General features: G+C 75.5%; 34 protein-coding genes (1 of these 34 only partly in view). 16 read left to right on the plus strand and 18 right to left on the minus strand.

Features of this window, described 5'->3' with window-relative positions; all coding sequences use genetic code 11:
• The 3 genes from pgsB to ACIP5O_RS18370 all read right to left on the minus strand — a co-directional run.
• Positions 1-872, minus strand: the 5' portion of a protein-coding gene (gene pgsB / locus ACIP5O_RS18360; protein WP_401294450.1) for a poly-gamma-glutamate synthase PgsB. 664 nt of this gene lie to the left of the window's left edge; only the first 872 of its 1536 coding nucleotides appear in the window; its start codon is at positions 870-872; its stop codon lies beyond the left edge, outside the window.
• Between the two features lie 7 nt (positions 873-879).
• Complete coding sequence (locus ACIP5O_RS18365; RefSeq protein WP_401294452.1) at positions 880-3132, minus strand: HAMP domain-containing protein; 2253 nt, start codon at positions 3130-3132, stop codon at positions 880-882.
• 163 nt (positions 3133-3295) lie between these two features.
• Entirely contained in the window at positions 3296-4462 is a 1167-nt protein-coding gene (locus ACIP5O_RS18370) for a CapA family protein (protein ID WP_401294714.1), read from the minus strand.
• A 29-nt stretch (positions 4463-4491) separates the two neighbouring features.
• Here ACIP5O_RS18370 and ACIP5O_RS18375 point away from each other — a divergent pair, with 29 nt between their 5' ends.
• Positions 4492-5481 carry a hypothetical protein gene (locus ACIP5O_RS18375; RefSeq protein ID WP_401294454.1) on the plus strand — a complete coding sequence of 330 codons (990 nt, stop codon included), beginning with the start codon at positions 4492-4494 and terminating at the stop codon, positions 5479-5481.
• A gap of 31 nt (positions 5482-5512) precedes the next feature.
• On the opposite strand, the gene ACIP5O_RS18380 is transcribed toward ACIP5O_RS18375, so the two are convergent.
• Complete coding sequence (locus tag ACIP5O_RS18380; protein ID WP_401294456.1) at positions 5513-6181, minus strand: hypothetical protein; 669 nt, start codon at positions 6179-6181, stop codon at positions 5513-5515.
• 192 nt (positions 6182-6373) lie between these two features.
• Here ACIP5O_RS18380 and ACIP5O_RS18385 point away from each other — a divergent pair, with 192 nt between their 5' ends.
• Complete coding sequence (locus ACIP5O_RS18385) at positions 6374-7231, plus strand: maleylpyruvate isomerase N-terminal domain-containing protein (protein ID WP_401294458.1); 858 nt, start codon at positions 6374-6376, stop codon at positions 7229-7231.
• 41 nt (positions 7232-7272) lie between these two features.
• Here ACIP5O_RS18385 and ACIP5O_RS18390 read toward each other — a convergent pair whose 3' ends face one another.
• Positions 7273-7914, minus strand: coding sequence for a VanZ family protein (locus ACIP5O_RS18390; protein ID WP_401294460.1), 642 nt, complete (start codon positions 7912-7914; stop codon positions 7273-7275).
• 175 nt (positions 7915-8089) lie between these two features.
• On the opposite strand from ACIP5O_RS18390, the gene ACIP5O_RS18395 reads away from it, so the two are divergent.
• Complete coding sequence (locus ACIP5O_RS18395) at positions 8090-8770, plus strand: DUF4230 domain-containing protein (protein WP_401294462.1); 681 nt, start codon at positions 8090-8092, stop codon at positions 8768-8770.
• Positions 8771-8812: 42 nt separating this feature from the next.
• Here ACIP5O_RS18395 and ACIP5O_RS18400 read toward each other — a convergent pair whose 3' ends face one another.
• Positions 8813-9841 carry a S66 peptidase family protein gene (locus tag ACIP5O_RS18400; RefSeq protein WP_401294464.1) on the minus strand — a complete coding sequence of 343 codons (1029 nt, stop codon included), beginning with the start codon at positions 9839-9841 and terminating at the stop codon, positions 8813-8815.
• Between the two features lie 256 nt (positions 9842-10097).
• Here ACIP5O_RS18400 and ACIP5O_RS18405 point away from each other — a divergent pair, with 256 nt between their 5' ends.
• A complete protein-coding gene (locus tag ACIP5O_RS18405; protein ID WP_401294465.1) occupies positions 10098-11195 on the plus strand; it encodes a glutamate--cysteine ligase in 1098 nt (365 codons plus the stop codon).
• A 68-nt stretch (positions 11196-11263) separates the two neighbouring features.
• Here the strand turns inward: ACIP5O_RS18405 and ACIP5O_RS18410 are convergent, their stop codons facing one another.
• The 3 genes from ACIP5O_RS18410 to ACIP5O_RS18420 all read right to left on the minus strand — a co-directional run bounded on the left by ACIP5O_RS18410 (position 11264) and on the right by ACIP5O_RS18420 (position 16892).
• The gene (locus tag ACIP5O_RS18410) at positions 11264-11530 is read right to left on the minus strand and encodes a DUF4235 domain-containing protein (RefSeq protein ID WP_401294467.1); all 267 of its coding nucleotides are present in this window, start codon (positions 11528-11530) and stop codon (positions 11264-11266) included.
• A 68-nt stretch (positions 11531-11598) separates the two neighbouring features.
• A complete protein-coding gene (locus tag ACIP5O_RS18415; protein WP_401294469.1) occupies positions 11599-12357 on the minus strand; it encodes a hypothetical protein in 759 nt (252 codons plus the stop codon).
• On the minus strand, positions 12354-16892 hold the full coding sequence (locus ACIP5O_RS18420; RefSeq protein ID WP_401294471.1) for an SNF2-related protein: 4539 nt from the start codon (positions 16890-16892) through the stop codon (positions 12354-12356). The genes ACIP5O_RS18415 and ACIP5O_RS18420 overlap by 4 nt, the downstream gene beginning before the upstream one ends.
• A gap of 367 nt (positions 16893-17259) precedes the next feature.
• Between ACIP5O_RS18420 and ACIP5O_RS18425 the strand changes: the two genes are divergently transcribed.
• Positions 17260-17850 (plus strand): lytic polysaccharide monooxygenase, encoded by a 591-nt coding sequence (locus ACIP5O_RS18425; protein ID WP_401294473.1) that lies wholly within the window; start codon positions 17260-17262, stop codon positions 17848-17850.
• Positions 17851-17922: 72 nt separating this feature from the next.
• Here ACIP5O_RS18425 and ACIP5O_RS18430 read toward each other — a convergent pair whose 3' ends face one another.
• Both ACIP5O_RS18430 and ACIP5O_RS18435 read right to left on the minus strand, forming a co-directional pair.
• Entirely contained in the window at positions 17923-19485 is a 1563-nt protein-coding gene (locus ACIP5O_RS18430) for an FAD-dependent oxidoreductase (protein WP_401294475.1), read from the minus strand.
• Between the two features lie 131 nt (positions 19486-19616).
• Entirely contained in the window at positions 19617-20867 is a 1251-nt protein-coding gene (locus ACIP5O_RS18435) for an NAD(P)/FAD-dependent oxidoreductase (protein ID WP_401294477.1), read from the minus strand.
• Between the two features lie 322 nt (positions 20868-21189).
• On the opposite strand from ACIP5O_RS18435, the gene ACIP5O_RS18440 reads away from it, so the two are divergent.
• Positions 21190-22584 carry a protein kinase gene (locus tag ACIP5O_RS18440; RefSeq protein WP_401294479.1) on the plus strand — a complete coding sequence of 465 codons (1395 nt, stop codon included), beginning with the start codon at positions 21190-21192 and terminating at the stop codon, positions 22582-22584.
• A 10-nt stretch (positions 22585-22594) separates the two neighbouring features.
• On the opposite strand, the gene ACIP5O_RS18445 is transcribed toward ACIP5O_RS18440, so the two are convergent.
• Together ACIP5O_RS18445 and ACIP5O_RS18450 are read right to left on the minus strand one after the other, a co-directional pair.
• The gene (locus ACIP5O_RS18445; RefSeq protein WP_401294481.1) at positions 22595-23536 is read right to left on the minus strand and encodes an oxygenase MpaB family protein; all 942 of its coding nucleotides are present in this window, start codon (positions 23534-23536) and stop codon (positions 22595-22597) included.
• Positions 23537-23604: 68 nt separating this feature from the next.
• A complete protein-coding gene (locus tag ACIP5O_RS18450) occupies positions 23605-24027 on the minus strand; it encodes an SsgA family sporulation/cell division regulator (RefSeq protein WP_401294483.1) in 423 nt (140 codons plus the stop codon).
• Positions 24028-24271: 244 nt separating this feature from the next.
• Between ACIP5O_RS18450 and ACIP5O_RS18455 the strand changes: the two genes are divergently transcribed.
• From ACIP5O_RS18455 to ACIP5O_RS18470, 4 genes are all read left to right on the plus strand, one after another.
• On the plus strand, positions 24272-24820 hold the full coding sequence (locus ACIP5O_RS18455) for a phosphatase PAP2 family protein (protein WP_401294485.1): 549 nt from the start codon (positions 24272-24274) through the stop codon (positions 24818-24820).
• A 601-nt stretch (positions 24821-25421) separates the two neighbouring features.
• The gene (locus ACIP5O_RS18460; protein WP_401294487.1) at positions 25422-25640 is read left to right on the plus strand and encodes an MbtH family protein; all 219 of its coding nucleotides are present in this window, start codon (positions 25422-25424) and stop codon (positions 25638-25640) included.
• Between the two features lie 405 nt (positions 25641-26045).
• Positions 26046-40613: an amino acid adenylation domain-containing protein gene (locus tag ACIP5O_RS18465; RefSeq protein ID WP_401294489.1), complete on the plus strand. Its 14568-nt coding sequence runs from the start codon at positions 26046-26048 to the stop codon at positions 40611-40613.
• Complete coding sequence (locus ACIP5O_RS18470) at positions 40610-48157, plus strand: amino acid adenylation domain-containing protein (protein ID WP_401294491.1); 7548 nt, start codon at positions 40610-40612, stop codon at positions 48155-48157. Before ACIP5O_RS18465 ends, ACIP5O_RS18470 begins: the two co-directional genes overlap by 4 nt.
• On the opposite strand, the gene ACIP5O_RS18475 is transcribed toward ACIP5O_RS18470, so the two are convergent.
• Positions 48154-48684, minus strand: coding sequence for a 2'-5' RNA ligase family protein (locus ACIP5O_RS18475; protein WP_401294493.1), 531 nt, complete (start codon positions 48682-48684; stop codon positions 48154-48156). The two genes, ACIP5O_RS18470 and ACIP5O_RS18475, sit on opposite strands and share 4 nt — an antisense overlap.
• A 135-nt stretch (positions 48685-48819) precedes the next feature.
• On the opposite strand from ACIP5O_RS18475, the gene ACIP5O_RS18480 reads away from it, so the two are divergent.
• Genes ACIP5O_RS18480 through ACIP5O_RS18490 form a run of 3 tightly spaced genes read left to right on the plus strand, consistent with a single transcriptional unit; the run spans position 48820 to position 50645 of the window.
• Positions 48820-49074, plus strand: coding sequence for a DNA-binding protein (locus tag ACIP5O_RS18480; RefSeq protein WP_401294495.1), 255 nt, complete (start codon positions 48820-48822; stop codon positions 49072-49074).
• A gap of 15 nt (positions 49075-49089) precedes the next feature.
• A complete protein-coding gene (locus ACIP5O_RS18485) occupies positions 49090-49500 on the plus strand; it encodes an SRPBCC family protein (protein ID WP_401294497.1) in 411 nt (136 codons plus the stop codon).
• Entirely contained in the window at positions 49473-50645 is a 1173-nt protein-coding gene (locus ACIP5O_RS18490) for an ABC transporter permease (protein WP_401294499.1), read from the plus strand. Before ACIP5O_RS18485 ends, ACIP5O_RS18490 begins: the two co-directional genes overlap by 28 nt.
• A 22-nt stretch (positions 50646-50667) precedes the next feature.
• Here ACIP5O_RS18490 and ACIP5O_RS18495 read toward each other — a convergent pair whose 3' ends face one another.
• The 3 genes from ACIP5O_RS18495 to ACIP5O_RS18505 all read right to left on the minus strand — a co-directional run bounded on the left by ACIP5O_RS18495 (position 50668) and on the right by ACIP5O_RS18505 (position 53102).
• Complete coding sequence (locus ACIP5O_RS18495; RefSeq protein ID WP_401294501.1) at positions 50668-51384, minus strand: hypothetical protein; 717 nt, start codon at positions 51382-51384, stop codon at positions 50668-50670.
• 16 nt (positions 51385-51400) lie between these two features.
• Positions 51401-51958, minus strand: coding sequence for a hypothetical protein (locus tag ACIP5O_RS18500; protein ID WP_401294503.1), 558 nt, complete (start codon positions 51956-51958; stop codon positions 51401-51403).
• A gap of 76 nt (positions 51959-52034) precedes the next feature.
• Entirely contained in the window at positions 52035-53102 is a 1068-nt protein-coding gene (locus ACIP5O_RS18505; RefSeq protein ID WP_401294505.1) for a GlxA family transcriptional regulator, read from the minus strand.
• 124 nt (positions 53103-53226) lie between these two features.
• Between ACIP5O_RS18505 and ACIP5O_RS18510 the strand changes: the two genes are divergently transcribed.
• The 3 genes from ACIP5O_RS18510 (at position 53227) to ACIP5O_RS18520 (ending at position 56181) form a co-directional block, all read left to right on the plus strand.
• Complete coding sequence (locus ACIP5O_RS18510) at positions 53227-54150, plus strand: NADP-dependent oxidoreductase (RefSeq protein ID WP_401294507.1); 924 nt, start codon at positions 53227-53229, stop codon at positions 54148-54150.
• A gap of 191 nt (positions 54151-54341) precedes the next feature.
• Positions 54342-55109, plus strand: a complete 768-nt coding sequence (locus tag ACIP5O_RS18515) for an SDR family NAD(P)-dependent oxidoreductase (protein WP_401294509.1) — start codon at positions 54342-54344, stop codon at positions 55107-55109.
• Between the two features lie 175 nt (positions 55110-55284).
• Positions 55285-56181 carry a DMT family transporter gene (locus ACIP5O_RS18520; RefSeq protein WP_401294511.1) on the plus strand — a complete coding sequence of 299 codons (897 nt, stop codon included), beginning with the start codon at positions 55285-55287 and terminating at the stop codon, positions 56179-56181.
• Between the two features lie 15 nt (positions 56182-56196).
• Here the strand turns inward: ACIP5O_RS18520 and ACIP5O_RS18525 are convergent, their stop codons facing one another.
• On the minus strand, positions 56197-57579 hold the full coding sequence (locus tag ACIP5O_RS18525; RefSeq protein WP_401294716.1) for an STM4012 family radical SAM protein: 1383 nt from the start codon (positions 57577-57579) through the stop codon (positions 56197-56199).
• Positions 57580-57671: the final 92 nt, after the last annotated feature.

Below are 57671 nucleotides of genomic sequence, written 5' to 3' on the forward strand. Positions count from 1 at the left end.
GGGCGGCTGACGGCCCCGAGGTCGAGCAGCTGGTTGACGTTCATCAGGGTCGACTCGGGGTCGTTCGCGGCGAAGACGTTGGCGAAGGCCAGCCGCTTGTCCCCGGGGGCCACGTAGCGCTCCACGGAGAGGACGCCGGGGTCCGGCGGAGCGTCGTACATGCCCTGGAGGGCGACCTGCCGCTCGACGCCGAGCAGCTCCGCCACGGCCAGGGCGATCGCCACGTTCTCCTTGAAGGTGAACCAGCTGAAGCCGCGCAGCTCGGCGTCGCTGACCGTCTCGGGGTCGGCGTAGACGAGCTCGCAGTCCCGGGCGTCCGCCTCCTCCTGGAGGATGTGGAACCGCTCCTTCTCCGCGGTCACGCAGATCCCGCCCTCGGGCATGGAGCGGCACAGGGACCGGGCCACGTCGTCCAGGGTGGGGCCCATCTCGGCGAGGTGGTCCTCGCGGACGTTGCACAGGACGCCGATGGTGGAGCGGATCAGCTTGCTCTGGTTGACCTCCTGCAGGGCCGGCATGACGGCCATGCACTCGATGACGAGCGCGTGGGGCCGGTACGCGGCGGCCCGGCGCACGATGCCGATCTGCTCCACCACGTTGGCGATGCCGAACTTGCGGTAGACCGGCTCCTCGGTGGCGTCGGGGTGGATGAAGCGCGCCGCCGTGCCCGTCGTCTTGGCGACGGTGACGAGATCGCCGCCGCGCAGCGCCCCCGCGCACAGCCGGGTGATGGAGGACTTGCCCCGGATGCCGTTGACGAGCACCCGGGCGGGGATGACGTGCAGGGCGGCGTAGTGCCTGCGCTGTTCCACGATGCCCGCGACCAGCAGGGACACCCCGCTGATCAGCAGGACGAAGTAGAGGTAGAGCACGGCCTTGTCACCTTCCGTCCGGCCGGGGCTCCGCGGACCGGCGCGCCTGGTTGTGTCGATGGGCCTGCGCCTGCTGGCGCAGGAGTTCGAGGCTGCGGACGACGGCGCCCACCTCGTCCTGGTAGCGGGGGTACAGCACGGTCTTGAGGTCGCCGTCGGCGAGGTTCTCGGCGCTGGTGGCCAGCGCCCGCAGGGGCCGTACGACCACCAGGTGGATCCAGCCGAGCGAGAGGATGATCGCGGCCAGCCCCAGCATTCCGGCGAGGACGCTGCGGTCCTCGCGTTCGTACGCGGCGATCTGGAAGCGCTTGGCGTCCTGCCAGCTGACGACGGTCCAGCCGATGTCGGCCGTGACGCCGCCGCCGGAGAACGGGGCCGCCGCGGCGACGGTGACGCCCTTCCCCTCCCGGATGAGCAGACCGTTCTCGACGGGGCCCGCCCCGACCCGCATCCCGCCCGCCCGGACGAGGTCGGTCAGGGTCTCGCGGGGCAGCTCCTCGAAGGCCAGGAAGCCGCCGCTGGAGGCGAGGGTCAGACCCTCGGAGTCCACCACCCGGACCTCCCCGAGGCCCGGCCGGGTCAGCAGGGAGTTGAGGAACTCGACCCGGATCTCGCCGACCAGGGTGCCGCCCTCCTCCCCCTTCGCCGCCTTCACCGGGGCGCCGGCCTGGATGACCGGCACCTTGCCGCCCTTCCCGGACACCCGCACGAGCGGCAGGTCCTCGTCGCGGTTCCAGTCGTGGGGGTCGGCGCCCGCGCGGGCGCCGACGCGCCCGTCGGCGTCGACGACGTACAGGGCCCGGTAGCGGGAGTGCTTGACCAGGGCCTCTTCGAGGACGCGGTCTGCGGCCCCCGCGTCGGCGGAGCCGATCAGGTGGGAGGTGGAGACGAGGTCCGCCTGCGCCTCGTTGAGCGCCCTGCGCAGCCGGTCGGCGATCAGGTCGGTGCGGTCCCGCTGGTCGTCGACCATGGTGGCCGGAATGCTGACCGAGCCGTCCGTACGGTTGAGGAGCAGGCCGACGGGCACGCACCACACCAGCAGCAGGGCACCGGTCAGGAGGAGCGGGCCGCGCCCGCCGATCCGGATCCTCCGGCGCGGGGCGCCGGCGGAGCCCGCCCCGTCGTCGCCGTGGGCCAGGCGTCTGCGCAGGCGTTCGAGCGCGGCCCCGATGCGGGCGGCCTCGCCCCGGCGGGGCACCGTGACGGGCCGGGTCAGGTCGCCGCGGGCGAGCCGCCGCGACTCCAGGAACAGGCGCAGCAGGGGCCGCTGCACGGTCGCCCAGAGGACGGCCGCCGCGAGCAGTCCGAGCAGGACGAGGACGCCGGCGGCCGCCAGGCCGTACAGCTCGCGGCCCTGGTCGGAGGCCTGCTGCTCGACCACGGGCAGCAGGGCCACGACCGTCAGGCCGAGACCGGCGGCCACGCTCTTCTTCCCCTCCGGGTCGGAGGAGGCGAGCGAGGCGTATCCGGCGGTGCTCACGCGGCCGTTGTACGCGTCGCCGACGAGGGAGCCGCTGACGCCGGGGTAACCGCGCGAACCGGGCTCCTTCGCGCTCACGGGGTGCTGCTCGGTCCGCTCCGCCGCGATGCCGGCCAGCCGGCTCATCTCCTTGTGGAGGAAGGCGAGCTCCTTGCGCTCCTGCTCGGAGTCGAGCGCCTCGGCCCGGTCGAAGCCGGCCGTGGCCAGGACCTCACCCTTCTCGGTCACCACCGCCATGCTGCGGAACGGGCCGAGGTTGATGGCGGGCACGGAGAGGCTGCTCGACGCGATCAGGAGCTGCTGCGGACGGTCCCGCCAGTCCAGGACGGCCATGGTCATCAGCCGGACGTCACCGGTCTCCAGCCGCACCATGCGGGGCTTCAGGGCTCGTCCGCCGGTGAGGACGTCCTTGTCCAGCCAGGCGAGAGGGATCGTTTCCCCGCGCGCGGCGACCACGTCTCCGCTCTCCAGGTCGAGGACGGTGGTGCCGGTCCACTTCTGGTACGCCCGGCTCAGGTCCGACAGGACGCGCCCGGGCTTCACGGAGGGCCCTTCGCTCAGCGCCGCGGCGGTGCGCTCCAGGTCGGCGACGCGCTCGTCGACGGAGGCGCGCAGGGCGATGGCGCCGTCCTCCGCGAAGTACTGCTGCGAGGAGAGCACCGCCTTCGGCGCGGCCGCCTCCTTGCCGGGGCCGAGCACCTTGACCGTCAGCCCGGCCAGGGCGAGGACCAGCACGCACAGGACCGCGATCGGCGGGCGGATGCCGCCCAGGAGGGGCATGTCCGCGCGCCGGCGGTTGCGTCGCCGCCCCCCTCGCGCGGAGTACGCGGCATTACTCGATGTCACTGCTGCTCTTTCCTGGTTCCTGCGGACGCCCTGCCGGAAGGGGCCGCTCCTCGGGCGGTCCCGGCGCGCGGGTGCGCGCAACGGTCGGTGCGCCGGCTCAGTCCTTCAGGGAGAGCTCGGCCAGGCCGTCGCCCCCCGGGGCTCCCCGGTTGAAGAGGAACCCGCGCGTGCGCTCCGCCGCGAGGCGGTAGCGGGCGAGCCGGTCCGGTGCCAGACCGCCCGGCTCGTCGAGCACCTGCCGGACGTCGACGAGCCGGTGGTCCTCGACGGCGCCCGCGGGGAGCTTCTCTCCCGGCCCGGTCTCGGGCGGGATGTCCATGAGGGTGGTGCGGTACCGGGCGGAGACGTTCCAGCCGGAGGCCGTCTCCCGGAACTCGAACCAGCCGATCGCCCCCTCCTCGGTGAGCCCCGAGGGGGAGGAGTGGCGGGCCACCTGGTTCCCCAGGCCGAAGGCCACCCAGGTCCCGTTCAGCTTCTGGATCGGCTGCACCACGTGCGCGTGGTGACCGATCACGAGGTCGATCCCGGTCTCCTCGGTGATCCGCCCGGCCGTCTTGATCTGGGACGCGCTCGGCTCGTTGCGGAGCTCCGCGCCCCAGTGGACCGAGAGGATCACGACCTCGGCGCCCTGCTGCCGGGCCCGGGCCTCGGCCTTCTTGATCGCGTCCAGGTCGAGCCGGTTGAAGGCCCAGTCCTCCTTCCGGGGCGTGGGATTGCGGAAGGACTCCCACGAGTAGGAGAGGTGCGCCACCTTCACTCCCCGGACGTCGAGGATCCGGACCTTCTCCGCTTCCTCGGGGGTGCGTGCCGAGCCGGTGTGGCCCAGACCCACCCGGTCCATGGCGTCCAGGGTGCGGCGGACGCCCTTGGAGCCGTGGTCGTAGGCGTGGTTCGAGGCGGTCGAGCAGGTGTCGTAGCCCACGTCCTTCAGGGTCGTGAGGATCTGCGGCGGCACCAGGAACTCCGGGTACCCCTCGAAGGGGCCCCTGGGGGTGCCCACGGGGGTCTCCATGTGGCAGACGGCCAGGTCGGCCCCGTCGATCACCGGCTTCACGCCGGCCATCAGCGGGCCGAAGTCCAGCCCGGCCTCGCCCTTGCCGGTCCGCTTCGCGTCCTCGGCCGCCTGTTCGACGAGCTCGGGATGGATGAGAACATCTCCCGTGGCGGCGACGGTGAACGACCGCCCACCCGGCTTGTCCTGTGACTCCGAAGGGGTCGACGCACAGCCGGCGGTGAGCACGGCGAGGGCCGCCGTCACTGCCAGGGCACGACCGAAGGGGAGAGAATCACAGAATGTCACTGGCCGATCTTCACACGAGTACCAAGATCGACTTCCCCTGGGGCATCACGAGATCATCACTATCTCTTCACGTTCTCGCCCTGCTCGTCGCCGTGTCCACGCTGGTCGGCTGCCAGACGGCGCCCCGGAACGGCGCGGAGGGCGAGCGGCCGCCGGCTCGTGAACTCGTGAACCTGGAGGACCGGATCACTGAGTACGCCGGGCGGGCCAAGGACCGCGAACCCTACACGCCCCTCGACGGCGATCAGCGGGAACACCTCGCCCAGGGCGTCGGGGCGCTCCTGGGCGGCGACCTCGAAGGGGCCGGGAAGCACTTCTCCGGCATCGGCTTCCGCGTGACCACGCTCACGGACGCCGCCTCGGGCCGGCGCTACCACGAGGTCGCCGCCCGGGGACCGGGCGCCGAGGCGCGGTGGGGACGGCTGTACGTCAGCGCCGACGCCGCGGTCCGGTGGAGCGTCCAGGTGCCGCACCCGGTCTCCGACCGCGGCACCGAGACCCTCGGGGCCCGCCTCCTGGAGAGCGCCCCGGGTGGCGCGCTCGTCGTGGCCGGCGCCCACCGCACCTCCGGCGAGGAAGGCGCGGCGGACGTCGCGCACCGCACCGACAGCGCGTTCCACGTCGTCATCACGGAACTCCAGAAGCGGGGCGTCCCCGGCGTCCAGATCCACGGCTTCGCGAAGGCCTCCGACCGCCCCTACGACGCCATCCTCTCCACCGGCGCCGCGCGGACGGCCCCGGCGGACGCCGGACGGCTGGCCGCCCTCATGGAGGACCGCCGCTTCCGCGTCTGCAAGGGGTGGTCCGACCGGTGCCCCCTGGAGGGAACCACGAACGTCCAGGGCCGGACGGCGAAGCACCTCGACGCGACCTTCCTGCACGTCGAACTCGCCCCGGCCCTCAGGAGCGACGACGCCAAGGGCGTCCGGGCGCGGGAGGCCCTCGCCGAACTCCTCGCGGGGTGGGCCGGGGCCGGCCGGTGACGGCGGCCCCGCCCTCCGGGGACTGCTCCGTTCACGAGGACGCCGGACGCGGAGGCGGGCCCCCGCCGGGCTTCGCGGCCGGGTCGTGGGGGTCGCAGGAGAAGCGCGCCGCCGCCAGGGCCGGATCCCCCTCCTTCGCGTCCTCGGCGGGCAGGGAGCAGTCCAGGACCCCCGAGCCGTTGACGACCCAGCTGGTCGCGCGGCCCGTCGTCCGTCCGCCGTTCCCGCAGGTGTACGTGAAGTCGGCGACGACCTGCTTCACCCAGGAGTAGTTCACGAAGGCCCCGGCGCCCTCCACGGCGGTGGTGACCGCCCGGGGATCCGGGGCGGGCCTGTGCACGTCGGTGAACCCCGGATCGTCGTCGACGTCCCCGGTGCGGGTGCCCAGCGAGCGGAGCACGGCCCTCGTGTCGATCCTCGGTCCCCTCTCGAAGGCGACCGCGACGCGCGGCGCGTGGAGCGGTGTCACCTCGCGCGTGAGCGTGCCGCCCCCCTTGCCGAGCTTCTGCTGCGCGGCGACGCCGGTCAGGACGTCCCGCCTGTCCACGTTGAACCACGCGTAGGTCCCGTCCTTGCAGGCGGGCTCGGCCGTCGCCTTCGGCTCGGCCACCGGCTCGCCGCCGTCGGACGTGCAGGCGCCCGCCCCCGCGAGCAGCGCGGCGACGACACCCGCCGCGAGGCAGCCCTCTTTGATCCCCATGTGCGTTCCCCCTCCGAAGGCCACTGGTCGATGGCGGAGACGACATTGCCCGCCCGCGGCCTTCCCCGGCAAGGGAGTTGAGCGACTTCTGAGCTGGGCGGGGATGCCCACGGGTCCACGTGGCGCGGGGGTTGTCGCCGCCGTGCTGCTCGACGGCAATCTGCGGATCCGTCCGCGACGTGGGGGAGTGGCATGGGCGCCGTCACGACGTTCGATCCCGTCACCGGGCACGAGAGGACCCGCGCCGCGCCGGCCGCCGCGATCCCGCGCCTGGCCGGGCTGCTGCGCGCCGTGCCCGACCCGGACGCGGGATCGGGCGTCCCCGTGTGGTCGGTCGGTGACGTCGGCGCGCACCTGGCGGCCGTCCACCTCGGGTACACCTCCCTCGTCCTGCCCGGCGAGGAAGTGGAGCGGGACGACGTCCTGGCGCCCGGCGAGGGGACGTTCGTCGAGCGGATCGCGGCCATGAACGCGCGGTCCGTGGAACTGTTCGCCGGTGGGGAACGGGCGAAGACGGCCGGCTTCGTCGCCGAGCGGGGCGAGACCTTTCTGCGCGCCACCGAGGGCCTCGCCCCGGGCACCCCCGTCTCCGCGCCCCGGTACGGGGACCTGCCGTTCACGCCGGCGACGGCGACCGGCCTGCTGCTCGGCGAGACCCTCGTGCACGGCCTGGACATCGCGCGCGGCGCCCGCCTCCCGTGGCCGATCGGCGACGACGAGGCGCGCCTCGTCCTGGGGCAGTCGATGCCGACGATGATGGCGGCGGCCCTGAACCAGGTGAGGTCGCGGGGCGTGAACATCGCGGTCGACCTCGCGATCAAGGGGGGCCCGCGCCTCGCGGCCGTCGTCGACGACGGGACGGTGACGGCGACCCGCGACGCCCCGCCGCGCGCCTACGACTGCCGGATCGTCGCGGCGCCGGCCACCTTCCTCCTGGTCTCCTTCCGGCGCACGCCGGTCTGGAAGGCGGTCGCGAGCGGCCGGATGCGGGCCGGCGGCCGCAGGCCCTGGCTGGCCGCGCGGCTCGGCCGGCTCGTCACCGGCCCCTGATCCCGGCCCGGCCGCCGGGCCGCCGTCCGTCCCGCCCGTGCCTACCTGTCGGCGGCCAGGGCCCGGTCGGCGCCCTTCCGCCGCTGCCACCACCGGCGCCGGACGCGCGGGTGCACCGCACGGCCCAGACGCCGCCCGATCAGCAGATAGCCGAGCAGCGCGCCGGCGGTGTTGAGCAGGACGTCGTCGATGTCGAAGGCGCGTCCCGTGATGAGGGCGCCCTGCACCAGCTCGACGAACAGCATCGTCACGACCGTGAGCAGGGCCACGCGCACCAGCCCGCGGGTCCTGAGCGAGAGCAGCGGCAGCAGGATGCCGAACGGCACGCCGAGCAGCACGTTGCCGCCCAGCTGCTTCACCGTCTCCACGAACTCCGGCTGCCCCAGGTACGCGCGGATGGAGCTGCCCGGGGTCAGATTGCTGTGGGTGAGCGGCACGGACGCCGGTGACGCGTTCAGGGTGAGCCGGGCCAGGACGATCGCGAAGGCCACCATGCCCACGACGGCGACGAGGGCCACCAGCGCCCGGACCACCAGGCCCGGCCGGCGCGGCTCCTCCCGGCGCGCCCTCTCCCGGGAGGACTCCTCCCGGGGCGGCTCGGACGGTACGGGAGGAGCGGCGGGTACGGGATCGTCGGCCGCCACCGCCTTGTCCGCACTCCGACCGCGTGTCCACATCCTCATGTTCCGCCCCCAGGGTCAGTTCTCTTCGAGGGGGTGCGGCTACCCGGGAAGCGAAGCGGCAACCCATGCGCGCGGACCCGGCGCGACACCGGCCACAGCAGCCCCGGGCGACCCAACCGCCGCCGAACGAGGCCGGGTTCCGCATGCCCGTGGACGCGGCGGGCACGAGACGCGCATGGGAGACGACACGGAGAACAGACCCTCGCGCGAGCGCCGGCGGACCGGACGGGCCATCCGCGGATGGCCCCTCGCCGCCGTACTCCTCGCCCTGATCCTGGTACTGGTCCTGCTGGGCCGGTTCTTCCAGCCGCCCGGCCTGGGCGACCTGTTCGGCACCGAGACCAAGGACCGCTCCGGCCCCGCCGTGCTGAAGTCGATCCAGGACATGAACCGCCACGAGGGAGCCGCCGGCGCCTACCAGGTCGTGGTCGACCTGGAGAAGGACGCCCGGTTCCTGCCCGACGCGATCCGCGGCACCCGCACGCTCTACGTGGCCAGTGGCAGCGTCAGCGCCTACGTCGACCTCTCGGGCCTCGGCGAGAACGCCGTCACCGTCGACGAGAAACGCACCACCGCCACCCTCCGCCTGCCGCACGCCCGGCTCGCGCAGCCGTTCCTCGACCCCGAGCGCTCCTACACGGTGTCCAAGCAGCGGGGACTCCTCGACCGGCTGGGCGACCTCTTCTCCGACAACCCGGCGAGCGAGCAGGCGGTCAACGTCCTCGCCGCCGCGCGCATCGGCGACGCCGCGAAGGAGAGCGACCTCACCACCCGGGCGGAACGCAACACCACCGCCATGCTCCAGGGCCTCCTGCGCGCCCTCGGCTTCGAACGGATCACCGTCACCTACGGCTGAGCGGACGCTCCCGCACCCCGGCCCCCACCGGGACCCGGAGCGTCAGTCCAGCGTCTGGGTCAGCTCGCCGCGTCCCGAGGCGTGCACGACCCGCCCCCGCGCCCCGTTGACCAGGGGCAGGTACGGCGGGACGTGCCCGCACTCGACGTCGGCGACGACCGGCACGCCCAACGGCCCGAGCGCGTCGAGCACGGCCTCGTGCTGGGTGAGCGAGCCGGTGCCGGGCGCCGAGGTCCGGCCGACGAGAACCGCGTTCGCCGCGTCGAAGAACCCGGCCAGCCGCATCCCGTGCAGGTTCCGGCAGACGGCGAACGCGTCGTCGCCCCCGGCCTCCACGTACACGAGGAGCCCCTCCGGGGACTCGGCCCGCGCGAAACCCGAGACGTCGAGGTAGGGCGTTCCCGTGAGGTTGCACAGCGTCTCGATGCAGCCCCCGACCAGGCGCCCCTCGGCTTCCACGTCCCCGTCCGCGTCCAGCCTGGTCCACCCGCCGGACGCGTCCAGCGTGAACTCGCGCACCTCGGGATCGGTGCGGTAGTCGTCCCACCCCCCGGCCCGGAAGCGGTTCGGCGGGACCTGCGTGAACCGGTGTCCCCGCGGCGCGGCGACGACGTCGAGCCAGGACAGGAGCCCCTCGGGCACCCGGTAGGGGGTGTCCATGAGGTTGTTCCCGTGCACGGTCGCCACCCCGGTGAGGAGGGTCAGCGGCGTGATCAGGGTCGACAGGTCGGAGAACCCGACGAGCCAGGTCGGCTCGGCGTCGCGCAGCCGGTCCCAGTCGAGGAGCGGCAGCAGGTCGATCCCCGTCTCCCCGCCCCACGGCGGCACCACCGCCGCGATGCCGGGGTCCGTCAGCATGGACATCAGCTCGTCCGCGCGGTCGGCGGCGGGCGCGCTGACGTGGCCGGCACCGTCCATGCAGCGGCCGACGACCACCTCGTACCCCCGCGCCTCCACCTCGCGGACCGCCACGTCGAGGCGGGCGCGCAGTTCCTCGGGGATTCCGCTCGACGGAGAGGTGACGCCGACGCGGTCACCGGGACGCAGGGGGCGCGGGTATCGAACGGCCATGCGCCGGATTCTGGCACGGCACGGCACCGTCGCGACATCGGATTCCGGCACGCCCGGACGTGCACGAGCCTTCGGACTCGGCCCCGCGTCCGCGGAGTTCGGGAACGCCCGCCGAAAGGGGAGCGTGGGGTGCGTCGCCGGCGCGGAACGGGGCATACGCAGGAGAAAGTTCCTGTCCCGCACCGCTCGCGGCCCCTTCCGGGGCGGCCGGCGGCGCGGGGCATTCGTCGCAGTGACAGCAGTAACAGGAGAGCCGATGCGCACGGTAGGAGTCGAGGAAGAGCTGATGCTCGTCAACGCCAGGACGGGCGAGCCGTTCGCCGTGTCGTCGGCGGTGCTGGCGTCGGCGGCCCTGCGCGGTGGCGAGGCGGGGGAGGTCTTCGAGAAGGAGCTGCACCAGGAGCAGCTGGAGTTCTCCACCCAGCCGCTGACGGACATGGCGGAGATGCGGAAGGAGATCGTACGGTGGCGGGGCGAGGCGCTGCGGTACGCACGGGAGTCCGACGCGGTCGTCGCCGCCCTCGCCACCTCGCCCGTCCCCGTCGAGCCGTCCCGCCACCGGGGCGAGAGGTACCGGTGGATGGCCGAGCAGTTCGCCCTCACCACCAAGGAGCAGCTCACGTGCGGCTGCCACGTCCACGTCGCCGTGGACTCCGACGAGGAGGGCGTCGCCGTCCTCGACCGGATCCGGCCCTGGCTCTACCTCCTGAACGCGCTCAGCGCCAACTCCCCCTTCTGGCAGGGGGAGGACAGCGGGTACAGCAGCTACCGCAGCCGCGTCTGGAACCGGTGGCCGTCGGCCGGCCCGTACGAACTGTTCGGCAGCCCGGAGGTGTACCACCAGCAGGTCGAGGCCATGGTGGAGACCGGCGTCCTGCGGGACTCCGGCATGATCTACTTCGACGCCCGCCTCTCCGCGAACTACCCGACCGTGGAGATCCGGGTCGCCGACGTCTGCCTGGAGCCCGACACCACCGTCCTCATCGCGACCCTCGCCCGGGGTCTCGTGGAGACCGCCGCCCGCGCCTGGCGCAAGGGCGAGCCCCCCGCCCCCCTCTCCGCCGGTCTCCTGCGGCTCGCGTCCTGGCGCGCCGCCCGGTCCGGCCTCCGGGGGCCGCTCCTCCACCCCCTCACCCTGGAGGAGACCTCCGTCGAGACGGCGTACGAAGCCCTCCTCGACCACGTCGAGGAAGCCCTCGCGGACACGGGTGACCTCGACGACGCGCGCAAGGGGATCGCCGCGCACCTGGCCGGCGGCGGCGGCGCGGACCGCCAGCGGGCCCTGCGCGACGAGGGCCTGGACCTGCACGAGGTCGTGAAGGCCTGCGCCCGGATCACGACCGCCGGCGAGTGAGACCCGAACGGCCCGGAGGGCCGCCCCCCTGTGGGGGCGGCCCTCCGGGCCGTCGGTCCGGGACGGACTCAGGCGGGCCAGGTGCCCGTCACCCGGCGCACCGCCGTGGCCCCGCCCCGGTCGACGGCGGCCTTCACCAGGGCGAAGATCGCGCCGTGCAGCGCCGCGGCGAGCAGGACCTCGCCCCAGCCCCGGTGCTCGTCGGTGGCGTCGGGGGTGTCGTCCTCGTGTCCCAGGAGCTGCCACGCCTTCTTGAACGCGGCCCCCGCGAGCACGCCGGTCCCGGCGCTCACGGCGAGCGAGAGCGGCTTGAACACGAGACGTGACGGTTTCATGTCATTTTTCCTTTCCTCAGGTCACTGGCCCGGCTACCCCGCTGCCCGACCCGCATGCGCCCCCGCGATCAGCGGTGCCGCCGCAGCGCGAGGCGGGCGGCCCGGTACGCGCGGACGGGGTCCCGGTGCGGCCCCGCGACCGGCTCCAGGACGCCGTCGCGGTCGGCGTACGGGTACCAGCGCCCGTCCGGGCCGTGGCGCAGCTCCACCCCGGCGGGCCGGTCGGTGAGCCGGTCGCGGTGACGCTCGACGGGTGGTTCGGCGAAGGGGCGCAGCGGCCGGATCGCGGCCTCCGCCCCGGCGAGCACGGCGGGGTCGGCGGGCCGGGGGGAGAGACAGGCGGCGACGCCGTGCGGACCGCCGTGGTGGTAGGCGGCGGTCAGGTGCCGCATCCGGAGGGGCGTGACCCCGAGGTGGGCGGCCGCGGTCTCCAGGTGGGCGCCGCCGGTGCCGACGATGAAGCGGACGGCGTCGGCGACGGTGTCGTGGGCCTCGGGCACGTGACCCTGGAGGAGCGCGGCGGCGCGCCGGGCGGCGTCCCGGACGAGTGTGCGCAGGACGGCGAGGTCCGGCAGCGGGGCGGGCGGTTCGGCGGTGACCGCGTCGAGGACCGGCGCGGTGCCGTGCGGGTCGAGCGGCGGGAGCGGCGGCAGGGCCCCGGTCCGTACGCCCTGGCCGGGGAGGCGCGGCGCCCCGGCGGCCGTGGGCGCCTCGGGCGCCGGGACCGCCCGGTCGTCGGTCGCGGTGTCGCCGCCCGGGTGTTCGACGGGAGGAGGCGTACGGACGTGGCGCCCGGCGGCGGGCCGGTGGGGCGGGACCGCGGTCATCGGGGTGCCCCCAGGCGGACGAGTTCGGTGAGTTCGCGGTCGGTGAGGCGGGCGAGGCCGGTGCCGCCGGAGGCCAGGACCGTGTTCTGCAGGGCGCGTTTGTGGGCCAGGAGCCGGTCGATCCGGTCCTCGATCGTGCCGCGGGTGACGAGCCGGTGGACGGTGACGGTCCGCCGCTGGCCGATGCGGTGGGCCCGGTCGGACGCCTGGTCCTCGACCGCCGCGTTCCAACTGCGGTCGAAGTGGACGACGTGACTGGCCCGGGTCAGGTTGAGGCCGGTGCCGCCCGCCTTGAGGGAGAGGACGAGCAGCGGCGCCCCGCCGCCCTGGAAGGTGTCGACCAGCTCCTGCCGCCGCCCGGCGTCCAGGCCGCCGTGCAGGAACAGCGGACGGTGGCCCAGGTGCGCGAGGTGCTCCTCCAGGAGCCGGCCCATGGCGACGTAACCCGTGAAGACGAGGGCGGCCTCGCCGCGCCGGGCGATCGCCCCGGTGAGCTCGACGAGCGCCTCCAGCTTGGCCGACCTCCGGCCGAACCGCCGCACGTGCGCGGGCCCGGGGTGCGTCTCCCGCAGGTAGTGGGCGGGATGGTTGGTGATCTGCTTGAGCGCGGTGATCAGCTTCAGGACCAGGCCGGAGCGGGTGGCGGCACAGGAGCCGGCGATCCGGTCCATCGTCTCCCGGACGACGGCCTCGTACAGGGCGACCTGCTCGGGGGTGAGGTCGACGATCCTGCGCGTCTCGACCTTGGCGGGCAGCTCCGGCGCGATGCCGGGGTCGCTCTTGGTGCGGCGCAGGACGAACGGCGCGACGAGCCGGGCGAGGGCCCGGGCGGCGGGACCGTCGGGCTCGCGCTCGGCGGCGGCCGCGTACCGGGACCGGAACGCCTCCAGGGTGCCGAACAGGCCCGGGTTGGCCCAGTCGATCAGCGACCACAGCTCGGAGAGGTTGTTCTCCACGGGGGTGCCGGTCAGGGCGAGCCGGGCCGTGGAGGTGAGCGACCGCAGGGCCCGGGCGGTCGCCGAGGCGTGGTTCTTGGTGTGCTGGGCCTCGTCCGCGACCACCAGGTCCCAGGGGACGTCCGCGAGTTCCGCGTCCCGGCGCAGGACGCCGTAGGTGGTGAGGACGACCGTGTGCCCGCCGACGGCGTCGAGGCTCCGGTCGGCGCCGTGGTAGCGGACCACGTCCAGGTGCGGGGCGAACCGGTCGATCTCCCGCTGCCAGTTGGTGACCAGGGAGGACGGGCACACCACCAGGACGGGTCCGGTGTGCCCGGTCTCGTGGCGGTGGAGGACGTACGCGATCGCGGTGAGGGTCTTGCCGAGGCCCATGTCGTCGGCGAGGACGGCCCCGAACCCGACCCCGCCGGTGTGGGCGAGCCAGGCCAGGGCCCGTTCCTGGTAGCCGCGCAGCACGGCCCTCAGCCGGGACGGGACGGCGACGGGGGAGACGCGCTCGCCCCGGCGCAGCGTGGCGACGACACCGGCCAGGTCACCGGCCGCCCGGCAGGGGACCTGGTGGCCGTCGACGCCGACGGTGCCGGTGAGCGCGGCGGCGAGCGCGTCGACCCCGGCCAGCCGGCCGAGCTCCCGGCGCCGCGCGCGGGCGCGCACGGCGGGGTCGAGCAGCACCCACCGGCCGCGCACCCGGACCAGGGGCCGGGCGGCCTCGGCCAGCGCGTCCATCTCGGCCTCGTCGAGGGTGTCGTCGCCGAGCGCGAGCTGCCAGCGGAAGTCGAGCAGGGCCCGGAGACCGAACCCGGGCGCCCCGGTACCGCCCGCCGGCGTGGTCGTGGTGCCGACGACCGCGTACGAGGAGAGCCCCCGGCGCAGCCGGTCCGGCCAGCGCAGCCGCAGGCCGGCGGCGGCCAGTTCCTCCTCCGCCCCCAGGAGCCGCGCGATGTCCGCCGCGTCCACCGTGAACGCCCCGGGCCGCGAGGCGAGCCCCGACAGGCCGGGGCACAGCCGCTCCAGCCGTTCCAGACGGCGCCCGACCCGCTCGCGCGACCGGTGCGGGTCGACACCGCGCGGGAAGGCGCGCTCCGACCAGAGGAGATGGGCCGGGACCTCGCCCCCCTCCCGCCCCGGCCCGGTGTCGAGCAGGAGACGTCCCGTCAGGCGTCCGGCCAGGGCCTCCTGTTCGGAAGGCTCCTCCATCTCCAGGACCAGGCGGGGCGGCGGCCCGTCGTCCAGCCGGTCTTCGAGCGCGTCGAGCCACGGCCGTACCGCCTCGGCCTCGGCTGGCGGGACGCGTCCCCCGGCGGGGCCCGTGAACGGGCCGGAGCCGAACATGGCCGCCGCGGGCGTACGCACCAGGCCGTCGGCCACGGAGTCCAGGAGGGCGAGCACCGCCCCCCGCGCCGGCACGACCGCCTCCCGGGCCCACGGGACGGGTTCGTCGCCGATGACGGCGTGGGCATGGGGCGACATGTGGTGCGCCAGCTCGTCCACGGCCTGTAAGGCGGCGTCCGGCAGGGGGCCGGCCCTCCACCGGCCGGCCCCGTCGGGGCCGAGCGCCGGGCGGACGAGTCCGGCGGCCACCAGGCGTACGCCCAGGCGCGCGGCCTGCTCCCACTCCACGGCCGTGGGGTGCCACGCGGCGAACCGGGCCCGTCCGAGCAGGAGCGGCACGGCCTCGGCGAGGGGGAGGTGCCAACCAGTCACCGGGACGGGCCCGTCGGCCGCCGGTACGGCGAGCCGGCGGACGGTGGTGGCGAGCGGGGCGGGCAGCGGCACCTCGGGCATCGGCGCGCCGTCGGCCCGGTAGAGGAACATTCCTGCCGCCGGCTCACCGGCTGTCGGGGGGACGAGGGACAGGGCGCACCCGGCCGCGAGCGCCTCACCGGCCACGGCACCGGCCGACAGCCCTTCCCACGGGGCCTCCGGCGCGTCCGGTGCCACGGGGGCCTCCGGCGCCGCGGGGTCTCCCGGCGTCACGAGGGTTCCCGACGGCACGGGGACTTCCGGCGCCATGAGGGCTTCCAGGGCCCCGGAACCTTCTGGCGCGACCGGGCTTTCCGGCACCATCGGGTCTTCCGGCACCATCGGGTCTTCGGGCACCATCGGGCCTTCCGGTGCGACCGGGCTTTCCGGCACCACCGGGCCTTCCGACACCACGGGATCTCCCGACACCACAGGGGCTTCCGCGCGCGGCGCGGGCAGGAACACCGACGGTCCCGCGGGCGGGGCCGCCGCAGGTCCCGGCGGCAGGGCGGTCGCCGGTCCCGCCGGCCGGGGCCTCGGGATCACGACGGGCGCGGGGGAGGGCGGCGCGGGAGGCGCGGACCGTTCCGGCCGTGCGACGGGCCGCGCGTCCAGGCGGGCCAGCTCCTCCAGGAGCGCCGCGGCCGCCTCCCGGCGCGCGTCCCCCTTCACCCGCGCCGTGCCCGTGCCCCGTACCGTCCTGCCCGTCGCCACGTGCCGGCACGTGTACGCGCAGACGATGCTCCTCGGCCTGGAGACGACGTCGAGCTCCGGCTTCGTGATCACCTCCAACTGGGTGTACTTGTTGAGGTACTTCACCGGATCCCCGCCCCGGGGCACCGGCCGGATCCGGGGCGGGGCCTTCCGGGGCCTCTCCACGACCCGTTCTTGTGGTTCGGGCAGCCCGCACAGCAGGGCGAGGAGGGCGACCGCGGCGGTGTGCAGGGACGCGCGCCGGTCGTCGGAGACCCGCTCGGGGCCCGTGCGGACCCGGCCGTCGGCCTCCTTCCAGCTCCAGGCCGAGGCGAAGCCCCCGGAGCGCTCCACCGCCGTGTGGCGGAGTTCGGCGCGGCACGCCTCGGCCCGCCACTGGAGGAGGGTCGCCGCCGTCGGCGGCACCCGTGCCGTGTGGTCGAGGGCGAGCAGCCGGACCTCCCGCCAGCCGGGGGCCGCCGTGTCGAAGAGCAGCCGCAGGGCGTCGCGGTGCCGCAGCCGCGAGGCGGCCGCCCGCCGCACGAGCTCGGCGTGGAGCTCCTCACCCGGATACGCCGCGCTCTCCAGGCGCGTGCTCAGGAGCGAGTCGAACAGCTCCGCCGTCATCCCCGGGAGCCGCAGCCGCTCCGCCCCGACGCCGGCCAGGGCCCGCAGCATGGCGTCGGCCGCCGCCCGGCGCGCCCGCTCCGGCGAAGGGGCCGTCCGGGCGGGGCCGTTCACGACCGCGTCGGCCGGGCCGACCCGGAACTCCGCCCGGTGGAGGGGCTCCCCGTGCGGCGCCCGCTCGGAGGACTCCGCGTACGAGGGCGGCGCCCAGGCCTCCAGCTGCGCGTGCAGGGCCAGTACCTGGTGCGGCACCTCCGGGCGGGCGTCCAGGGACGCGAGCGCGCACCTCCGGGCGGGGAGCCACCCGGGGTGGTCGCCCGTCACGAGCAGCAGGATCCGGAGGTCGCGCGGGGTCAGGCCGCCCGCGAGCGCCGACTCCTCCGCCTCGGCCGCGAGGCGCGGATCGAACCCGCCGAACGCGACGACGTCCCGCGCCCGCTCGTGCCACGGCGCTCCGGACCCGCCCGCCGAGGGCGAGGACGAGCCGACACCGGCCGTCCGAGACTGCGTACTCACCAAGAGGCTCCCGCACTGTGGGTGACATGTCGAACACGCACAGAATACGAAGCGGAGCCCCCTCGCCCGTCCCGATGCGGCGTCCGAAAAGCGCCAACCTTCCCTCTTCGTCAAGCCCTTGAGAGGGCGTCACTCGTTCCGGTGAACGTCCGGTGCGCCCGCGCGGCCCGGACGGTGCCCGCGCCCTCCATTGGTATGGACATGTCCAAGTGGCGGGTCTAGCCTTTCACTTGGTCTAGACCGCATCGGACGCGTGTCCTCCGGTTGTGCCGTCCGTTCCGCCGCTCCGTCCCCACTCCTCGGACCGGCGGCACGGCCGGGGCACGCGTCCGCCCCCACTCGCCCTCCAGGACCACGGGAGCACGTCATGCGCAGGAAGATCACCTCCTTACTCCTCGGCCTCGGCCTCGTCGGCGGCACCCTGCTCACCGCCACCGGCAGCGCCCAGGGCCACGGCTACACCGACTCGCCCGTCAGCCGTCAGCAGCTGTGCGGCAACGGCACCGTCCGCGGATGCGGGCAGATCCAGTGGGAGCCGCCGAGCGTGGAGGGACCCAAGGGCTTCCCCGCGCGCGGACCGGTCGACGGGACCATCTGCGCGGGCGGCAACGGCCGCTTCTCCGAACTGGACGACCCGCGGGGCGGGAACTGGCCGGCCACCGCCCTCACCGCGGGCCGGGACCACACCTTCGTCTGGCGGATCGCCGCACGTCACGCCACCACGGACTTCCGCTACTACGTCACCAAGGACGGCTGGGACCCGACCAAGCCGCTGACCAGGGCCGACCTGGACCCGCAGCCGTTCCTTACGGTGCCGTTCGGCGGACGGCAGCCCGGTGCCACGGTCAGCCACACGGGCGTCCTGCCCCGGAAGAGCGGCCGGCACCTCATCCTCGGCGTCTGGACGATCGCCGACACCGGCAACGCCTTCTACGCCTGCTCCGACGTGCGTTTCTGACACCGCGACGAGCCGCGGACCGCCCCGGGACGGACCGCCCCCGGGCAGGCCGTCTCCGGACAGAGGCCGCTCCTAGACGGACCGTTCCTGATCGGACGGGCCCTCGTCGGGGAGCGTCCGCGGTTCGAGCGGGTGGACGGCGGGGCCCTGGAGCACCGAGCCGTCGACGGCGAAACGGGAACCGTGGCAGGGGCACTCCCAGGCGCGCTCGGCGTCGTTGAACCGGACGAGGCACCCCAGGTGCGTGCACCGCGCGGACACCGCGTGCGTCCCGCCGTCCTCGTCGCGGTAGACCGCGCAGCGCCGTCCGCCGACCCGTACGAGGGCCCCGGTGCCGGGCGCGATCTCCGCGACGTCGTCGGCGTGCGAGGGGCGGAGCCGGTCGCCCGCGAAGTGCTTGAGGACCGCACCCTGCGCCTTGAGCAGCGACGGCACCTCGTGGGCGTGCAGCCGGCGGGGGTCGTAGAGGGAGGCCCAGGGCGACTCCCCGCCCGTGATCAGGTCGCCGAGGAGCCGGCCCGCCATGACGCCGTTGCTCATGCCCCAGCCGCCGAAGCCCGTCGCCACGTACACGTGCCGGGAGCCGGGGTGGAAGCGCCCCACGAACGGCACCCCGTCCGTGCTCGCGTTGTCCTGCGCCGCCCACCGGTGGGTGATCCGCGCGTCCGGGAAGTGCTCCAGGGTCCAGGCGGCGAGCCGCTCGTACCGCTCGCCCACCCCGCCGGGGCCGCCCTCGCCGGGCCTGAACTTCTCCCCGGTGACGATGAGCAGCCGTTCGTCCCCGCCGTACGGGGCGGTGCGCACCGACCGGGTGTTCCGCTCCGGCGTCAGGTACATGCCCCGCGGATCGCGCGCGGCGGGGAGGACCGCGGCGACCACCAGCTCGCGGTGCGGTTCGAGCCGGGAGAACAGCAGGGCGCGGTCGAAGACGGGGTAGTGCGTGGCCACGACGACGTCCCGGGCGACGACCACGGCCCCGTTCTCCGCGGTGAGCCGGCAGGGCTCGCCCTCGTGGAGCGAGACGATCCGCGTCCGCTCGTACACGGCCCCGCCCCGCGCGACGAGGTCGGCCACCAGGCCCAGCAGGTACTTGCGCGGGTGGAACTGCGCCTGGTCCTCCACCCGGACGGCGCCCGCGACCGGGAACGGCAGCCCGGTCTCCCGGACGAAGGACGCCGCGAGGCCCGCCTCGCGCGCCGCGTCGGCCTCCTCCTTCAGGCGGTCGACCGCGTCCGCCGACTCCGCGTACACGTGCGCCGGGACCCGTTCGAGCTCGCAGTCGATCCCCAGCTCCGCCGCGACCCGGCCGACGTGGTCGACGGCCTCCTGCTGGGAGCGGGCGTACCGCCGGGCCCCCTCGGCGCCCAGGGACCCGCGCAACTTCGCGTAGAGGGGCCCGTGCTGGGCGGAGAGCTTCGCCGTGGTGTAGCCCGTGACCCCCGCCGCCACGCGGTCGGCCTCGACCAGGGCTACGCGCCGGCCGGCGCGTGCGAGCTCCCAGGCGGCGCAGATGCCGGCGACACCGGCACCGACCACCGCGACGTCGACCTCCGTCTCGCCCTCCAGGGCCGGGTACGCGGGTCCCGTCCCGGTCTCCATCCAATACGACTCGTACGTACCGGGCAGTTCCGTCATCTCGGCGCTCTCCGTTTCGCTGTTCTCGTGCCCCCGGCCACTCCGGCACCACCGTGCCGTCCCCGGACGCCGGTTCCTTCCCGACGTCCCGCCCCTGCCCCCCGAACCCCGGATCACCCCTGGGGGCGCGGTCACAGGTCGGCCAGGACCTCCCGGGCCGTGCGGGCGCCGGAGGCCAGGGCGCCCTGGACCGAGCCCGTCGCCCGGTGGTCGCCGCACACGTACCGGCCGGGGGAGACCCGGCCGGTGCGGGAGAGCGGGAGGGGCGGCGGCATGGCCGGGAGGGCGTCGCGCACCACGACGCGGTGCACCGGCTCCCAGGACCGGGCGTCCGCGCCGTAGACCTCGGAGAGGGCGGCCAGGACCGCCGCCTCCCGCGCCGGATCCGGGTCCCCGAGGACGGAGGTCGCCACCAGCGCCCGGCCGTCCGTCGAGAAGCCGCGGTGCACCTCGGTGAGGACGCAGGTGTTGAGGAAGCGGCGCCGCGCGTCGACCACCAGGGTCGGCTCGGACAGCGGGGAGCGCTCCGCCGCGTGGTAGAGGGTCGTGACGACGCGCCCGTCCGGCACGTCCAGGCCGGGGAGCAGCCGGGCGGCGGCGCCCTGGCCGGTGGCGACCACGACCGCGCGGGCGGGCACCTCGCCGCCGCCGGCCAGGGTCACGCCCCCGTCGGTGAGCGCCGCGACCGGCTCCCCGGTGCGCAGCACACCGCCGGGGAGGCCGGACGCGAGCTGCGCGGGCACGGCTCCGATGCCGTCGGCCGGCAGGCACAGGGTGCCGCGCAGCATGGTGCGCCAGACGAGGTGGAAGAAGCGGGCGGAGGTCTCCAGTTCGTCCTCCAGGAAGATCCCCGAGAGGAACGGCCGGAAGAAGGTCTCCACCAGGTCCGCCGAGACGCCGGCGTCGGCCAGGGCGGTCAGGGCGGTCGCGTCGGGACGGCTCCGCAGGTACCGGACCGGCGCCAGGACGTCCCTGGCCGACAGTACGCCCAGGGCGGCCAGGTCCCGGGCCGAGGCGAGCCGGCCGGGCAGCAGGTCCCGGCCCTCGCGGGGACGGCGGGTGGGGTCGACGAAGCGGCGGAACCCGTCGTCGGTGTGCACGAGCACGCCCGGCGTGAACGGCCTCAGCCGCAGGGCCCGCAGGTCGAGCCGCCTCTTCACCTGCGGATAGGAGGTGTTGAACACCTGGAAGCCGCGGTCGACGGTGAAGCCCGCGACCCGGTCGGTGCGCATCCGGCCGCCCACGGCGTCGGAGGCCTCGAACAGCCCCACCCGGACCCCGCCGGCGACCAGGTCGGCCGCACAGGCCAGACCGGCCGCTCCCGCCCCGACGACCACCACGTCGACGTCGCTGTTTCCCCGTCCCCCGGGCTTCTGCCCCACGGACCTCTCTCCCCCGGACCTCTGTCCCATGGACGTCGTCACTCCTCACTGGAACGCCGGACTCCGGGCCGTCACGTTACGGCGGCCCCCGGCCCGTGGAGGGAGGGCGCGCCGCTCGGGCTTCCCCGCCACCGGTGTTCCGGGGTTCTGCCCCCGTCGGATTCACCGGTGCCGCACGGGGATGCCCCGGCGTTCCCGGGGCACGCGTACTTCCGTGCCCGCGCACGGGCGGGGCCCGCGGCCCGGAGCGTACGGCGGTCGGGTCCGGCGCGCACCGGGCGGGCGAACGGCGGAAGACGGCAACGGAACGCAGGGAGCGTCGATGATGGTCCGTCCATGGTCGGTCCGACCGGATCTCCGGCTCACGGCCCACGCGGTCGCCGGACGGTACCGGCTCGACGGTCTGCTGGGACGCGGAGGCGCGGCCGACGTGTACGAGGCGCTGGACCTGCGGCTGCGGCGACCGGTGGCGGTCAAGATCTTCCGGCCGGACGGCGAGGTCCAGGGGGAGGAGCACTTCGACGACGAGGGGCGGCTGCTGGCGCAGATGGAGCACCCCGGTCTGGTGACGCTGTACGACTCCGGACGGGAGGACGGACGGCCCTACCTCGTGATGCGGCTCGTCAGGGGAACGACCCTGCGCCGCCGCATCGCCGCGGCCCCCCTCACGCCCCACGAGACCGCCCGGACCGGCGCCGCGCTCGCCTCCGCGCTCGCCCACGTGCACGCGGCCGGCGTCGTGCACCGCGACGTGAAGCCGTCGAACGTCCTCCTGGACGGGGCGGGCACCCCGTACCTGACCGACTTCGGCATATCCCGGCTGCTCGACGCCACGACCCGCGTCGAGACCGGCCCCCTCGTGGGGACCGCGGCCTACATGGCGCCGGAGCAGGTCCTGGGCAGGGGAGCCGGGCCGGCGGCGGACGTCTACAGCCTCGGACTGGTGCTCCTGGAGTCCCTGAAGGGCGAACTGGAGTACGCGGGGGCCCCGTTGGAGTCCGCGCTCGCCCGGCTGCACCGGCCTCCCGTCATCCCCGCGGACCTCCCCGCGGAACTCGCCGGCCTCGTGGCGGCCATGACGGACCCGGACGAGGCGGCCCGGCCCGACGCGGACACCTGCTTCCGCCTGCTGACGGCCGTGCCGGGCGGGGCGGTCGCGCCACCCGGCACGGCCGTCGGGCCCACGCCCGGCGAACCCCCGTCCGTACCCGCGCCGCCCGGCGCACCTACGCGCCCCGCCACCCGCCGCCCGGACCCCGTGTCCCGCCGCTCCGGCCGCGCCCTCACCGCCTGCGCGGCGCTGACCGTGCTCGGTGCGACCCTGACCGGCTCGATCGGCGCTCCGACCGCGAAGGAGGAGACACCGTCCCGGGCACCGCAGCGGATCACGGCCGAAGCACCGGCACCCCGCCCCGCGACCGGGGCACCGACGCCCCGGACGGACCGCGCCACCGGTTCGCCGTCCGACCGCGCGGACCACCCGGCCCTCCCGCCGACGGCACCCGTGCCCCTGCCCCGCCCCCGTACGGCGTCCTCCTCCGGCACGTCCGTCGAGCGGCCGGCGGTTCCGTCGAGCGGCGGGCGCCCGGGTCGCCTCCCCGCCACCTCTCCGAAGAAGCAGGGCCCTCCCCGGGCCGAGGCCGCCCGGGGCCCCGCACGGGGCGGCTCCGGACACCGGTCGCCGAAGGCGGGGACCGGGGGAGAGCGCAGGAACTGAACGCGGACCGTCACCCGGGTCCGGTCGGCGCGGCGGAGGCCGGCCCCCGTCCGTGCGGCGACCCGTCGGGCCGCGTGTGCGGACGGGCCGACGGAGGAGGGCTCATCGCCCAGCGGATCCCGCCGATCGCCAGCCGCCCGCCCGTGCGCGCCGCCGCCCGCACGGGCCGGGGGAGCGGCGGGAGGCCCAACTCCCCGAGGGCCCACGGCGGCAGCAGCTCCACCGCCCCCGCCGCGAGCAGCGCGTACGGCGCGCGGGCCCGGCGGGGGATCGGCGGGTCCCGCAGCAGGAACCGGGCGGCCTCCCGGGCTTCGGGGGTGCCGCCGAGTTCGCTCCGGTACGCCTCCATCCGCCGTGCCAGTTCGGCCAGGGTCCGGGGCGGGTCCTCCGCCCCCAGCTGCTCGGCGATGCGGGCCGCGTCCGCCACGTAGCCGTCGCAGTCGGTACGGCTGAGCGGAGCCGCGCCGTAGCGCAGGTGCGCCCGCAGGAAGCTGTGGACCTCCGCCACGTGCACCCAGCCCAGGAGGTGCGGATCGGAGGCCCGGTACGGCCGTCCTCCGGCCGTCGTGCCCCGCACCCGTTCGTGGACCGCGCGGACGCGCTCCACCGCGTGCCGCGCGTCGTCGGCCGTGCCGAACGTCGTGACCGCGAGGAAGGTGCTGGTCCGCTGCAGCCTCCCCCACGGGTCGCCCCGGAAGCCCGAATGGGCCGCCACGGCCGCCATGGCCGACGGGTGCAGCGACTGCAGCAGCAGCGCCGTCAGGCCCCCGACGAACATCGACGCGTCGCCGTGGACCGTGCGGATCGGCCGGTCCGGACCGAACCACCGGGGCCCCGGTGTCCCGTGGACGCGGGCGCGCGTCTTCTCGCCCGAGGGTCCGGCGACGCGTCGGAAGAGCTCGCTCCCGAGCCGTTCCCTCAGGTCGTCGACGAAGGGCGGCGACCATTCCACAGGGCCAGTATGCGCCCGGCGCGGTGAAGGCCCCCGGTGCGGCGGACGCCGGCCCGCCGCACCGGGGGTCAGTCGGCGAGGACGTCGAGGAGCGGCCGCCAGTCGAGGTGGGAGCTCTCGTCCCCGGCGGGCACGACGCTGTACGTCGTGTTCAGCCAGCGCAGCGCGGGGCCGCGTCCCAGGCTGATCAGGGCGGCGTGGGAGGGGTCGCCCAGACGCAGGACGACCTGGTCGTAGGGGGCGGGCCGGATGTGGACGTCGCCGATGCCGACGGGCCCCTCGGTGCCGGTGAGGAACATGTCGCGGTCCAGCTGCCACACCGTGTCGCCCGTGGGCGTGTGCAGGGTGAGCTCGATGACGAAGGGGGAACGGGACCGGTAGCGGACGGTGGCCCCGAGCGGGACGCGGCAGGAGTCGGTGACCAGGAAGGCGGTGGTCTTCCAGGTGATCTCGCGGCAGACCGGCGGGACGGGAGAACTGGAACGGGACACGGAGGCTCCAACTTCGGACGCCACCCGGGGCGGCGGCGCTTCACAACGCGGTTACCCCGTGAGCCGTGATCACTCCTCGAAAGTGTGGGACTACGGAGGGGAATGTGTCGAGGGATGGTGAGGGTCGTCAACCGACCGTGACGCGCGTCCTCCTCACGGGTCCGCCGAGGGCCGGAACGGGAGGGACGGGCGGCGCCGCGGCCCGCCCCGTGTGAAACGGCGACCGGCAGGAAAGCCGGTGGGCATGGAACTTCTGACGAGACTGCGCGAGGCCGACCACGGACTGTCCAGACGCATGGCCTCCTGGGACTCCCCGTGGGTCCGCGGCCTCCTGCCCCCGCTGGAGGAGGCGGCCGAGCACACCAAGCTGTGGTGGGCGGCGGCCGCGCTCATGGCGGCCGGCGGGGGCCGGCGGGGCCGGGGGGCCGCGGTCGTCGGCGTCACGTGCATGGCGGTCGCGGAACTGCTCTCCAACGGGGTCGTCAAGCAGTGCGTCGAACGGCGCCGGCCGCCGAAGGAGTGGATCCCGCACGACGACGTGGAGGACAGGCCCGAGAGCTCCTCCTTCCCCTCCGGGCACACCGCCGCCGCCGTCGCGTTCGCCGGGTCCGTCGCGCTGTCCTGGCCCCCGGCCGGAGCCGCCTGCGCCGTGCCGGCCGTGCTGGTGGCCGTCGAACGGGTCCACAGCGGCGCGCACTACCCCTCCGACGTCGTGGCCGGTGCCGCGGTCGGCCTCGCGGCGGTCGCGCTGGTGCGGACGGCGCCCCGCCTCCTCGTCCGCGCCGTGGCCTGATGCGGCCGGGTGGCACCCCGGTCCGGTGGTGCCGGAATGGCTTCAACCAGCCGTCCGGAAGGCGCCGCGATGGCCGGGGGGACCACTTTTTTCGGCGTGAGGTTGCCTCCCGGACGGGGCGCATGCCCGGCGCATGGGAGCGCACCGCGCTTCCGGGGGGCGTAACGGGGAACCGGCGGGGGCGTCGGGCAGTCAGCCGGAATGGTGCGGGTGATAAGGCCTCAAGCGGGGGTCAAACGGACTTTCCTTGGCTGGATATCCGACCGAGGGTGGCTCTTGGCATATGACTCGTGCCCTTCCCGAACTTTCCACTTGACGAATTACTGGAAAGTAACGTGAAGGCTCGCATCCTTGGCCGAGGAGGATCCTTTAATCTGACCGGAGTGAGTTCGGTTTTAGGGGGAAGTCTTGGCCGGGGGTGCTCGCCGCCCCGATCCGGAGCGGAGTGGACCGCCGGCCTCCGCGGTCGTGCCGAGACCTCCTCGAAGGGGCGGCGTGCGTGCCGCGCCGTTCGGGGGAAATCCCGATCCGGTCGCCCGGTGGAGCCGGGTGAACCGCGCGTGAAAAAGGCTGGAACGAGATATCGAGAACGGGTGGGAACGTGAGCAATCCCTTCGATGACGAGTCGGGGCGCTTCGTCGTACTGGTGAACCGCGAAGCCCAGTACTCCCTCTGGCCCGCGCACCTCGACGCCCCCGGCGGCTGGGACCGCGAGGGCGTCGAGGGGTCGCGCCAGGAGTGTCTGGAACGGATCGAGAGCGTCTGGACCGACATGCGCCCCGCCAGTCTGGTGGCGGCGATGGAGGCCGAGGCGGGTTGACGGACCGACGGGTCGCCGAGGGGGAGCTGTGCAGGTCAGGCGGCCCTTGAGGTGACCCCGGCGTCAACTTCGTTCGCATAATGAGCAGTTCCGCTCAGAAATGATCCCCTGTCGGTCATGTGTGGCCGACAGGTGTCCGTGGTGTCCCGAAAACCCCCTTCGCGAGACGGCGGTGGGGCACCTCGCGACCTCCTTCCCCTCCTGTCCGGTCCGTGTGGTCCACACGGACCGGACAGGGCGGGCGCGTCCCCGCGCGAGATCCCCACGGCACCCGCGGCGAAGGCCTCGCGGTGTCTCCCCGTGTGCGCCGCCACGCGGGAAAAGACCATTTCCGATCTCAGCCCGCCGAATGCCCGCCCGCCGCTCGACCGTCCCCTGCAAAACCTCACCGAAGGTGTCGTCGGCATGCCTGAATACCCCTCCGTTCCGTCGGACGAATCCACCCCCGAATACCTCGAACTGACTACGGCCCAGCAGGGTGTGTGGTACGGCCAGCTGGTCGATCCGGACAGCCCGAAATACAACATCGGGGAATGCCTGGAGATTCGCGGGGGAGTCGACGAGGGATTATTCTCCGCGGCCCTCGACCGGGCGGCCCGCCTCTGCGACAGCCTGAACCTCGTCTTCGACGCCGACGACGGCGCCGTCCGGCAGCGCGTCGTCCGCCCGCCGGCCGGAACCGGCCGGCTGCACCGGGTCGACCTCACGGAGGCCGACGACCCCGTCGCGGCGGCCGAGCGGTACATGGCCGACGACATGGCCACCGTCGACCGCCTCGAAGCGCCGACCCACCACTTCGCGCTGCTGCGGCTCGGCCCGCGCCTCCACTACTGGTACGTCCGCTACCACCACATCGCCGTCGACGGCCTCGGCGGCGCGCTCTTCGCCCGGACCGTGGCCGACCTCTACGCGCGTGCGGCACGCGGCGAGGACCTCGCGCAGGCGGAACCGCCCACCGGACCCCTGCGCGCCCTCGTGGCCGACGAGGCCGCCTACCGCGCCTCCGACCGGCTGGAGGCGGACCGCGCCCACTGGACCGGCAGGTTCGCCGACCGCGCCGCGGACGGGACCGCTCCCGAGGCCGGCAACCCCCTCCTCAGGAGGCGCACGGACCTGACCCGGCCCGCCGACCGGTCCGCGGACGGCGGCGACCCGCCCGGTCCCGGCACCGTCGACCTGCACACGGGCGAGACCCTCCCGCCGCCCGTGTTCGACGGCCTGCGACGCCTCGCCACCGGCCACCGCACCACCTGGAGCGCGGTCCTCGTCGCGGCGGTCGCCGCCTACACGGCACGGGTCACCGGACGCCGGGAGGTCTGCGTCGGCCTCGCCTCCCACGGCCGCCACGGCTCCCTCCTGCACGTGGTCGGGATGACCTCCACCGTCCTGCCCCTGAGACTGACCGTCGACCCCGGCACGACGGTCGGGGAACTCGTCCGGAGCGTCGCCGCCGAGATGCGCGGAGCCCTGCGCCACCGCCGCTTCTCGCGCGAACAGCTGGCCCGCGAACTGAACCTGGCCGACGGGGCGGCACGCCTCACGGACCTCGTCGTGAACATCATGGGGTACGACTACGACCTGGACTTCGGCGGCAGCCCCGCCACCTCCCGGCTGCTGTCCATCGGCCCCGTCGACGACGTGTCCCTGTTCGTCTCCGAACGGGCCGAGGGAACCGGCCCGCTGATCGGCTTCGACACCAATCCCGCCCTCTACCACCCCGACGACGTCCGCCTCCACCAGCAGGCCGTGGTCGGCTTCCTCACCACGCTCGCCGGCGCGGACTCCGGCACACCCGTGCGCGACCTCCCGCTGCTCGACGCGGAGGCCGCCGGAACGCTCCTCGACCACGGGCGCGGCGCGGCACTGCCGGCCGGGACCACGGCCACGAGCCTGCCCGAGGCGTTCGCCGCGCGCGTCCGCACCGCCCCGGACGCCCCCGCCGTCGTGGACGGCGCCACCACCCTCTCGTACGGCGAACTGGCCGAGCGGGCCACGGACCTGGCCCGCTCCCTCACCGGCTGGGACCTCCGCGCCGAGGACGGGGTCGGCGTCCTCGTGGGCCGCTCGGCCGCCGTCGTGACCGCCTCGCTCGGCGCGGTGGAGGCGGGAACCGCGTACGTGCCGATGGACGCCGACTGGCCGGCCGAACGCCTCGACCGCGTCGCCGGGACCGCCCGCGTCCGCGCCCTGGTCGTCGACGAGGACGCCGCCGGGCGCGACTGGGTGAAGGTGGCCGCCACCCGGCTGCCCGTCCTCGTGGTCGACCGCACGGGCACCGTCCTCCGGGGCGGCCCGCAACGGCCCGGCCCGCTGCCGGGACCCCTGCGCGGCGACCGGCTCGCCTACGTCATGTTCACCTCCGGCTCCACCGGCCTGCCCAAGGGCGTCGGCGTCGGTCACGCCGACGTCCTCGCCCTGGCCGCCGACTCCGCCTGGACCGGCACCTGCGACGCGGTCCTGCTGCACTCGGCGTACGTCTTCGACGCCTCCACCTTCGAGATGTGGGTGCCGCTCCTCAACGGCGGCCGGGTCGTCGTCGCCCCCGCCGGCCTCCTGGACGCGCGCCGGCTCAAGGAGGCGACCGCCCGCGACGGCGTGACCGCCCTCTTCCTGACCACGGCCCTCTTCAACGTCGTCGCCGAGACCGACCCGACGGCCTTCGCGGGCCTGCGCCTGGTCGCCGCGGGCGGCGAGGCCGCCGCCCCCGACCTGATGGGACGGACGGCCGCCGCGGCGCCCGGGACCCGCGTCCTGAACATATACGGGCCCACCGAGACCACCACGTTCGCCTCCCGCCACCTCGTCGGGCCCGGCGCCCCCGGCGTCCCGCCCATCGGCCGGGCCCTCGACGGCACGCGCCTGTACGTGCTCGACGACTCCCTCCGCCCCGTGCCCCCCGGCGTCGTGGGCGAGCTGTACGTGAGCGGCGCCGGCGTCGCCCGCGGCTACCTGGGCCGGCCCGGCCTCACCGCCACCCGGTTCGTCCCCGACCCGTACGACCCGGACGGCGGCCGGATGTACCGCACCGGCGACCTGGCGCGCTGGACCGCGCACGGGGACGTCGAGTACGCGGGACGGTCCGACGGACAGGTCAAGCTGCGCGGCTTCCGGATCGAACCGGCCGAGGTCGAGAACGTCCTGCTCGCCCGCCCCGACGTCCGCGCCGCGTGCGTCCTGGTCCGCGAGGACGCCCCGGGCGACCGCCGGCTCGTCGCCTACGTCGTACCGGCCCCCGGCACCCGCCCCGACGGTTCCGAACTCGCCCGTGCCCTCGGCCGCGTCCTGCCCGCGTACACGGTCCCCTCCGCCTTCGTCCTCCTCGACGCGCTGCCGCTGAACGCCAACGGCAAGGTCGACCGACGGGCCCTGCCCGCACCCCAGGCCCCCGCCGCCCGGGGGACCGCCCCGCGCACCCCGCAGGAAGAGGTCCTGGCGGGCCTGTTCGCCGACGTCCTCGGCGTGCCCGCCGTCGGCGTCGACGACAACTTCTTCTCCCTCGGCGGCCACTCCCTGCTCGCCACCCGGCTCGTCGCACGGGTGAGGGCCGTGACGGGCGCGGACACCGAACTGCGCGACCTCTTCGAGCACCCCACGGTGGCCTCCCTCGCCACCACCCTCGGCACGACCGGGGAGACCCGGCCCGCCCTCGCCCCCCAGGACCGGCCCGACCCGCTCCCGCCGTCCTTCGCACAGCAGCGGCTGTGGTTCCTCAACCGCGCCGAGGACGCGGGGGACACCTACAACGTGCCGCTCGTCCTCGACCTCGACGGGCCCCTCGACACCGGGGCGCTGCGCGGCGCCCTCGCCGACGTGGTCGCCCGCCACGAGAGCCTGCGGACCGTGCTCGCCGAACACGACGGCGCCGCCCGCCAGATCGTGGCCGACGCGCGGGACGCCGGGGCCCTCGTCCCCCTCGCCGTCGAGACGCCCCCGGCGGGCGAACCGGCCGGGGACTGGGCCGAGCGGACGGTACGCCGCCTGACCTCGGAGCCCTTCGACCTCACCACCGACCTCCCCGTGCGCGCCCGGCTGCTCGCCACCGGCCCCGACCGGCACGTCCTGGTGCTCGTGCTCCACCACGTCGCCGCCGACGGCTGGTCCCTGGCCCCGCTCTGCCGGGACCTCGGCTCCGCCTACCGCGCCCGGACCACGGGCACCGCCCCCGACTGGCCGGAACTGCGCGTCCAGTACGCCGACTACACCCTCTGGCAGCGGGAGCTGCTCGGCGACGACGGCGACCCGGAGAGCCCGGTGGCACGCCGGCTCGCCTTCTGGCGCGACGCGCTGCGCGGCGCCCCCGACCTCCTCGAACTGCCCCTGGACCGGCCCCGCCCGACGGTCCCGGACCACCGGGGCGACGCGGTGCCGTTCGACCTGCCCGCCGACGCGTACGCGCGGCTCGGCGCGCTCGCCCGCGACGCGGGCTGCACGCCCTTCATGGTCCTCCAGGCCGCGCTCGCGGTCACGCTCCGCGCGCACGGCGCGGGCACCGACATCCCGCTGGGCACCGCGGTGGCGGGCCGGAGCGACGAGGCCCTGGACGAACTGGTGGGCTTCTTCGTCAACACCGTCGTGCTGCGCACGGACCTCTCGGGCAACCCGACCTTCCGCGAACTGCTGCGCCGCGTGGCCGCGTTCGACCTCGCGGCCTTCGACCGGGCCGACCTGCCGTTCGAGCGGCTGGTCGAGGAGCTCAACCCGGACCGGTCCGGCGGCCACCACCCGCTCTTCCAGACCATGCTGGTGCTCCAGAACCAGCGGACGGCCGCACTGGACCTGCCCGGCGTCACCGTGCGGGACAGATCCCGGCACACCGGCATCAGCAAGTTCGACCTGACGTTCTCCCTCGTGGAGGTCCCGGGGACTCCTGACGCCCCGGAAACCCCGGGGGCCGTACGGCTCGGCGGCCATCTGGAGTACGCCACGGAGCTCTTCGAGCCCGCCACCGCCCGCGCGCTCGCCGACCGGTTCGCCCGCGTCCTCGCCCACGCCGTGGCCGACCCCGACCGCGCCGTCGACGACTTCGACCCGCTCGCCCCGGACGAGCGCGCGGACCTCCTGGAGCGGGGGCGCGGCGAGCGCCGCCCGCTGCCGGCCCTCACCGTGCCCGAGGCCGTGGGGGAGTGGGCCGCCCGCACCCCGGACGCGCCCGCCGTGCGCGACCCGCGCACCACCCTCACGTACGCCGCGCTGCACGCGCGGGCCGACGCCCTCGCCCGCGTGCTGCGCGAGCGCGGCGCCGGCCGCGGCACCCTGGTGGCGCTCGCGGTCCCGGCCTCGGCGGACACCGTCGTCGCCATGCTGGCCGTGCTGCGGGCCGGAGCCGCCTACGTGCCCGTCGACCCCGAGTATCCCCACGCCCGCATCCGCCGGATCCTGGACGACGCGCGCCCCGTGCTGCTCCTCACCGGGAAGGACGTCCCCGCCGACACGCCGACGGGCGGCATACCCCGGCTCTCCCTCGACGACCCGGCCGTACGGGCCGGGGACCCGGCGCCCGGATCCGGGGAAACCGCCGCCCCGCACCCGGCGGACGCCGCCTACGTCATCCACACCTCCGGGTCGACCGGCCGCCCCAAGGGCGTCGTCGTCCCCCACGCGGCCCTCGCCAACCACATGGCCTGGATGGCGCGCCACCTGGACCTCACCCCGGACGACCGGGTCCTCGCCCGCACCTCCACCAGCTTCGACGCCTCCGTCTGGGAGCTGTGGCTGCCGCTCACGCACGGCGCCCAGGTCTGCGTGGCCCCCACCGGCGCCAACCGCGAACCGCGCGAACTCCTCTCCTGGATGCGCCGGTTCGACGTCACCGTGGCCCAGTTCGTGCCCTCCCACCTCGAACTCGTCCTCGCCGAGGAGGCCGGGACGCCGCCGCCCGCCCTGCGAGCCGTCCTGTGCGGCGGCGAACCCCTCCCGCGCGCCCTCGCCGACGCCGTCGCCACCCGGTGGCACGCCGAGCCGCACAACCTGTACGGACCGACCGAGGCGACCATCGACGCCACCGCCCACCGGGTGGACCCGGCGGAGCCCACCCGCACGGCGCCCGGCGGATCCGTCCCCATCGGACGGCCCGTCGACGGGACGCGCGCCTACGTCCTCGACGAGCGGCTGCGCCCCGTCCCGCCCGGCGTCACCGGCGAGCTGTACCTCTCCGGCCCCCACCTCGCCCGCGGCTACCTCGACCGCCCGGGCCTCACGGCCACCAGGTTCGTGGCCGACCCGTTCGACGCCCCCGGCGCCCGCATGTACCGCACCGGCGACCTGGCCCGGTGGAACCGCGACGGGCTGCTCGAACACCTCGGACGCGCCGACGACCAGGTCAAGCTCCGCGGCTTCCGCATTGAACCCGGCGAGGTGACCGCCGCCCTCCTCGACCTGCCCGGCGTCACGGCCGCCTGCGCGGTGGTCCGCGAGGACGCCCCAGGGCGCCGCCGGCTCGTCGCCTACGCCGTCACCGCCGACCCGGCACCGGGCGCCACCGCCCTGCGGGACGCGCTCGCCGGGACGCTGCCGCACCACCTGGTCCCCGAGGCGGTCGTCGTCCTCGACGCGCTGCCGCTGCTGCCCAACGGCAAGGTGGACCGCGGCGCCCTGCCCGCCCCCGCCGACGACGACCCGGACCGGACGGGACCGGGCCCGCGCACCCTCCAGGAGGACCTGGTCGCCGGGATCTTCGCCGACGTCCTGGAACGCCCCTCGGTCGGACCCCACGACAGTTTCTTCGACCTCGGCGGACACTCCCTCCTCGCGATGCGCGTCGTCAGCCGCGTCCGCGCCGTGCTCGGCGCCGACCTCGCCGTACGGACCCTCTTCGAACACCCCACGCCCGCCGCCCTCGCCCGGGTCCTGGACCCGGCGGGACCGGCCCGCCCCGCGGTGACGCCCGTCCGGCGGCGCCCCGACCCCCTGCCGCTGTCCTTCGCGCAGAGCAGGCTGTGGTTCCTCAACCGGCTCGAAGGGCCCGGCTCCACCTACAACGTCCCCCTCGTCCTGGAGCTGCGCGGCGCACTGGACGCGGACGCCCTGCGCGCCGCCCTCCTCGACGTCGTGGAGCGCCACGAGTCGCTGCGCACGGTCTTCCCCGAACGGGACGGGGTGCCCCACCAGACGGTGCTGCCCGCCGCAGGCGCCGCGCCCCGGCCGCCCGTCGAGAGCACGGCGCCGGCGGACCTGGAGGCGGCCGTCCTCGCCGCCGTGCGCGAACCGTTCGACGTGCTCACCGACCCGCCGCTGCGTGCCCGGCTGCTGCGCGCCGCCCCCGAGCACCACGTCCTGGTCCTGGTCCTCCACCACATCGCGGGCGACGGCTGGTCCCTGGGGCCGCTGACCCGGGACCTGGGCGACGCCTACCGGGCCCGGCTCGCCGGCCGGGCGCCCGAACCGGCGACCGGGACCCCGCTCCAGTACGCCGACTACGCCCTCTGGCAGCACGACCTCCTCCGGGAGGACGGCGACGTCCTGGCGCGGCAGCTCGACCACTGGCGCACCGCGCTCGCGGACCTGCCCGAACTGATCGAGCTGCCCCTCGACCGGCCCCGCCCCGCCGTCGCGGACCCCCGGGGCGCCGTGGTCCCCCTCGACGTGCCGCCCGCCCTGCACGCGGGCCTCCTCGACCTGGCCCGCGCCTCCGGCAGCACCCTCTTCATGGTGCTCCGGGCGGCCGTGGCCGCACTGCTGCGGCAGCACGGCGCGGGCGACGACGTCCCCCTCGGCTCGCCCGTCGCGGGCCGCACGGACGAGGCCCTGGAGGACCTGGTCGGCTTCTTCGTCAACACGCTGGTCCTGCGCACCGACCTGTCCGGCGACCCGACCTTCCGCGAACTGCTCGGACGCGTCAGGGAGTTCGACCTCGCCGCCCACGCCCACCAGGACGTGCCGTTCGAACGGCTCGTCGAGAGCCTCAACCCCGTCCGCGCCCGGGACCACCACCCGCTCTTCCAGACCATGCTGGTCCTGCAGAACCAGCGGCCCGTCCGCCCCGACCTGCCCGGCCTCGCCGTCGAGCACCGCCTCGTCCACAACGGACTGAGCAAGTTCGACCTCACCTTCGCCTTCGGCGAGGACGGGGACGGGGCCGGGGACGAGAACGGGGCCGGGGAAGGAGGCGGCCTGTCCGGCGGCGTCGAGTACGCCACCGCGCTCTTCGACCGCGCCACCGTCGAGGCGCTCGCGACCCGGCTCATCCGACTCCTCGAACAGGTGGTCGCCGACCCGGACCGGCGCCTGTCCGGATACGACCCGCTCACCCCGGACGAACACCTCCGCGTCACCCGCTGGGGCACCGGCCGCGCCCTCCCCGCCGAAGCCGGATCCGGCACCGGCACCGGCACCCTGCCCGCGCTCTTCGCGCGGTGGGCGCGCCGCACCCCCGGCGCGCCGGCCGTCACGGACGGCGCCACCACCCTCTCCTACGCCGACCTCGACCGTGCCTCCGCCGACCTCGCCGCCGCCCTCGCCGGGCTCGGCGTCGGACCCGAGGACTCCGTCGGCGTCCTCCTGGGCCGGTCGCCCGCCGTGGTGACGGTCTCCCTCGGCACGGTCCGCGCGGCCGCCGCCTACGTACCGCTGGACGCGCGCTGGCCCGGCGAACGGCTCGACCGGGTCGCCGCCGTGGCGGAGCCCCGCGTCCTGGTCGTCGACGAGGAGAACGCCGCCGGCCCCTGGGTGACCGCACGCGCCGGCCGCCTGCCGCTCCTCGTCGTGGACCGGCTCGGACGCGTCCTGCGCGGCGCCCCCGACCGCCCCGGCACCCCGGCGCCCGTACCCGCCCCGGCCGCCCTCGCCTACACCATGTTCACCTCCGGCTCCACCGGCCTGCCCAAGGGCGTCGGCGTCAGCCACGCGGACGTCGCCGCCCTCGCGCACGACGCGGCCTGGGCGGACGGCGCCGCCGACGCCGTCCTGATGCACTCCGCGTACGTCTTCGACGCCTCCACCTTCGAGATCTGGACCCCCCTCCTCAACGGCGGCCGGGTCGTCGTGGCGCCGGAAGGCCTCCTGGAGGCCCGCACCCTCGACGCCGCCGTCCACGAGCACGGGGTGACGGCCGTCTTCCTGACGACCGCCCTGTTCAACGTCGTCGCCGAGACCGACCCGGGCGCCTTCGCCGGCCTCCGGACGGTGTGCGCGGGCGGCGAACTCGCCTCCCCCGACGCCCTGCAGAGGGTCGCGTCGCTCGCCCCCGACACCCGGGTCCTGCACGTCTACGGACCCACCGAGACCACCACCTTCGCCACCCGGTACGCCGTCGCCGCCGACCTCCCGGCCGGACCGCCGCCCATCGGCCGCCCCCTGGACGGCATGCGCCTGTACGTCCTGGACGACGCCCTCCGCCCGGTCCCGCCGGGCGTGGTGGGCGAGCTGTACCTGGCGGGACGCGGCGTGGCGCGCGGCTACACCGGACGCCCCGGCCCGACCGCCACCCGCTTCGTCGCCGACCCCTTCGCGGCCGACGGCGGCCGCATGTACCGCACCGGCGACCTCGTGCGCTGGACCCCGGACGGGCACGTCGCGTACGTCGCCCGCGCCGACGGCCAGGTCAAGCTGCGCGGACACCGCGTCGAACCCGGCGAGATCGAGGGCGTCCTCGCGGGCCTCCCCGAGGTCGCCGACGCCTTCGTCCTGGTCCGCGAGGACGTGCCCGGCGACCGCCGGCTCGTCGCCTACGTCGTACCGGCCGCCGGCACGCGCCCCGACCCCGGCGCGCTCGCCCGCGAGGTCGGCCGCGTCCTGCCCTCCTACATGGTCCCCGCCGCGATCGTCCCGCTCGACGTCCTCCCGCTCACCCCCAACGGAAAGGTCGACCGCGCCGCCCTCCCGGCGCCCGCCCACGACGCCCCGGCCCGCGGCCGGGCCCCGCGCACCGCCCGCGAGGAGATCGTCTGCGGCCTCTTCGCCGACCTGCTCGGCCTGCGGACCGCGGGCGCCGACGACGACTTCTTCGCCCTCGGCGGCCACTCCCTGCTCGCCACCCGCCTCGCCGCCCGGCTGCGCACCGTCCTCGACGTGGAGATCGAGGTCAGGACCGTCTTCGAGCACCCGACGCCCGCCGCGCTCGCGGCCGCCCTCGACGGCGCGGGAACGGCCAGGGCACGGCTCGAACGGGTCGCGCACCGGCCCGACCCGATGCCGCTGTCCCCCGCGCAGCGACGCCTGTGGTTCCTGCACCGCTTCGAGGGCCCGAGCGCCACGTACAACGTGCCGCTCGTCCTGCGCCTGGACGGCCCGCTGGACACGGACGCCCTGACCCGCGCCCTCACGGACGTGGTCGAACGGCACGAGAGCCTGCGCACCGTCTTCCCCGACACCGGGGGCGTGCCGGGCCAGCGGGTCCTCGACGCCGCCGGCGCCGACCTCGACCTGACGCCCCGCGACGTCGCACCGGACCTGCTCGACGCGGTCCTGAGCGCCGAGACCGCGTACGCCTTCGACGTGAGCGCCGAGCGGCCGGTACGGGCCCGGATGCTCCGCCTCGGGGAGGACGCCCACGTCCTGGTGCTCCTCGTCCACCACATCGCGGGCGACGGCTGGTCCCTCGCCCCCCTCGCCCGCGACCTCGGCACGGCCTACCGCGCCCGCGTCGCGGGGGAGGATCCGACCTGGGCCGAACTCCCCGTCCAGTACGCGGACTACACCCTGTGGCAGCGGGAACTCCTCGGCGACGAGGAGGACCCGTCCGGCACGGCCGCCCGGCAGTTGGAGTTCTGGCGGACCGCGCTCGCTGGACTGCCCGACCTCCTCGACCTGCCGCTCGACCGGCCGCGTCCGGCCGTCGCCAGCCACCGGGGCGACGCGTTCGCCTTCCCGGTGGACGCCGCGACGCACCGCGCCCTCGCCGACCTCGCCCGGTCCCGGGGATGCAGCCTCTTCATGGTCCTCCAGGCCGCCCTCGCGGTGCTGCTGCGCGCCCACGGCGCCGGCGAGGACGTCCCGCTGGGCACGCCCGTGGCGGGCCGCACCGACGAGGCGCTCGACGACCTGGTCGGCTTCTTCGTCAACACCCTGGTCCTGCGCACCGACCTGTCCGGCGACCCCACCTTCGACGAAGTACTCGACAGGGTGAGGGAGTTCGACCTCGCGGCCTACGCCCACCAGGACGTGCCCTTCGAACGGCTCGTGGACGCGCTCGACCCCGAGCGGGCACAGAACCGCCACCCGCTCTTCCAGACCATGCTGGTGCTCCAGAACCAGGCCGGGGCGAGCGTGGACCTGCCGGGCCTCACGGTGACGGAGCAGCCGGTCCGCACCGGCATCAGCAAGTTCGACCTCACGTTCACGTTCACCGAGCGCCGCGACGGGGAGGGCCGCCCGGCCGGACTCGACGGGCACCTGGAGTTCGCCACCGACCTCTTCGCGCCCCCCACCGCGCACGCCCTCGCCGCCCGTCTGACCCGGCTCCTCGGCGCGCTCGCCGCCGCCCCGGACCGGCGGATCCGCGCGGTGCACGTCCTGACGGCGGACGAGCGGACCGCGCTCGTCCGGAGCGGACACGGCCCCGCCCGGACGGTAGGGGCGCGGACCGTGCCCGAGGCGTTCCGCGCCCAGCGCGACTGCACCCCCGGGGCGGTCGCCGTACGGGACGGCGAGCGGAACACCACCTTCGCCGAACTCGACGCGCTCTCCGACGCGATGGCGCGCCTGCTGCGCGGGCGCGGGGTCGGCCGCGGGGACGTGGTGGCGCTCGCGATGCCCGGCACCACCCACCAGGTGGTGGCGATGCTGGCGGTCGCCAAGGCGGGCGCCGCGTGGCTGCCGGTCGACCCGGAGTACCCCGCCGCCCGGCTCGGCTTCGTGGTCGACGACGCACGGCCCGTCCTGCTCGTGACCACGACGGCGACCCTGAGGACGCTGCCGGACCTGCCGGTGCCGGTCCTCACGGTCGACGGACCGGAGACGGCGGCGGAGCCCGTACCCGAGCCCGTATCCGTATCCATACCGGACGCCGCACCGGACCCGCGGGACGCCGTCTACGTCATCCACACCTCCGGATCGACCGGCCGTCCCAAGGGCGTCGTCGTCACCCACGCCGCGCTCACCAACCACATGGCCTGGATGGCCGGCCACCTGTCCCTCACCGACGCCGACCGCGTCCTCGCCCGCACCTCGCCCAGCTTCGACGCCTCGGTGTGGGAGACCTGGCTGCCGCTCCTGCACGGCGGCGCCACCTGCCCGGTGCCGCCGGCCCTCAACCACGACCCGGCCGGACTCCTCGCCCGGATGCGCCGGGAAGGCGTCACCGTCGCCCAGTTCGTGCCCTCGCTCCTCTCCCTCGTCCTCGGCGAGACCGGGCGCGAGGAACCCCCGGCCTCCCTCCGGGCCGTCCTGTGCGGCGGCGAGCCCCTGACCGCCTCCCTGGCCGAACGCGCCGGGCGGGCCTGGGGCGCCGAGGTGCACAACCTGTACGGACCGACCGAGGCGACCGTCGACGCCACCGCCCACCGCCACCACCACCGGCCCACCGACGCCACGCCGTCCGGACCGGCCACGTCCGGACCCACCACGTCCGGACCCACCACGTCCGGCCCGACCGCGTCCGGAACGCGGGACGCGGGCACGGTGCCCCTCGGCCGGCCGATCGACAACACCCGCGCGTACGTCCTCGACGACGCCCTCGCCCCGGTCCCGCCGGGCGTGGTGGGCGAGCTGTACCTGGCCGGCGAGGGCCTGGCGCGCGGCTACCTCGGCCGCCCCGGCCTGACCGCCGAACGGTTCGTCGCCGACCCGTTCGGACCCCCCGGAACGCGGATGTACCGCACGGGCGACCTCGTCCGCCGCGACGCGGACGGCCGCCTCGGCTACGTGTCCCGCGCCGACGACCAGGTCAAGCTGCACGGCCTGCGCATCGAACCCGGCGAGATCGAGGCCGCCCTCACCGCGCTCGACGGCGTCGCCGCCGCCTCCGTGCTCGTCCGCGAGGACCGGCCCGGCGAGCAGCGCCTCGTCGCCTACGCCGTCCCCGAGCCCGGCGGCCCCGGGATCCCCGACGCCCGCGCCCTGCGGGAACGCCTCGCCGCGTCCCTCCCGCCGTACATGATCCCCGCCGACTTCGTCCCCCTGGACGCGCTGCCGCTGCTGCCCAACGGCAAGACGGACCGGCGCGCCCTCCCGGCCCCCGCCCGGCCCGCCGCCGGAACCGGACGGAAGGACGGCGGGAAGCCGCGCACCGAGCGGGAACGGATCCTGTGCGACGTGTTCGCCACGGTGCTGCGCGTGCCCGAGGTGCGCACCGACGACGACTTCTTCGCCCTGGGCGGCGACAGCATCCTCTCCATCCAGCTGGTCAGCCGGATCCGGGAGAACCGGCTCGGCGTCACCCCCCGGGACGTCTTCCTGCACCGCACGCCCGAGGCGATCGCGGCGGCGGCCGAGGAACTCGACGAACGGACCCCGGCGCCGGTCGACGACGGCGTGGGCACCATGCCGCCCACCCCCATCGCCGCCTGGTTCCTGGACCGGCCGGGCCCCACGGACGGCTACAACCAGTCCGCGGTGCTGCGCACCCCCGCGGGCGCCGACGAGGAACGCCTCGCCGCCGCGCTCCAGCTCCTCGTCGACCACCACGACATGCTGCGCGTACGGGTCGTGCGCACCGCCGGGGGCGAACCGGCCCTGGAGACCCTGCCCCGGGGGACGGTGCCGGCCGGTCCCCGCCTCACCCGGATCGACGTCACCGGGCGGAACGCGGACGAGGTCCGCTCCGCCCTCACCGAGGCGGGCGAGCGGGCCGGGCGACGGCTGCGGCCCGCGCACGGCGAGGTGTTCGGGGCGGTGTGGTGCGACGCCGGGCCGGAGGCCCGCGGACGGCTCCTGCTCGTCGTGCACCACCTGGCGGTCGACGCGGTGTCCTGGCGCGTGCTCGCCGAGGACCTGGCGACGGCCTGGCGCGCGGTGAACGCCACCACCGACCCGGTGCGCACGTCCACCGGGACCGACCCCGCACCGGTTCAGGACGCCCCCGTCCTCCCGCCCGTCACCACCTCCTACCGGTCCTGGGCGCGCCTCCTCGCCACCCAGGCCGAGGAAGGCACCCGGGCGTCCGAACTCCCGCTGTGGGAGACGGTGGCGCGCGCCTCCGACCCGCCGCTCGCCGACCGGCCCCTCGACCCCGCGCGGGACACGGCGGGCCGGACCCGGACCCTGACCACCCACCCGGCGGCCTCCCGCACCGGAGCCCTGCTCACCACCGCCCCGGCCGCCTTCCACGCGGGCGTGGACGACGTCCTGCTCGCCGCGCTCGCCCTCGCCGTCCGCTCCTGGCGGGCACACCGCGCCGACCGGACCGGGGCGCCGCGCCCGGAGGGCACCGGCGTCCTGATCGACCTGGAGAGCCACGGCCGCGAGCAGATCGCCGCACACCTCGACCTGTCCCGTACGGTCGGCTGGTTCACCAGCCTCTACCCCGTCCTGCTCGACCCCGGCCCCCTCGACCCGCGCGACCCCGCCCGCTTCGACGCCGGTCTCGTGGACCGGGCCGTCAAGCGCGTCAAGGAACAGCTCCGGGCCGTGCCGGACCACGGCATCGGCCACGGCGTGCTGTACCGCCTCGACCCCGGGGCGCGGGCCCGCCGCGACGGCGCGGCCGAACCGCAGATCGGCTTCAACTACCTCGGCCGGTACGCGGCGCAGGACCCGGCGGGCGACGGGGACGCCGACTGGCAGGTGGTGCTCGACGGCGGCGGCCCGGCCGCCCAGGACCGGGACATGCCCGTCCACCACGTCCTGGACATCAACGCCCACACCGAGGACCGGCCCGGCGGACCGCGCCTCGTGACGCGCTGGACCTGGCCCGCCGACCTGCTCGACGAGGAGGACGTGGCGGCCCTCGCCGACGCCTTCGACCGGGCCCTGACCGCGATCGCCGAACACGCCGAACGGCCCGACGCGGGCGGCTGGACGCCGTCCGACCTTCCCCTGGTCTCCCTCGACCAGAACCAGCTCGACCGACTGAAGAACAAGTGGGGTGGCCGCAAGTGACCGGGTTCCAGCTCGAAGACGTCCTGCCGCTGACGCCGTTGCAGGCGGGCATGCTCTTCCACGCCCTGTACGACTCCGACGCCGTCGACGTCTACACCGCGCAGTTCGCCTTCACCCTCGAAGGCACCGTCGACACGACCGCGCTGCACGCCGCCGTCGGCACGCTCCTGCGCCGGCACGCCAACCTCCGCGTAGGCTTCCTCCACGAGGACCTCGACGAGCCGGTGCAGGCCGTGGCCGCCGACGTCCCCGTGCCCCTGGAGCAGTACGACCTCACGACGCCGGACGACGGGCGGACGGTCGAGGAGCGGGTCCGCGCCTTCCTCGCCGCCGACCGCACCCGGCGCTTCGACCTCACCACGCCGCCGCTGATGCGGTTCTCCCTGCTGCGCACCGGCCCCGGCCGCCACCGCCTGGTGATGACGAGCCACCACATCCTGCTCGACGGCTGGTCGATGCCGATCCTGGTGCGCGAGCTGTTCGAGCTGTACGCGCACCGGGGCGACGACCTCACCCTGCCCCGCGTCACCCCGTACCGCACCTACCTCGCCTGGCTGGCCGGGCAGGACAAGCCCGCCGCCCTCGACGCCTGGCGCACCGCCCTGGCGGGCGTCGAGGCGCCGACGCTGCTCGCCGGGCGCGGCGCGGCGGAGACGGCACGCCCGGACGAACTGCCCGAGACCCTGGTCCTCGCACTCGACGCCGTGACCAGCGAGCGGTTACGGGCGACCGCCCGCGCCCACCGGCTCACCCTCAACACCCTCGTCCAGGGCGCCTGGGGCCTGCTGCTCTCCCGGCTCACCGGCCGCGACGACGTCCTCTTCGGCACGACCGTCTCCGGCCGCCCGCCGGAGCTGCCCGGCGTCGAGTCGATGATCGGCCTCTTCATCAACACCGTGCCGGTGCGCCTGTCCCTCCGCCCCGGCGAGACCCTCGCCGAACTCCTCACCCGGCTCCAGGACGAACAGGGCCGACTGCTCGGCAGCCAGCACGTGGGCCTGACCGAGATACGCGCGACGACCGGCCTCGACGCGCTCTTCGACACCCTGGCCGTGTTCGAGAACTACCCGCTCGACGAGGAGACCCTGCGCACCGCCCGGCAGGGGCTCCCCGGCCTCGCCGTCACCGGGTTCGAGGGCACGGACGCCGCGCACTACCCCCTCACCCTCACCATCGCCCCCGGCACCGCCCTGCGCATCACGTTCGGCTTCCGCCCCACCGCCCTGGACCGCGAGGAGACGGCCCGCACGGTCGCCCGCATGCGCGCCCTCCTGACCACGCTGGCCGACGGCCTCGACCGCCGGGCCGACACCGTGTCCGTCCTGCTCGACGGCGAGCGCGAGACGCTGCTCGCCCGGGGTGAGGGCGCCGCCCTCCCGGCCGCCGCCCTCGCCACGGGCCTCCCGGACGCCGTCGCCCGGCACGCCGCCGCCCGCCCGGACGCGGTCGCGGTCACCGGAGCCGGCGAACGGCTCACGTACGGGGAGCTGTGCGCCCTCGCCGACGACCTGGCCGGAACCCTGACGGGGCTCGGCGCGACCGCCGAGGAGGGCGTCGGCCTCCTCCTCGGCCGCTCGGCCGCCCAGGTCACCGCGCCGCTCGGCGTCCTGCGCGCGGGCGCCTCCTACGTCCCCCTGGACCCGCGCTGGCCCGAGGACCGGCTCTCCCGGGTGACCGGGGCCGCCGCCCCCCGCCTCCTCGTCGTCGACGCGGAGAACCGCACCCATCCCTGGGTGCGCTCGCTCGGCCCCGGGACGCGGATCGTCACCGTGGACGCCGCCGGCCGCGTACGGGACGGCCGCCCCGCCGCCCCCGGCCCGCTGCCCGCCGCACCCGGCGGCGCCCGGCTCGCGTACACCATGTTCACCTCCGGCTCCACCGGCCTGCCCAAGGCCGTCGGCGTCACCCACGCCGACGTCGCCGCGCTCGCGGCCGAACGGACCTGGGACGACGGCGCGACCGACGCGGTCCTGCTCCACTCGGCCTACGTCTTCGACGCCGCCACCTTCGAGATCTGGGTGCCGCTGCTGCGCGGCGGCCGGATCGTGGTGGCACCGGACGGAGTGCTCCAGCCCGGACGGCTCAGGGAACTCGTCGACCGCCACGGCGTCACCGCGGCCTTCCTCACCACCGCCCTGTTCAACGTCTTCGCCGAGACCGACCCCGGCGCCCTCGGCCTGCTCCGCCTCGCCGCCGCCGGAGGGGAGGCCGCCGCCCCCGGAGTGCTCCAGCGGCTCGCCGCCGCCCACCCCGGCACCCGCTTCTTCAACGCCTACGGCCCCACCGAGGCCACCACCTTCGCCCTCCTGCACCGGGTCGCCGCCGACGAGGACCCGGACGGCGTGCCGCCCGTCGGACGGCCCCTCGACGGGGTGCGCGCCCTCGTCCTGGACGCCTCGCTGCGCCCCGTGCCGGACGGCGCCGAGGGCGAGCTGTACCTGGCGGGCCCGGGAGTGGCGCGCGGCTACCTCGGGCAGCCGGGGCAGACGGCCACCCGGTTCGTCGCCGACCCCTCGGACCCGGCCGGCGGCCGCATGTACCGCACCGGCGACCTCGTGCGCCGCACCCCCGACGGAGACGTCCTCTACGTGGGCCGCGCCGACCAGCAGGTCAAGCTGCGCGGCCACCGCATCGAACCCGGCGAGATCGAGGCCGCCCTGCGCGCCCACCCGTCGGTGCGCGCCGCGTGCGTCGTCGTCCGCGAGGACCGGCCCGGCGACCGCGTCCTGACCGCCTACGTCGTCCCGGCCCCCGGCCGCACACTCGAGCCGGCCGCCCTCGTCGCGCACGTGGGCGGCAGCCTGCCCGCCTACATGGTGCCCGCGGCCGTACAGACCCTGGACGCGCTGCCGCTGACGGCCAACGGCAAGCTCGACCGGGCGGCCCTGCCGGCGCCCGCCGCCGCCCCGGCCACCGCCGGGCGGGCCCCGCGCGGCGCCCGCGAGGAGATCCTCGCGGGACTCTTCGCCGACGTGCTCGGCCTGCCCGAGGTCGCCGCCGACGACAACTTCTTCGCGCTGGGCGGCCATTCGCTGCTCGCGACCCTGCTCGTGGGCCGCATCCGCACCGCGCTCGACGCCGAGACCGAGATCCGCACCCTCTTCGAACACCCCACCGTCGCCTCGCTCGCCGCCGCCCTGGAGGACGCCGGACGCCCGGCCCGCCCGCCCCTGACGGCCCGGCCGCGTCCCGACGCGCTGCCCCTGTCGTACGCCCAGCGGCGGCTGTGGTTCCTCCACCGGCTCGACGGCCCCTCGGCCACGTACAACATCCCCTTCGCCGCACGCCTCGACGGCCCGCTCGACGTCGACGCCCTGCGCCTGGCCCTCCACGACGTCGTCGCCCGCCACACCCCCCTGCGCACCGTCTTCCCCGAGCGGGAAGGGCATCCGGTGCAGCACGTCCTCGCGCCCGGGGACGCCCGGCCGGTGCTCCCCGTCGACTCCGTCGACGAGGACAAGGGCGCGGACCGGATCGCCGAGGCCGTGGCCGAACCCATCGACGTCGAACGCGAACTCCCCCTGCGGGCCACCCTGCTGCGGCTCGCGGACGAGTCCCACGTCCTCGTCCTCGTGATCCACCACATCGCCGCCGACGGCTCGTCCCTGGCCCCCCTCCTCCACGACCTGGGCACCGCCTACCGGGCCCGTCTCGGGGGAGCGGCCCCGGCGTGGACCCCGCCGCCCGTCGACTACGCCGACTACACGCTGTGGCAGCGGGAACTCCTCGGCGACGAGACGGACCCCGACAGCCAGGTCTCGCGCCAGCTCGCCTTCTGGCAGGACGCCCTGGCCGGACTGCCCGCCTGCGTCGAACTGCCCCGGGACCGCCCGCGCCCCTCCGCGCCCCGGCACGAGGGCGCCACCCACCACTTCGCCGTCGACGACGCCACGGCCCGGCGGATCGCCGCACTCGCCCGCGAGAACGGGTGCAGCGTCTTCATGGTGCTCCGGGCGGCCCTCGCCCTCCTGCTCTCCCGGCACGGCGCCGGCGAGGACGTCCCCCTGGGCACGGCCGTCGCCGGACGCACCGACGAGGCGACCGCCGACCTGGTCGGCTTCTTCGTGAACACGCTCGTGCTGCGCACCGACCTGAGCGGCGACCCGACCTTCCGCGAACTCCTGCACCGCGTCAAGGAGTTCGACCTGGCCGCCCACGCCCACCAGGACGTCCCCTTCGAACGGCTCGTGGAGCTCCTCAACCCGGCCCGCGCCCAGCACCACCCGCTGTTCCAGACGATGCTGGTGCTCCAGAACCACGCCCCCGCCGCCCCCGTCGACCTCCCCGGCCTCACCGTCCACGGCGTGCCGGTCGACCTCGGCGCCAGCAAGTTCGACCTGGCGTTCACCTTCGTGGAGACGCCCGGCGGCGAGGACGCGCCCGGCGGCATGCGGGCCTCCGTCGACTACGCGACCGAACTCTTCGACGCGGACACCGTGCGCGGCCTGGCCGACCGGCTCGTCCGCCTCCTCGGCACCGTCACCGAGGACCCGGGCCTGCCCCTGCACGCCTACGACGTCCTCGGCGACACCGAGAACGCCCGCCTCGCCCGGTGGGGGACCGGACCGCGCCGGGACCTGCCGGAGGAGACCTTCCCCGCGCTCTTCGCCCACCGGGTACGGCAGACCCCGGACGCCCCGGCCGTCCGCGACGCGCACACCACCCTGACCTACCGCGAACTCGACGCGCGCGCCGACGCCCTCGCCCGGCGGCTCGCCGCCCGGGGCATCGGCCCGGAGGACCGGGTGGCCGTGGCCCTGCCCCGCGACGCCGGCCTGGTGGTCGCCCTGCTCGGTGTGCTCAGGGCCGGAGCGGCCTACCTGCCCCTCGACACCGACTACCCGGCCGCCCGCCTGGCCCACATGCTCGACGACGCCGCCCCCCGCCTGCTGCTCACCACCCCCGAGCTGCACCGGCGCCTCCCGGACACCCCGGTCGCCCCCCTCCACCCGGGAGACGACGCGCCCGCCGCGGACCCGTCCGCCCCGCTGCCCCTCCCGGACGCGGCGCACCCGGCGTACGTCATCTACACCTCCGGCTCCACCGGCCGCCCCAAGGGCGTGGTCGTCACCCACCGGGGCGTCGGGGCGATGGCCGCGACCCAGCGGGAACGGCTCCGGCTCACCCCGGACAGCCGCGTCCTGCACCTCGCGTCGGTGAGCTTCGACGCCGCCTTCTGGGAGCTGTGCATGGCCCTGCTCTCCGGGGCCTGCCTGGAGATCGACGCACGCGAGGCCCTGCTGCCCGGACCGGCCCTCGCCGCCCGGGTCCGCGACCACGGCATCACGCACCTGACGCTCCCGCCGGCCGCCCTCGCGGTCATGCCGCCGGACTCGCTCCCCGCCGGGACCACGATCGTCCTGGCCGGCGAGGCCTGCCCGCCCGCCCTCGCCCGGACCTGGGCGCGCGGACGGCACCTCGTCAACGCCTACGGCCCCACCGAGACCACCGTCTGCGCCACCATGAGCGGCTTCCAGCACGCGGACGGGCCGCTCGCACCGGACCGCACGGTGCCGATCGGCGCACCCGTCGACGGCACCCGGGTACGCGTCCTCGACGACCGGCTCGCCCCCGTACCGCCCGGCGTGGTGGGGGAGCTGTACGTCTCCGGCGAGGGCCTGGCCCGCGGCTACCACGACCGGCCGGGGCTCACCGCCGCCCGGTTCGTGGCCGACCCGTTCGACCGGACGGGCGGCCGCATGTACCGCACCGGCGACCTGGCCCGGTGGAACCACCTCGGACAGCTCGAATACGTCGGACGCGTGGACGACCAGGTCAAGCTGCGCGGCTTCCGCATCGAGCTCGGCGAGGTCGAGGCGGCGCTCACCGCGCTGCCCGGCGTCGCCGCCGCCTGCGCCGTCGTACGGGAGGACCGGCCCGGCGACCGCCGCCTGGTCGCCTACACCGTGCCCGCCGAGGGCACGACGGCCCTCGACACGGCGGAGGTACGGGCCCGCCTGGCGGACGTCCTGCCGGACCACATGGTCCCCTCCGCCCACGTGGTCCTCGGCGCGCTGCCCGTCACGCCCAACGGCAAGACCGACCGCAAGGCCCTGCCGGCGCCGGAGGAGCCGCGCTCCGGCGGGCGCGAGCCCCGCACGGACCGGGAACGGGCGCTGTGCGAGGTGTTCGCGGAGACGCTCGGACTGCCCCGGATCGGCGTCACGGACGACTTCTTCGACCACGGCGGACACTCCCTGCTCGCCGTCACCCTGGCCCAGCGGATCGAGGAGCGGTGCGGCCGGCGCCCGTCGCTGCGCGCCCTGTTCGCCGCCCCGACGGTCGAGGGCGTCGCCCGCCTCCTGGACGACACCGAGGACGCCGCCGCCCCGAGGCCGGTCGACTGGGCGGCGGAGGTCCGCCTGCCCGAGGACGTCACCGGCGCCGGACGGGCACCCGCCCCGGCGGACCCGGGACGGCGACGCCCCTCCCGCCCCTCGCCCCGGCCCTTCCTGACCGGCGCCTCCGGCTTCCTCGGCGCGTTCCTGCTGCGCGACCTGATCGAGACGACCGGCGGCCCGGTCGACTGCCTGGTCCGGGCGTCCGACGAGGAGGACGGCGCGCACCGGCTGCGGGAGAACCTGCGGCGCTACGGCCTCTGGCACGACCGCTACCGGGACCTGGTCCGCCCCGTGCCCGGCGACCTCGCCGCCCCGGGCCTCGGCCTCTCCCCGGAGGCCCGCACCGGCCTCGTCCGCCGGCTCGGCCCGGTGCTGCACAACGGCGCCCGGGTCAACTTCGCGGCCGGCTACCGCGACCTGCGCGCCGCGAACGTCGCCGGAACCGGGGAACTGCTGCGGCTGCTCGCCGACTCCGACTCGCCCGGCATGCACTACGTGTCCACGACGAGCGTCCACGCCCCGTCGGCCGGCCCCGTGACGGTCACGGAGACGACGCCGACCGGCCCGCCCGAGGAGCTGCCCGACGGCTACGCGCAGAGCAAGTGGGTCGCGGAGGGCCTGATCGGCCTGGCGCGCGAACGCGGCCTCCCCGTCACCGTCCACCGGCCCGGCCGCATCAGCGGCGACACCGCCACCGGCGCCTGCCAGGACCGCGACCTGCTGTGGCAGCTCGTCAAGGGCTGCCTCCAGGCGAAGGCGGTCCCCGACCTGCCGCACGGGTCGACGGGCTGGGTGCCCGTGGACTACGTCAGCGCGGCGGTGGTGGCGCTCGCCTCGGCCGGCCGCGACGGCACGGAGACCTTCCACCTCACCCATCCGGACGCCCCGGACCTGGAACGGGTGTTCGCCGTCGCCGAGACCCTCGGTTACGAGCTGCGCAGGGTGCCCGCCGAGGAGTGGCGGGCGCGCGTCGCGGCCCGCCCCGACAACGCCGCCCAGCTGTTCCTCGGCGAGGGCGGGAACGGGAGCGGGGGCGCCGGGGGAGCGGTGGACGCCGACGGGCGCCGCTTCGACTCCCGCCGCACGGCCGGGGCCGCGGCGGAACTCGGCGTACGGCCACCGGCCCTGACGGAGGAGGTCCTCGTGCGCTACCTGGCCTACTTCCGGGGCACGGGCTTCCTGCCGGCCCCGGACGCCCCTTAGGGGACGAGGCGTTCCACCGTACGGGCGACCGAGTCGTAGCTCCGGGCGGAGGTCCACGCCCCGGCCGGGACACCTGCCGACGGGGAGAGCACCTCGTCCGCCGACCCGTCCCAGGAGGCCTCGCGCCCGCGGCCGAGCGTGATGTGGGGGACCCAGCGGACCGGATCGAGGAGGGGGTTCGCCCGCCCGCTCTCCGGCGCTTCGCGCAGGGTCCGCCATACCGCCTCGTGCAGCCGGAGCAGGGCGTCGTCGGGCCGTACGGCCCACGCCAGGACGTGGACCCGGCCGGAGAACCGTACGAGCCCGTCGAGGCGCAGGGGGACGGGCAGCGCCTCCGCCAGCAGGCGGACCAACCGGGCGCGCACCTCCGGCGGGAGGTCGTCGGCCGAGGCGAGGGTGAGGTGGGGCCGGTTCGTCGGATGGCGGTGCCCGGCCCGGCTCGGCAGGCCGGCGTCCGCCAGACGCCGCCACGCGTCCCGGACGGCCCGCTCGGTCGCCGGGTCGGGCAGCAGTTCCACGCTGTGCACATGAGCAGCCTACGGCCGCGCGCCGCGTGCGGGAGAGCGGCGGCGGTGTGACGATGGTGGCCCCGGACGGCGGCGACCGGCAGGTGAGGAGGCCGCCGCTCCACCGGTCTTCCCGTCGAGGAGTGGATGCGTCGCATGGACAGGTCCGGACTGATCGAGGCGGTCACGCGCAAGGTGGCGGACGGGGACGCCCCGTCCTCCGAGCAGATCGGCCGTGTCGTCGACGCCGTGTTCGGCACGGTCGAGGACGCGGGGGCGATCGCGGAGGCGCTCAAGGAGGGCGCGACGGTCACCCTCCTGGGCTTCGGCAGCTTCCACGACGAGGAAGGCCAGGTGGGTCTGCGGCCGGGCAAGGCCCTCGACGAGTTCGTCCACGGCCGGGTCGGCTGAGGGCCGGGCGGGCCGATGGCGGCCGTGACGCTGCGGGCCGCCGGCCGGGTCCCCGCGGGGGACGCCTGGGAGCGCTACGCCCTGCCCGCCCTCTGGCCGACGTGGTCGCCGCAGATCAGGGCGGTGCGCGTGGACGGCGGGCGGATCACGCCCGGCATGCGCGGTGAGGTCGTCTCCTTCCTCGGCATCCGCGCGCGGTTCGTCGTGGAGACCGTCGACGAGGAACGGCGGCGGTGGACGTGGCAGGTCCGCCTCGGGCCGGTGCGCCTGCGGCTGCACCACGCGGTCCTCACCCGGCCGGCCGGATCGGCCACGACGCTGCGGATCGAGGGACCGGCCCTCGCCCTCGCGGCGTACGCGGGGCCGGCCCGGTGGGCCATGGGGCGGCTGGTGGGCGAATGGAGTCGATCGTCCGGTTCGTCATGATTAATGTGGAGATCATGGCCGACACGCACGAGGACAGCCCGCCGCCCCACGACGGCCCCGCGGAAGACGGCGCGGGGCGGGAGGACGGGCGGACCGCACCGCCGCACGGCGCCCACGGCCGGCCGCCGAGCCGCTCCGACCACTGGAAGACGTTCACCCGCTCGCCCTTCTTCCCCGCGACCGTCCTCGTCCTGATCCTGGCCGCGGCGGCCGCGCTGTTCGCCGGCTCCTACACGTACGCCATGGCGAACCCGACCCCCCGTCACATCCCGACGGCCGTCCTCGGGGCGGCGGACTCGCCGACCGGCAGGACGTTCACCGGGGGGATGGAGCGGGCGCTCGACTCCTCGCTCGAACTGCGGCCCTACCGGACGCGCGCCGAGGCGCTGAAGGCGGTGAACGAGCAGGAGGTCTTCGCCGTCGTGACCCTGCGGGACGGCCGCGTGGCCCTCGACATCGCCGGCGCCTCGGGCGCCTCGGTGGCCCAGCTCCTCGCGGAGTCGGCGGTGGAGGTGGGCCGGGCGACCGGGGTGCCGGTCGCGGTCGCGGACGTCAAACCGCTGCAGAAGGGCGACCCGCGCGGCCTCGCGCTGTTCTACATCTCGCTCGCCGCCGTGATCATCGGCTTCGTGGGCGCCATCCAGCTCAGCGTGCACGCGAGGCCGCTGAACCCCGCCGAGCGGATCGCCTTCACCGTGCTCTACGCCCTCCTGGGCGGATTCGCCATCGCGGCGACGGTGGACTGGCTGCTCGGCGCGCTCGACCTGCCGTTCGTCGAGTCGTGGTTGATCCTCGCCCTGACCATGTTCGCCTCCGGCATGGTCTTCTCCATGTTCAACACCCTCATCGGGCGGTGGGCCATGCTCCCGACCTGGGGGCTGATGGTGCTCCTCGGCAACCCCTCGTCGGGCGGCGCGGTCTCCTGGCCACTGCTGCCGTCACCGCTCGGGCACATCGGCCAGTGGCTGCCGCCCGGCGCCTCGGTGAACGCGCAGCACACCGCGGTGTACTTCGGCGGCCACCAGCACCTCTTCCCCTTCGTGGTGCTCACGGGGTGGGCGCTGGTGTCCTCCGCGGTGTTCTGGGTCTGGCGGCACCGCCATCCGGGCGGCCGGGAGCGGGGCGGAGCGCACGCGGCGCTGTGAGCCCCGCCCCGCCCGCCCCCTCCTACTGCGGGGAGGCGGTGGTGGTCAGGAGCCGGTTGAAGAACGAGCGGTACTCGCGCAGCGCCACCCGGAGGTCCTCCGTGTCGGCGTCCCGGCCCTCGCTCCACTGCCCTTCGAGGGTGCGCTTGTGGTCGGCGAAGGCCTCCGCCAGCGTCCGCATCACGTCGGCGACGAGCTCGTCGGCCGAGTGCACCGCCTCGCGCGGGTCGTCGACGAACCGGCCCTGGACCTCGCGCCAGCGCTCGCGGTACGCGTCGCCGTCCGCCTTGCCGAGCAGATCCGGGACGTGCTCGTCGTCCCCGTGCCCGGTGGCCTTCGCCAGCGGGGCGGGCCGGACGCCCGACTGCCCGGGAAGGGCGGACTTCTCCGCGGGCGCCGTGCTCCGCTCCGCGGGGACGGGGGACTGCTCGTTCGTCACGCGCTGTCCGTCGGTCTCGCGCTGTTCGCTGGTCTCGTGCTGCTCGTTGATCTCGCGCTGTTCGTTGATCTCGTGCCGGTCGTCCGTCACGCCCCGGTCGTCGGTTTCGCTCCGGCCGTTCGTTCCGGGCCGGTCCGTCGTTCCAGGACGGTCGTTCGCCTCGTGCTGCTTGTTCGTCTCGTGACGGCCGTTCGTTCCGGGCCGGTCATTCGTCCCGGGCCGGTCCGTCGCCTCGGGCCGGTCCGTCGTCTCGTACGGGGCGGTCCGCGCCGCCCGTTCGGCCGTGTCGTGGTCGCGCATGTGTTCCGCCTCCGCATCAGGACCGGCGGGAGCCGGTCGGTTCGCCGTCGGTGAGCAGGTCGCCGAAGAGGGCGCGGTAGTGCACCATCGCCTCCCGCAGCTGTTCGGTGCTGGCCGACCGCGAGGAGCTCAGCGCGTGCACCTCCTGGGCGGCCCGGTAGTGCTCCAGCGTGCGGCCGTGCCGCACGGACAGGTCGCGCATCCGCTGCTCGTACCCCTCGGTGGGGTAGCCGCGTTCGTGCATCAGGGCCGTCACCAGCCGGTCGGCCTCGTGCACCGCGCCCTCGGGCGCGTCGACGAACTCCTCCTGGAGCTCCTTCCACCGCTGCGCGTACTGCTCCCTCGTGCCGCTCGACAGCGGCTTGATGTCCAGTTCCTGGTGGCGCCGCTCGCGGGCGTCGAGGTCCTGTTCGGCGGCCCGCTTGCTGCCCGTCTCCTCGACGGCGCGGTCGTACTCGGGTCCGAACCGGTCGCGCAGACGCGCCCGTCGCCGGTGTTTCACCGCGGCGACGGTGACGAGCGCGACCACCACGACGGCGGCAACGACGATGGCCAGGACGATTCCGGTCGACATCGACTCGCACCTCTCGCTGTGTCTTGTCCGTAGCACCTCGGCTGCCCGGAGCCCCGTGCTCCAAACGGACGCGACGTCACATCCCGTGCCTGCCCCCGCCCCCGCCCCCGGCGACCGGGACCGGGTCCGCGCCGGTGCCGAAGGCGCGGCGGTAGGCGGCGGGGGAGACGCCGAACGCCGTCCGCATGTGCGCGCGCAGGGAGTTGCCGGAGCCGAGCCCGGCACGGTGGGCGACGAGGTCGATCGGGAGGTCGGTCGTCTCCAGGAGCTGCTTGGCGAGTTCGAGACGCTGGGCCGTGAGCCACTGCACGGGGGTCAGGCCGACCTCGTCGCGGAACCGGCGGGTGAAGGTCCGCAGGCTCATCCGGGCGTGCTCGGCGAGCCGGGCGAGGGTGAGCGGCTCCGCGAGGTGCTCCAGGGCCCAGGCGCGGGTGGCGGTCGTGTCGGCCAGGGTGGGTTCCGGGACGGGCCGGGCGATGAACTGGGCCTGTCCGCCGTCCCGCCAGGGAGGCACGACGCAGATGCGGGCGGTGCGGTTGGCGGTCGCGGCGCCGTGGTCGCGGCGGATCATGTGCAGGCACAGGTCGACGCCCGCCGCCGCCCCGGCGGAGGTCAGGACGTCGCCGTCGTCCACGAAGAGCACGTCCTCGTCGACCCTGACCTTCGGGTAGGCCCGGCGGAACTCCGGCGCCAGGTGCCAGTGGGTGGTGGCCGGCCGGCCGTCGAGGAGCCCGGCGGCGGCGAGCACGTACGACCCGGTGCAGATGGACACCAGACGGGTGCCGGGCCGGATGGCGGCGACGGCCGCGGCGACCTCGGGCGGCAGCGGGCCGCCGAGCACCAGCTCGGGCATGGCGTGCGTGGGCGGGACGATCACGGTGTCGGCGCCCGCGAGGGCCTCCGCGCCGGCGGAGGGCCGCACGGTGAAACCGGCGTCGCTGGACACGGGGCCGCCGTCGACCGTGCAGACCGTGACCTCGTAGAGGGAACGGCCCTCGGAGTCCACGGCGCTGCCGAAGACCCGGGAGGGGATGCCGAGCTCGAAGGGAGGCACGCCGGGGAGCGCGAGCACGGCGATCCGGTGCGGCGCCGCCCGGGCCTCTCCCCGCTCGTTCCGCACCGTCCGGCCCCATGTCGTTCCCATGGCCGGATCCTGTCACATAGTGGCCGGACGGCCAACACCACGGGAGGGCGCCGCACCGGATCGTGGACCCGTCGCCGCGGAACGGTTCCGGGGCGCACCGATCGAGACGGAAAGAGGCGGACGCATGCGTGCGGTGGTCGTGGAGCGGTGGGGCGGTCCCGAGAACCTGGTCGAGCGGGACCTGGAGCGCCCCGAGCCCGGCCTGAACGAGGTCCTGGTGCGGGTCCACGCGGCCGGGGTGAACCCGGTGGACTGGAAGACCCGTGCGAGCGGGGCCCTGATCGGCTGGGGCGCCGTCCCGGCCGTCGGCTGGGACGTGTCGGGCACGGTGGAGGCCGTCGGGCCCGGCGTGGGGCACCTCCGTCCCGGGGACGAGGTCTTCGGCATGCCGCTCTTCCCCCGCCAGGCGGGCGCCTACGCCGAGTACGTGGTGGCCCCGGCCCGGCACCTCGCCCCCAAGCCCGCCTCCCTGACCCACGTGGAGGCCGCGGCGCTGCCGCTGGCCGGGCTCACCGCCTGGCAGGCCCTCGTGGACGCGGCGGACGTCCGCCCGGGGGAGCGCGTCCTCGTGCACGCGGCGGCCGGCGGGGTGGGACACCTCGCCGTGCAGATCGCCAAGGCCCGCGGGGCGTACGTCATCGGCACTGCGAGCGCGGCCAAGCACGCCCTGGTGCGGGAGCTGGGCGCGGACGAGGTGGTCGACTACCGCGAGGTCCGCTTCGAGGACGTCCTCCGGGACGTGGACGTCGTCCTCGACGGCATCGGCGGGGAGACGGCCGAGCGCTCCCTGAAGGTGCTCCGCCCCGGGGGCAGGCTGATCACCCTGCCGGGCCCGGACGACGTCCCCGCCGCCCCGGAGGGCGTGCGGGCGGCCTGGGTCCTGGTCGAACCCGACCACCTCGGCCTGCGCGAGCTGGCGGCCCTGGTGGAGCGCGGCGAGCTGAGGCCGGTGGCCGACACCGTCCTCCCGCTCGCCGAGGCGGCGAAGGCGCACGCGATCGGCGAGGAGGGCCGCACCACGGGCAAGATCGTCCTGACGGTCTCCTGACGGCCGCCCGACCGTCCGACGGCCGCCCGACCGTCCGACGGCCGCCCGACCGTCCGACGGCCGCCAACCCTCCGACGGGCGAGGCCGGTGGGGGACGAGCGGGGACGGGGGAGGGCCGGGGTCGGGCTGGGGGACGGGCAAGGACGGCGTGCAGAATGCCGGACGGCACGTCCCCGACCGGAAGGCACCCCATGAACCTGCCCGCAACAGGCCGCCGCGTCCTCGTCAGCGGCGCCTCCCGGGGACTCGGCAGGGAGGTCGCCCGGGCGTTCGCGGCCAACGGCGACCGGGTCGCCGTCCACTTCGCCTCCCGCGCCGAGGAGGCCCGGGCGACCCTGGACTCCCTCGAAGGGACGGGCCACGTCCTCGTCGGGGGCGACCTCGCGGACCCGGGGACGGCCGCGACCGTGGCCGACACGGCGGCCGGGGCACTCGGCGGGATCGACGTACTGGTCAACAACGCGGCGGTGAACCTCCGCCACCCCCTCGCCGAGACCCCCTACGAGGAATGGGTGGAGGTCTGGCGGCGCCACGTCTCCGTGAACCTGCTCGCGACCGCGCACCTGAGCCACCTCGCGGCCCGGCGCATGATCGACCGGGGGACGGGCGGACGGATCGTCAACATCGGCTCCCGGGGCGCCTTCCGCGGCGAGCCCGACCACCCGGCGTACGGGGCGACCAAGGCCGCCGTCCACGCGCTCGGCCAGTCGCTCGCCGTCTCCCTCGCCCCCCACGGGATCGCCGTCGCCTCGGTCGCGCCCGGCTTCTTCGCCACCGAGCGCGTCGCACCGCGCCTGGAGGGCCCCGAGGGAGCCGCGATCCGCGCCCAGAGCCCCTTCGGGCGGGTGGCCGCCCCCGCCGAGATCGCGGCGGCCGTCCTGTGGCTCGCCTCCCCCGACGCGGAATGGGCGTCCGGTTCGATCCTCGACCTGAACGGCGCCTCCCACCTGCGGAGTTGATCACCACAGCCCTCGCCGGAACAGTGATCCGGAGGAGTCGGGGAAGGGGGGCGTGGTGCGAAGACACGGGATCGGCGGCGCACGGGGCGCGGATCTCATGGTTTTCGCCAGGGGCCACCGCCCGGCGGGTCCGGATACGTTCGCGCCGTCCATGCGTGGTGGGAGGGGAGTCGGCGTGAAGGCTGTGGCGTCCGTACTGGTGGCGGCGGTCCTGTGGGGCACCGTGGGACCGGCGCAGGTCTGGGCCGACACCGGGGCGCACCCGGTGTCGCTCGGTGCCGCCCGGATGCTCCTGGGCGGGCTCGTCCTCACGGCCCTCATGGCGCGGCCGGCCGGACTGCGCACCTTGCGGCTGCCCGGGACGCGCCGGTGGCTGGTGGTGAGCGTGCTCGTCACGGCCTCCTTCCAGGTCTGCTTCCTCCAGGCGGTCGAGCGCTCCGGAGCGGCCCTGGCCACGGCGGTCGCCTTCGGGACCGTGCCCGTGGTCGGCGGGGCGTGCGGGCGCCTGCTCTCCGGCGAGCGGCCGTCGCCGCGCTGGGCGGTGGGCACGGCCTGCGCCGTCGCGGGCATCGGGCTGCTGCTCCTCCCGGGCGGCGGAGGACGCGCGGACGCGCTCGGCGTCGCGTACGGGGCGGCGGCCGGAGCGAGCTTCGGCGTCTACATCGCCGCCACCAAGGAACTGGGCGCGCGCGGGGCCGACCTGGACGCGGCGGCCCCGGTCAGCGTCCTGTGCGCCGGGCTGCTCGTCTCCCCGTACCTCCTGATCGCCCCCGGAGGCCTGGCCACGGCGCACGGCGCCGCCCTGGTGGGCTGGCTGGGGCTCGGCACGACCGCGCTCGGCTATCTGCTCTTCACCCGGGGGGTCGGCGGGCTCAGCGCCGCCACGGTGGGGACGCTGAGCCTGACGGAACCGCTGGTCGCCACGGTGCTCGGCGTGGCGCTGCTCGGCGAGCGGCCGGGGCCCCTCGCCACCGCCGGTGCCGCGCTGCTCCTCGGCGGCCTCGTCACGGTCTCCGTGCCGGAGCGCCGCCGGACCCCGGAGGAACCCCTGCCGGAGCCGGCCGGGCGCTGACCGCGGCGGGCGGTGTCACCGGTCCCGGTAGGCGCTCATGTTCTCCCGCACGGTCGCGGAGAAGAACATCGGGCCGATCCCGTCGGCCCTGGCCATCCCCTCCGGCGTCAGCCGGAGGACGCCGCCGCCGTCCCGCAGCCAGTGGCGCCCCAGGAGGGCGTCGAGCTGAGGGGCGAAGTCGTCCTCGAAGCGGCTGCCGAACCGCCGCTCGTAGCGGGCGGTGTCCAGCCCCGACGATTCGAGCAGGTGCTGGAGGACGTACATCCTGCGCCGCTCGTCCCCGTCCATGCGGAACGCCCACTGCGCCCGCCGGAACCGGTCGCTCGGGGTCGCGATGTAGTCGTCGATGATGCGGCGCACCTCGGGGACCGCGACGGCGTAGTCGGTCGTGTAGTGCAGGTCGGTCGTGAAGGAGCGGGCGCCGACGCCGAGCCCGACCATGCCTGCCTGCTGGTTGTACTCGCCGATGCTGCTGCCGTCGGTGTCCTCGACGGCGGCGGTGCCGATCCGGCGGAAGACCCGCATCGAGGTCTGCTCGTAGCCGGCCGAGAGGAGGTGGTCGCGGCCGAAGCGGTACAGACGCAGCCGCTGGTCGTCCCACGCGGCGGGGCCGGCCGCGTGACGGGTGCTCAGCCCGGTCAGCGGGCGCACGTACAGGGGGTAGAGGTAGATCTCCTCGGGCTCCCAGGCGAGGGCGGCGTCGAGCGAGACCTTGAAGGTGCGCTCGGTCTGGCCGTCGATGCCGTAGATGAGGTCGATGTTGAGCACGGGGAACCGCGCGTCCCTGAGGCGCGCCAGGGCGGCCTCCGCCTCCTCCCGCTTCTGCGGACGGACGGCCGCGCGCGCCTCCTCGTCGAGGAAGCTCTGCACGCCGATGCTCAGCCGGGTGGCGCCCCGCTCCGCGAGGACGGCGAGGCGGTCGGCGGTCGCGGTGGCCGGCGAGGTCTCCACCGACCAGGACACCGCCCGCAGGTCGACGCCCATGACGTCCTCGGAGATGTCGCAGAGCCGGACGAGCTCGTCGGCCGTCAGGTAGGTCGGCGTGCCGCCGCCGAAGGCCGCGAGGGTGAACCGTAACGGCCGGCCCTGGGCGTCGAGGGCCTCCCTGGTGACCCGGGCCTGTCGCTCCAGGGTGTCCAGGAACGCCTGCGTCACCTCCTCGGGGGCGCCGGTGCGGGTGAAGAGGTTGCAGAAGCCGCACCGCATCTCGCAGAACGGTATGTGCGCGTAGAAGGAGAGGGCGTCGAGGCGCTCGCCCGCCCACAGGTCGCTCAGGAGCGGACCGTCGTCCAGAAGGCGGTAGGCCTTCTGGTGCGGATAGGCGTACACGTACTGCTGGTAGGGGCTCTCCTCGGAGGTATCGGGGAGGGAGGGCCGGGTCGACGGCGACGGAAGCATGACTGGCTTGCCCATGGCGCGATGTGACTCACTCTCGGACGACGACGTCACGTCGGGTGACAGACCGTGACCCTAGGGCGACGGCCGCACCG

This window comes from Streptomyces sp. NPDC088915 (assembly GCF_044749825.1).
In the GTDB taxonomy this organism is placed as follows: domain Bacteria; phylum Actinomycetota; class Actinomycetes; order Streptomycetales; family Streptomycetaceae; genus Streptomyces.

What these genes read in the sequence shown, in the direction of transcription:
- ACIP5O_RS18430 (WP_401294475.1), bottom strand. Translation starts at nt 19,485, where the DNA reads ATGACGGAACTGCCCGGTACGTACGAGTCGTATTGGATGGAGACCGGG.
- ACIP5O_RS18380 (WP_401294456.1), bottom strand. Translation starts at nt 6,181, where the DNA reads ATGGGGATCAAAGAGGGCTGCCTCGCGGCGGGTGTCGTCGCCGCGCTG.
- ACIP5O_RS18490 (WP_401294499.1), top strand. Translation starts at nt 49,473, where the DNA reads ATGGAGTCGATCGTCCGGTTCGTCATGATTAATGTGGAGATCATGGCC.
- ACIP5O_RS18390 (WP_401294460.1), bottom strand. Translation starts at nt 7,914, where the DNA reads ATGAGGATGTGGACACGCGGTCGGAGTGCGGACAAGGCGGTGGCGGCC.
- ACIP5O_RS18405 (WP_401294465.1), top strand. Translation starts at nt 10,098, where the DNA reads ATGCGCACGGTAGGAGTCGAGGAAGAGCTGATGCTCGTCAACGCCAGG.
- ACIP5O_RS18480 (WP_401294495.1), top strand. Translation starts at nt 48,820, where the DNA reads ATGGACAGGTCCGGACTGATCGAGGCGGTCACGCGCAAGGTGGCGGAC.
- ACIP5O_RS18465 (WP_401294489.1), top strand. Translation starts at nt 26,046, where the DNA reads ATGCCTGAATACCCCTCCGTTCCGTCGGACGAATCCACCCCCGAATAC.
- ACIP5O_RS18485 (WP_401294497.1), top strand. Translation starts at nt 49,090, where the DNA reads ATGGCGGCCGTGACGCTGCGGGCCGCCGGCCGGGTCCCCGCGGGGGAC.
- ACIP5O_RS18455 (WP_401294485.1), top strand. Translation starts at nt 24,272, where the DNA reads ATGGAACTTCTGACGAGACTGCGCGAGGCCGACCACGGACTGTCCAGA.
- ACIP5O_RS18415 (WP_401294469.1), bottom strand. Translation starts at nt 12,357, where the DNA reads ATGACCGCGGTCCCGCCCCACCGGCCCGCCGCCGGGCGCCACGTCCGT.
- ACIP5O_RS18385 (WP_401294458.1), top strand. Translation starts at nt 6,374, where the DNA reads ATGGGCGCCGTCACGACGTTCGATCCCGTCACCGGGCACGAGAGGACC.
- ACIP5O_RS18500 (WP_401294503.1), bottom strand. Translation starts at nt 51,958, where the DNA reads ATGTCGACCGGAATCGTCCTGGCCATCGTCGTTGCCGCCGTCGTGGTG.
- ACIP5O_RS18400 (WP_401294464.1), bottom strand. Translation starts at nt 9,841, where the DNA reads ATGGCCGTTCGATACCCGCGCCCCCTGCGTCCCGGTGACCGCGTCGGC.
- ACIP5O_RS18395 (WP_401294462.1), top strand. Translation starts at nt 8,090, where the DNA reads ATGGGAGACGACACGGAGAACAGACCCTCGCGCGAGCGCCGGCGGACC.
- ACIP5O_RS18375 (WP_401294454.1), top strand. Translation starts at nt 4,492, where the DNA reads ATGTCACTGGCCGATCTTCACACGAGTACCAAGATCGACTTCCCCTGG.
- ACIP5O_RS18365 (WP_401294452.1), bottom strand. Translation starts at nt 3,132, where the DNA reads ATGCCCCTCCTGGGCGGCATCCGCCCGCCGATCGCGGTCCTGTGCGTG.
- ACIP5O_RS18510 (WP_401294507.1), top strand. Translation starts at nt 53,227, where the DNA reads ATGCGTGCGGTGGTCGTGGAGCGGTGGGGCGGTCCCGAGAACCTGGTC.
- ACIP5O_RS18505 (WP_401294505.1), bottom strand. Translation starts at nt 53,102, where the DNA reads ATGGGAACGACATGGGGCCGGACGGTGCGGAACGAGCGGGGAGAGGCC.
- ACIP5O_RS18495 (WP_401294501.1), bottom strand. Translation starts at nt 51,384, where the DNA reads ATGCGCGACCACGACACGGCCGAACGGGCGGCGCGGACCGCCCCGTAC.
- ACIP5O_RS18425 (WP_401294473.1), top strand. Translation starts at nt 17,260, where the DNA reads ATGCGCAGGAAGATCACCTCCTTACTCCTCGGCCTCGGCCTCGTCGGC.
- ACIP5O_RS18525 (WP_401294716.1), bottom strand. Translation starts at nt 57,579, where the DNA reads ATGCTTCCGTCGCCGTCGACCCGGCCCTCCCTCCCCGATACCTCCGAG.
- ACIP5O_RS18410 (WP_401294467.1), bottom strand. Translation starts at nt 11,530, where the DNA reads ATGAAACCGTCACGTCTCGTGTTCAAGCCGCTCTCGCTCGCCGTGAGC.
- ACIP5O_RS18515 (WP_401294509.1), top strand. Translation starts at nt 54,342, where the DNA reads ATGAACCTGCCCGCAACAGGCCGCCGCGTCCTCGTCAGCGGCGCCTCC.
- ACIP5O_RS18440 (WP_401294479.1), top strand. Translation starts at nt 21,190, where the DNA reads ATGATGGTCCGTCCATGGTCGGTCCGACCGGATCTCCGGCTCACGGCC.